Source organism: Longibaculum muris (genome assembly GCF_004343035.1).
Classification (GTDB): Bacteria; Bacillota_I; Bacilli_A; order Erysipelotrichales; family Coprobacillaceae; genus Longibaculum; species Longibaculum muris.
Genome location: NZ_SMCQ01000005.1, coordinates 1 through 57,671 on the forward strand (window position 1 = coordinate 1; position 57,671 = coordinate 57,671).

Sequence of the window (57,671 nt, forward strand, 5' to 3'; positions counted from 1 at the left end):
ACAATATTAGCTACATAAAAAAATGAAGTTGTCTTATCGACAACTTCAATAATAATTTTAATTATTTCACCTGTCTACTTGACAGGGGCGGTTCACTTCTTTTAGTTTAATTATTTTATTTATAATTTCATTTACATATATATTTGAATTTGATAAATACATTCTCACAAATAATAATCTTATATCTAAAATTAATCTTTGAAATTCAAAAACAAAATCTTCCAATATACGTTTATTTTCTCTGCTACTCTCATCCATTAAAATATTAATTAAATTCACTCTACAAGCTAAATAACCTCCCGAAAAAAAAGTAGAGTTCATTTCAGCAAATATATTCTTATCAGTATTTTCTTTTATAGATTTGATAAATAAGTCAAATTTCTTATTATAATTTTCTAAAGAATTAGGAATAGTATTTGCAATTTCTTTTGTAGTTATATTCTTTTTCCCTTTTTTACATTTAAAAATTTTATATACATATACGTCATCTTTATATATTAATTCTAAATTTTCTAATTTACTCTCAATTTTTATTGGTTGTATCAAAGGAATAAACGAATCCTTTAAATAAAGCTCTTTATTCCTTTGTTTCACAAGTATGTAGTGATACTTTTTCTTTATTTTATTAGATACTTCAAAAAAATCATGATAATTTAAATAGGATAAGGGTGAATGAACTATAATCGGTAAATCATGTTCTAGATTTTCTTTATTTATTTCAACAATACAATATCCTAAAGAAGATAAGCCATCTTTCATTATATCCATAATGGGTGATATAATTGCTCCCGTTTTTTTATCATTATCAATTTTTAAAATTTTTTCTGATAAATATAGCGATTTTTCTTGAATATTCTTATCACCAAAATATTCAATTAATGTCCCACTAAAACATGAGGTATATAAAGAATTACTTTGTTTATTCAATACGTATCAAACGCTCCTTCCCTTCTAATGATTTTTAAAGCTCTACCAAATAAAAAAGAACCAATCATTATCCAAAATAAATTAATACATATATATCCTAACCATAATTCCCAACCTACTGTTAATTCTAGATATATTTTTCTACATATCTCTATTCCCAAACTGTATGGTATTAAAGCGACAATAATATTATCCAATGGCTTCATTACATTTGATATAAATATTAGTAATGTTTGAACAATTAATATTAAACTACTTGATTTTTTCTCTTTCAAAACAATAGTGCTTAATAATAATCCTATTCCATACATACCAATTATTGCTGGTATATTTAAAATTATTGAAACAAAAAAGAATACAATATCTCTAATTGTTAAATTAGTTAAAAAAAACATCAAAATAATAAGTGCTAATATAATTAAAAAATTCGTTAATAAATTAATAATTAATTTAATAAAGTATAATATTTGTATTTTAAAACTACTTTGCATTTTTTGCTCTAAAATACCTTCGCTTGCTTCCGAAGAAACTATTGATGTAGAAAATCCAAGTGCTAATGAAGAAAACTGCCAAAACAAAAAACCAATAAAAAACAAAATATTTCCATCATTTGAAGATATATCATAATATATCTTTAATGGTGATCCCTCATTAAAGAAAAATGCAATCAAAAACACACCTACTATCATTATAAAATCACTGATCATTCCTACTTTATATTGCAATCTGGATAAAAAAGTAATCCTTAATTCTATTTTAAGTAATTCATAGTATTTTTTCATTTTCTTCTCCTTGATTTTCTATAAAAATTTCAGTTAAACTATCTACCTCTAATTTTGAATCTATTGTTTTTATGACTTGACCATTTTTTAAAAACAAATATCTTGTGCTTATATCCGCCAAAAAACTTAAGTCATGCGATGATATCACTAAAACTTTCCCTCTTTTTTTAGACATATCTATTAAGATATCTTTTATTAAATTAATATTCTCTATATCTAATCCCTCTGTTGGTTCGTCTAAAATAAGATATTTACAATTACAACAAAAAACAGCTAATAGTTTAACTATTTTTTTCTGACCTGTAGATAATTCTTCAACTTTTCTTACTAACTCATTTTCAAATTTAATATATTTTAAGTAATAATTAAGATTTTCTAGTATTTGCTTTTTCTTAGTTCCTTTCAAAATTCCATAGTAAATAATATTATCTTTTGCTGTATTTTTATATGACAAATCTCTTTCATTTGTGGATTGATATGCAACATTATTATGAGCCCATTCTAAATAATCAGATTTATTTTCATTATTGACATGTATTGATCCCCCATTTATATCTAAGATACCACTGATTACTTTCATTAATGTTGTTTTTCCAGCACCATTATTACCAACCAATGCAACAATCTGGTTATCTTCAAGTGAAAAATTAATTTCTTTTAATATACGATGTTTTTTTATATCCTTTTGAATGTCTTCAACTATTATCATATATGCCTCCATAAATTTATCTGATTTTCTTCTTTAACTATACTATTTCAAAACGTAATTACTATTCCTATCTTTCACAAAAATATTCAATCATATGATTATATATTGATTCAAATTTTCCATTGATTAATATTGGCTTACCTAATCTTTTATATAATTTTTCCTTGACAATTTCAATTTCAATATCTGATAAGCTCTTTTCTTCTTTGTCAAATATTACCCAATCACTATTTTTTTGATACGGATATAAAATCAAAGCTCCAACATATGAATTTAGATAATTTTCTAAATATAAAATAGTACGTTTAATGAAATTTATATCATCATTACTATTAATGACTAAATATATCAAATCCGGTTGACTAGCTATTAGTAAAGATTCTTGTTCAAAAGAAAGAAAATTTAAATTATTAAAAGAATATGGTATTGTCTGTGATTGAGTCCCCAAAATCATTATCTCACTATCTTTTTCTATTGAGGATAATAACTTATTATATGTCAAAATTTGTTTATAAATATTGCCATTTAAGTCAATACCATAGCCAGATGGAAACATTTTATCAAATCCAAAAAGATATGAAGATGGTTCGGTTCCAAATTGTGAAAACTTATATCCACTTTTTTTTAATTCTCTTCTTAATCCAAGTTGTAAAGTAAATTTCCCCTGTCTTGGTGATGTCCCACAAATTGCAACAGTTGGTATTGATAACACATTTAAACTTCCAAGATTATTATCAATAACATTAAAATTCTTATATAATTCGTTAGAACTAAATACATTTAATCCAGATAAAATATTTCTTTTTACCAAGTCGTTATACTTTTTTAAATCGTCAAAACAATAAATATTTTTTCTATTTACATAACAATAATCTAATAAATATTTAGTATAATCATAATTAAAAATTTGATTTATTTTATCTAAACGTCCAACTATAAGGGTATCAAAATCATTATATTTTGATATTTGATTTATATTAAAGAGTTTAAAAGCACCCAAAATTCGCTTATTGTTTACTGTTCTCTCATTATAATAATTATTAACATCAAAAATATATTTTATATTAAAATCTAAAAGATCTTTATTTTCTAACAAAACAATTGTTTCCTTATTTAACGGAAATATAGCAGCATCATTTATATAGTCAATATTTGCATTTTGTTCAATACTTTCTATTTCGAATTCCATTATATTGATGGCATCCTTTTTCAATTGCTTAAAAATATCTTCAAACTGATAATTTAAGTTTAATAAATCTAATATTTTTATCGTAATGTATGGCGATGCAAAACTCGATCCGCTTACATTTTTATAATTTCCATCTTTCCATGGTAATAATTGTTTGCCACCAAATCCTAATATATTAATATTAGAATTATTTAGAACAATATAATCATTTATTTTTTTACATTTTAAAGAGAACTGAACTCCTATTACTTCTGGAAGGCAAGCGGGATATGAAATTGCCCCCTCATTATCAAAAGAAGATACAATAAATATTTTTTCTTTGTATAATAATGAACATATTTTTTTTATTTCTTTTTTCATACTCGGACAAATTATTCCACTACTTATATGAATCAAATCTATATCTTTCATATTCATATATATATAATAATGTATCATATAATTTTTCTTCGTTTGTAAAAGAATTTTTTCCATATATATTTACTGTATATATTTCTGTATCAAATGTATTATTCTGTATTATATAAGTTATAGCAGTCCCATGTCCAATATAGTCTTCGAAAGGATTATATTGATTAAATAAATTAATTCTTTTTATTCTATTCAAATTAATATTTTTGTTATTGATATCAACCCCTGTATCAATAATAACAATCTTTCTCATCAAATTATCTCCTTTCCCCCCAAAAATTTATAAAGTAACTAAGGATACATAAAAAAATCTAATTAATTTTATTTTCTACTATACTTATAATTACTTTTTAGCTACACTTATTATTGCCTTCACCATATAAAACAACACTGTTATTTGTTGATTTAGTTGGTTTAACTAATTTCTTTTTCATAAAGATATCTCCTCTAAATTTTAATGTAATTGTTAATCCTTAGTTACTTTATAAAGTCTTACTTTAGCATATCCTGAATCAGACAAAGAAAATCATTAAATGAATGTAATTCCCTAAAGTCTAAATTTTGCTCGAATAAATCCAATAAAAATTCTTTTTGAATTTCAGCAATTAAAACAACCAATTGCATAGAATCAATATTTAATTTTATTTTTTTATTTTCATCTGTTATATAAATCCCTGACAATTTAAAGATATTTATTAATGTTTTTTCAACTTCATCTTCCATGTCTCTTTTTCCTTTCTATATTATGTATTTTATTTTTTAGGTTTATAATATCCCATTGGAGAACAGCAGTAATCTGATTTAATTACATATCCAACAATCATAGCTGTTATTTTTTTTAACAATTTCATATTTTTACCTCCTTCCTTTTTCTGTATTATATTACAAAAAAAAAACGTTTTTAATTATTATCATCGAGCGTTAAAAAATTATCATCAAATGTCGTTTTGACATAATAATATTATTTATTTTTGTTCTAAATATATATTTCTTTTATCATTCTAAACTATATTCAAAAAATATTATAAAAAAAGATCTGTAACAATATATTTATGAGTAACTAAATATATCAGGGGATTTTTTGAGCACTTCATTTTATTGGGGTGCTCTTTCCTTTCACTTTATTGCTGATTTCAATTATTTTGGGGTAGATACTCTGTTTCCCTTTTTTATTATTCTTAATTGTTTTATTATTTAGTTATAAAATCTACAGAAAGATAAAAGGATAATTATCTCCCCTCCGACAGTTCGATTAATTATCCTGTTCCATTGAACAATACGATAATAATAAAATTAAACAAAAAAATCAAGTCTATTAATCAATTTAGTTATGATGAAATCATTAATTCAATCAATTTTCATCTTATACATTGTCCAAACTGTCAATTATCCGATTGGTCAACTCATGCCTACTATTCTAGACACGTTGATTTTTTTAATCGTCGTCATACAGTTCGCATACTCAGAGTGAACAGGGGAAACACAAACAGGACAAATATCATCATGAGATGTTGCCTTTACATAAATAGTAACTGTATCGTTATCATCTTTCCAGTCATAAACAATGAAATCATCACCAAAAAGTTTTTCATTCAAATCGATCTTATTATATTTCATAAACATCACCATCCTTACATCTCTATTATACCCTAATACCCAAATATAAGAAATAATATCCTAATAAAAACCACGTCTAAAAGGCGTGGTTTTCTCTGCGGCTATAAGCCTTTGTTACTTGCTCGCGTCTCAAGGCGCTGCTTTCACTTCGTTCAAGCTACCGCTCTTGACTCTCGCTATCCCTCAAAGGGATTTTTTGCTATTTTTCTTTCTTCCCTTTTTTCTTCTTCTCTTTCTTGATTTCCTTTTCTTCAAATGGATCCTTGTATTCTTTCACACTCAGTTTATCCATCGCTATATCATATGCTTCTTGCTCCCTTATATATTTTGCGACTGTTTGATCATTTAGTCCTACTGTACTTACATAATATCCTTCTGCCCAAAAATGTCTATTCCCATATTGATATTTTAAATTGGCATGCCTATCAAACATCATCATTGCTGACTTCCCTTTGAGATATCCCATAAATGATGATATGCTTTCTTTTGGTGGTATCATCACCAGCATATGAACATGATCTATCATCAAGTGTCCCTCTATTATTTCTACTCCTCTATATCTGCATAATCTTCTCAATATTTCTCCCAAGTCTTCTCGATATTGATTATATATCGCTTTTCGTCTATACTTAGGTGTGAACACAATATGGTATTTACACATCCATTTTGTGTGTGCTAAAGAATTCGCTTTTTTAGCCATAGTCAAATCACCTTTCCTTTCTTTTAATGATAGCTTGAACAACTTCATTATACCGGAAAGGTGATACTACTGTATAACTTTTTATTTCTCCACCCGCATAGCAGGTGGTTTTTTGTTTCACACATTTCATGTGTTCAACTGACTAAAGTCTATTTGTTCAAATTTTCAATTTGAACAGTATAAACAAAAAACAGTACAATTTCTTGTACTGTTTAGATAGTTATTCTACCCATAACCGAGTAAGAACCGAAAATCTATAGTGGTTCTTAATGAATAACTCTTTTAATATCATAAATACCTTGAATCTTATTTAAATTATCAATAGTCAATTGTAGCAGCTCAGCATTTTCTACCGATAAAGTTAACTTAATATGCGCTTCCATATCTTGAATACCTGCATTAATATTTAAAATATTGACTTTCACTTGTCCTAAAACAGTAATAATATCATTCAATAAATTAGGACGATCCAATCCACATATTTCAATATCAACTTTAAAACGTTTTTCTGTAATATTTGTATAATCCCAATAAACATCTATTAAACGACCTTTTTCTGCTCCTTTGATATTAGGACAATCAGCTCTATGCACTTTAATCCCTTGTCCTTTAGAAACATATCCAACAATTGGATCACCTGGAATAGGATTACAACATTTTGATAATTGAACTTTCAAACCATCTACGCCACTCACACTAATTCCTAAACTACCATTTGTTCTTTTTTGATTCTTAATAGCGTTATTGTTTTTCTTTAACATCTTAGAAAGATTATCAAAGAAGCCAGTATGATTAGGTGCAACTTTATCGATTAACGTTGCAGCCGTTGCTTGTTTTTTTCCAATAACTAACAAAATATCATCAAAATTCTTTGCTCCAAAAGAACCAAAATAAGATTTATAAGTTTCTGGATCTAAATATTTCTTTTCATCTAATTCGCGTTTACGAATTTCTTCTTTTAATAGTTTTTTACCTTCTTCAATCGCAGCTTTTTGCGTTTCAGCATCTTTCTTTGTAATATATTGTCTGATCTTATTACGGGCTCCAGCTGTTTGTACAAACTTGAGCCAATCTTCACTAGGACCAGAATTTTTATTTGTTTTTATTTCACATACATCACCTGTTTTTAACTTTGTATTAATAGGAACCATCACATTATTAACAATTGCTCCAACTGCATGATGTCCAACTTCAGTATGAATACGATATGCAAAATCAATTGGTGTTGCCCCATTTGGTAATTCTACAATTTTCCCTTGGGGCGTCATTACATAAACATTCGCTTCAAAAATATCACGTCTTAATGAATCATAATATTCTTTAGCATCACCATCTTTAATTTCATCGCTTAAAGTAATAAAATCACCCAACCATTGTAACTTATCAACAATATCTTTTTGTTCTTGTTTAGATGAATAATCTTTTCCCTCTTTATAACGCCAGTGTGAAGCAACCCCACGTTCTGCAAGTTCATCCATTTCTTCAGTTCTTATCTGAATTTCAAAGATATGTCCACCCTCACCAATGACAGCTGTGTGCAGTGATTGATACATATTAGGTTTTGGCATCGCAATATAATCTTTAAAACGACCTGGTAATGGACGATAATGGTCATGAATGATACCTAAAACCTCATAACATTTCATTTTATCTTGTAAAATAATACGTAAGGCATTTAAATCATAAAGTTCATCAAAACGTTTATGTTTAATAACCATTTTTTTATAAATACTATAAATATGTTTAGCCCGTCCTTTAATGCGATATTTGATATGATGTTCATCTAATAAATCCTTCACTGATTGCATCATTTTATCAACAGACTCTTTACGTTCACTACGTTTTTGTTCTAATAAATCAGAAATTTCCTGATAGGCTTTGGGATCTAAATAATATAAACATAAATCTTCTAACTCAATACGAATATCATTAATACCTAAACGATGAGCAATCGGCGCATAAACTTCCAACGTTTCACGTGCTATACGTTGTTGTTTATCTGGACGCATATATTGAAGGGTACGCATATTATGCAAACGATCAGCTAATTTAATTAAAATCACACGTATATCTTTAGCCATAGCAATATAGATTTTACGATGATTTTCTGCATAAATATCTGATTCATCCTTAAATAACATCTTATTAATCTTAGTAACACCTTCAACTAAGCTTGTAATCTCCTCACCGAAACGTTCAACCATTTCTTCCCGTGAGACATCACAATCTTCCATGACATCATGCAATAATCCAGCCGCAATTGTGGTTGGACCAGTTTGTAAAGTTGAAAGAATGTATGCTACCCAAATAAGATGAATGGTATAAGGTTCCCCACTTTTACGTTTTTGTCCCTCATGTTTTACCATAATAAAATCATAAGCATTTTTAATCAAATCAATGCTTTCTTTTTTGGTAATATAAGTTGAACAGATTGCTAAGACATCATCAAATGTCACTTGATCGTGTTTTCCTTTAATTTCCATAATTCTTCCTCCTTTACAATTATGAAAAAAGAGACAATGTCTCTTTTTAATACTTTAAGACAGAGTAAACATCATATCCCGTTAAAAGTTTTCTTCCTTTTAATGCTTCTAATTCAATTAAGAAAGCAATTCCTACGACGTTTCCACCCATTTGTTCAATTAATGATACCGTAGCTTGTACTGTACCACCTGTTGCTAGTAAATCATCAACAATCAAAACATTTTGTCCCGGTTGAATGCTATCACTATGCATTTGAATTTCATTTGAACCATATTCAAGATCATATGATTTTGTGACAACCTTACGAGGTAACTTACCAGGTTTTCTAACTGGTACAAATCCACAATTTAATTCTGTCGCAACAGGACATCCAAATAAAAATCCTCTTGCTTCTGGTCCAGCAATAACATCAACATCTTTTTCTTTTGCAAAATCAACCAATAAACGAATTGCTTCTTTATAAGCATCTTTATCTGCTAATAAAGGTGTAACATCTCTAAAAAGGACACCTGGTTCAGGAAAATCTGGGATATCCGCAATATATTCTTTTAAATCCATAGCTGAAAAGCCCTCCTTGTTTATCTATTATATCAAATTATTTGATATTTATAAAGATTCTATATAATATCTTTTATCATAAAATTAATATTTCTTTGATTTCTAAATTCATTGATTTGTAAAGTTCCAACTAAATCAACTGTTTTTTGATTTTTTAATTGTTCATACATATCACCATGTTGGAAAAACAAAGCAGAGAGTTTTATATTTGAAAATTGAATATCTAATTTTAAATGCTTTCCTTGACTCAATTGATAAACTTGAACAATAGGCGCATTTTTTAATAAAAAGATAGGTTCTTCATTAGCCATTCCAAATGGTTCTAATAAAGCTAACGATTCAATATTGGCAACACTTATATCATATTCATCAATTAATAAAACTGAAGTTGTTGCTTGTAAAGTCACATCTTTTAATTTTTCTTCAATACAATGATAAAAAGATTCATAGTGTGCTTCATCCACAGCAAATCCACCAGCCAAAGCATGCCCACCATAAGTTACAAATTGTTCGCTATGTGTTGTAAAAAATTCATGTAAAGAAAAACCATCAACACTTCTTGCACTCCCTTTATAGATACCAGCTTTTTTATCATAATGCATCACAAAGCTAGGTCGTTCATATTGCCTTGTATATTTACCCGCAATTAAACCAATTAAGCCTTCATGAACATCTTCACTTGCCCAATACAAGAAATCATTACCAGCAGATTGATGTGCCAAACTATATTGTTCATTTGTCATTGCTTGACGTTTTGCATTGATAGATGTCGCCATTTGTGAGACTTTCATCATTAATTCTCTTGGTGCATCTTTCATAAAGTATTTTACTAAAATATTTGGTGGACACATTTCTGGCAAGCGTCCAAATGAATTAATCTTTGGCGCAATTGTAAAACCAATTGTTGTTGTATTGTAATTTTTTTGATCTCCTAACAATAATTCTAAAGGTAAATATTTTTCTTCATTCATAAAAGTTAAAGCTTTTTTTACTAATGAACGATTTTCATCAAGTAAAGGCATCATATCAGAAATTGTTGTAATTGCTGCTAAACAATACAAATATTTATCTTGTTTTTGTAAAAGAGCACTCGCTAATTTATAAGCTACAAACCCACCTGATATTTCTTTAAAAGGATAATCAGGTGATAGTTTCGTATGAATAAATGTACAGGCATCTGGTAAATCAGCATCAAATTGATGGTGATCTGTAATAATAACATCAATACCCAACTCATTTGCCCTTTCTACGGCTTCAAATGCCTTCACACCATTATCAACTGTAATAATGAGTGAATAGCCACGTTTTGCCATTTGTTCAACACGTTCTATATTTAAGCCATAGCCATCATCAAAACGATTCGGTATATGATAACCTACCTGTACCCCTAATTCTTTAAAGGCTTGAACTAAGATTGTTGTTGCTAAAATACCATCACAATCATAATCACCATAGATACAGATTTTTTCTTCATTTTCAATGGCTTCATGAATTCTTTCTAAAGTCATATCAGCTTCTTCAAATAAGGAAAAATCATGATAGATGAGCCTTGGATTCATAAGTGAATTCATTGTTTTTTCATCATAATGACGACTCTCTATAATCTTAGCTAATAATGAGTTGATATGATATTGATTTTGTATTTCTTGATAATTTTTTGATTCTATTGTTTTATATTCCATTATATTCTCCTTAAAAGAAAAATAACTGTTGAACAGTTATTTCGTAATCAATTCACTAAAATCATCTAAATTTAAAGTCGATGCTTCTTTAATAACCTTCAATTTTAAATAATCAAAGACTTCCGAAAAACGTAGTGACATAATATCATCAATAATATCACACATTGATAGAGCATCTGTATTCTTCCATTTAATTTGATATAAATATTCTTTAATATCATTAGCATTAATTTCTTGAACACCTTCACTTTTAAATTCATTAGCTTTTATACGAATTAAAAAAAGAATATCTAAAGGCAAGTTATTCTTAAGATTGATTTCCATTTATTGCACTTCCTAACATATTTCTCATAAATTCAACATATTTATTATAAAGGAAATTCATCAATAAAGGAAGTGTTTTATGAAAAGAAAATTGATTAATTCATTTATTATCTTAAGTAGTAGTACATTAATTACCAAAGTCTTTTCGGTTTTTAACAGAATGATGTTAGCTCGTCTTTTAAATGAAGAAGGTATGGCTTTATATATTTTAGTTATTCCAACACTTTCTTTATGTATCACTTTAGCTCAATTTTCCATTCCTTCAGCAGTTTTTAGACTTGTTTCTAACCCAAAATATAATAATAAGAAAGTTATTATTTCAGCAATATTGATTTGTTTTTTATCTTGTTTATTGATTATGTTTGGTATCCTCTTTTTTTCAAAAATGATTGCTGTGGATTTTCTAAAACAAGATCAAGCTTATTTTCCCCTTCTAGCTATGCTTCCTTTTATTCCCTTGGTTGGAATCAGTGGAATTATCAAGAATTATTATTTAGGTAAAGAAGATGTCTGGACACTTTCTGTTTCTCAGTTATTAGAAGAAGTGACACGTATTCTTTTTACTTATGTCATGATTAAATTATGTGCGCATTTATCAATGACTTATTTAGTCAGTATTGCGATTACTGCGATGAGTGTTGGTGAATTATGTTCAATTCTATATTTATATACGCATATGCATCGTCGGGTTAATTTTCGTTATCATTCATTATCTTATTTTCAGGACCATTTTATTTTTAAAGATATGATGAATATTGCTTTACCTTTGACTGGTTCAAGGATTCTTCATTCTTGTTATAATTTTATTGAACCTATTGTTTTAGTAGCCATTTTAACAAAATTACAAATGAGTGAATCTCAAATTCATTTACAATATGCAATTATTAGTGGTTATGTTATTTCAATATTAGTCACGCCTACATTCTTTAATAATGTTGTCTTAAGATTATTGTTACCAATTTTAAATAAAGATATTGCTTATCATCATTATCATCAATTACGTCAACATGTTATTTATGGGATTATTGTTTGTTTTTTCATTAGTTTACCCTTTACCTTATTATTTTATTTCTTTGGTGATTATTGTTTATTGTTTATGTACAATACAACCAATGGTTATGAATATTTAAAATACATGTCTATTCCTTTTACTCTCTTTTATCTTCAAACACCTCTTAGTGCTACTCTACAGGCCCTTAATAAAAATAAAGAAATGTTTGTTATGAGTACTTTAGAAGTCATTATTGAATTTATTTGTTTACTCATCTTAACTCCTCGTTATCATGTATTAAGCGTTGCTATGGTTATGCTTATTGGATTATTTACAACTTTAGTTTTATCATCTTTTTATGTCTATAAATCGGTCTATAGTTCTCATCATCTTTCATAGAAAAAGCTAATCTTATCGATTAGCTTTTTTCATCAATCTTTATCTATAGCCATTGCCTTTTTCAAATCATCATAGCTTATATTTTGAACAAACAATTCATGAAAATGTTTCATTTGTTGTGGTATGCATTGCTTCAACCATTCTCCACTCTTATGATATTTTGTTTCAATCAATAAAATAGCTAATTCTATTTGTCCTTCTTTTCGACCTTCTTTAAGTCCTTCCTTAAGTCCTTCCTCAAGTCCTTCTTCATGTCCCTCCTCTTTATTTCTACTTATTTTACTTCTTATTAATAATCTTTCACTCTCAATTTCATAGACTTTCAACAGTTCATCACTATTCATAAATATATTCATCCTCAATTTCAATAAGATAAAACATTCTTTTTCAAATCATCATAACTCATATCTTGAACAAACAATTCATGAAAATGTTTCATTTGTTGTGGTGTACATTGCTTCAACCATTCTCCACTCTTATGATATTTTGTTTCAATCAATAAAATAGCTAATTCTATTTGTCCTTCTTTTCGACCATCTTTAAGTCCTTCTTCACGACCTTCTTTAAGTCCTTCCTTAAGTCCTTCTTCACGTCCCTCCTCTTTATTTCTACTTATTTTACTTCTTATCAACAATCTTTCACTCTCAATTTCATAAGCTTTCAACAGTTCATCACTATTCATAAATTTATCGTGAATTTTCATAACACCTTTCACCAAATCACACATCTCACTAAATTTATGCGACTGATTATACATCCATAAATAACTTAATTGTTCCATTGGTTCTAATCTTTGTTCCATATCATACTCCTCCTTTAATAATTGTAATTGTAATAAAACTGTTTTAACAACATCTCCTCGATAAAACAAATGATTTTTAATATCTCCTTTTTGAATATAATGAATATAACCATGATAATTATCAATCGGTTGTCCTGTATAAATAATCATTTGATAAACTGGTTTTAAATGAATATACTCAACACCACGTTTTTCTTGATTATCAACTAATCTTTCACCATATCTTAGAAATCTTATTTGATCTTCCAATTTAATATCATAATTATGCATTTCAAAATCATAATATCTTCCCTTATCATCTTGTACAACAACATCCATGATCAATTTCTTATTTTCATAAAACCCTTTAAATGTTTCACTGTTTATCACAAAAGTTGATGTAATAGATTGATCATGTGATAAGTACCGGCAAAGAAATAGCCTTAATTCATCATAATAAATAAGTGAATAATGAAAAAAATAATCGTACTTATATGTTTCAACAATACCTAATTCCGTAGAAGATTTTTTATTCATATCTTTTCCTCCTTCTTACAAAAGAACCCTCTACTTCTATATACAAAAAATTTTTTCATTTTTCTTTTTTTATCTGATATTTTCTTAAAATAATTTTATCATGAACTCATTTTATTTTCAATAAGCAAATAATCGTATTAAAAAATATCTCCCTACAGGGAGATATAATCAATCAAATTGCCTTAACCACTTAGAAAATAAAGTTAAACCTTCTTTAACTTCTTTCTCATCATGAGTAAAACCAAAACGCAAATGATTTTCTACTCCAAAAGTTACTCCTGGAACAAAGAAAATACCAGTTTCCTCTTGAAGTTTTTCACAAAACTCAGCTGATGGCATATCAACATCATATTTTAAGAAACAAACTGTGCCTTCATCTGGAATGACACATGACACACGTGGTTCATTATCAAGCCAATCTCTTAAAATCTGTTTTGTTGTTTGACAAATAGTTAAACTTCTTTTTAATATTTTATCTTTATTTTCTAGGACCAGACAAGCTAAATAATCATCTAGTGGTCCACTACTAATGATGTGATAATCACGACGATAATTAATCAAATCAATGACATCTTTAGGACCTTTGATCCAGCCTAATCTAAGACCTGCAAACGAAAAAACTTTAGATAAACTTTGTGTCACAATTGCTTTTTCATAATAATCGCTAAATGAAGGTGACAATTGTTGCGTTTTCGTATTGACTCCACGATAGATTTCATCACATAAAATATAACAATCATTTTCTTTAGCTAAAGTAATGATATCTTGCATAAGTTCTAAAGGTATTGTTGTTCCAGTTGGATTATTTGGTGAATTTAAACAAATCATTTTGGTATGAGATTTCATGACTTTTTTAAAATCATCAATCGTTGGCATCCAATCTTTTTCTTCAGATAAATGAATAAGTGAAACATCACATCCTAATGACTTAGGAAAGTCATACATTTGCTGATAAGATGGAAATAAACTGATAATATGATCACCTGGTTCTAATAAAGAAATCATTGCCAATTCATTTGCATTAATCGCCCCATGAGTAATGGTAACATTATCAGCACTACCTGTTTGATATAAAGACAATATTGCTTGTTTTAAACGTGTTGAGCCAACAATTGGTCCATAGTCCATAGTCATTGACATAATTGAAGAAGCAATATCTTCTTCAACATATTGCTGAAGATCATTTAAAGATAAGGATGACACACATGTCTCAGTCAAATTATATTGACAATGAGTTTCATGATCTGTCATCCAAGTTTCTACTTCAAATTCCTCTATTTTCATTAATGCATAACCTTTTTCAAGAAGTCTTGTGCTCTTTGGGTTTTTGGTTGAGAGAAAAAGTCTTCAGCATTATTTTCCTCTATAATTTTACCATCCTCTAAGAAGATGACACGATCTGCAACAGTTCTTGCAAATCCCATTTCATGAGTTACAACAACCATTGTCATTCCTTCTTGTGCTAATTCTTGCATAACTTCCAAAACTTCAATAACCATTTCAGGATCCAAGGCACTTGTTGGTTCATCAAACAACATAATCTCAGGGTTCATACATAAACTTCTAGCAATCGCAACACGTTGTTTTTGTCCACCAGACAATTTATTTGGATATTCATCCTTTTTATCTAATAAACCAACACGTTTTAAATATTGACAAGCAATTTCTTCTGCTTCACTTTTTGATTTTTTCATCACTTGAATAGGTGCTAAAGTCAAGTTTTCTAAAACTGTCATATTAGGAAATAAATTGAAATGTTGAAAAACAAATCCCATTTTATTTCTTAATTGGCGACCTTTATCTTCACCATTTAAATCTAATTTTTGATCATAAATATAAACGTCTCCTGATTCTGGAACTTCAAGACCATTAATACATCTTAAAACGGTACTCTTCCCTGAACCAGATGGTCCAATCAAGCAAACAATTTCACCTTTTTTTATTTCCAAAGAAACATCGTCTACAGCTTTTAAATTTTTAAAGTTCTTTGTAATATGTTCTAATTTAATCACTGGCAGCCAACTTCCTTTCTATATATCTTCCTAAATAAGAAACACTTAATGTCATAATCAAATAAAAGATTGCAGCAACACAATATGGAGACATAACATCAAAATATTTTGCTCCAATAACTTGTGCTCCTTTTAATAATTCAACAGCACCAATACAACTAATCAAAGAAGAATCCTTAATCAATGTAATAAATTCACTAATAACGGGTGGAATAATAATCTTAAAAGCCTGTGGCAAAACAACCATCTTCATTGTTTGCCAATGACTTAACCCTAATGTTTCACATGCTTCCCATTGTCCCTTATCAACACCATTAATACCACTTCTAATTAACTCTGTAGAATAAGCACCACTGTTAATACTCATTGCTATAGCACCAATAACATAAGTATTTATTCTTAAAATATCCCCAGTTAAAGCTGTATACAATGATGGAACAACAGAAAACAATAATAAAATTTGTAATAACATTGGCGTTCCACGAATCACTTCTACATAGACATTTCCAATGATTCTAAATATACGATATTTAGAACGTTTGGCAGTTGATCCTAAAATACCTAAAATCAATCCAAGAACAAGGGATACAGCAGCTATCAAAAGTGATATCAATGCCCCTTTGGCTAAATATAATATATTTTCTGGAGTAAACACTTTATCAAATGCTGTAAACATACCATCCCTACCTTCTTTCTTATTTTTCTAATTTCTTTAAACCATATTGATCACATAATTTATTGTAATCTTTTGAATTTAAGAATTTATCAATGCATTTGTTAATTTTTTCAATAACTTCTTTATTTCCTTTTTTAGCAATAATATAATTCTTTTCATCTAATAAAGAACCATCTAACATTTTAAAGTTTCCACTATTTACATAATTTTTAGCAACAGCTAAATCAACAATAGCAGCATCATATTGATGAGCAGCTAATCCATTAAAAATATCTTGAACATTTTTCATTCCAACAACATCTGCATTTTTAATTGCTTTAGCAGCATTTTCACCAGTTGCTCCAGTTTGAGCCGCAATTTTTTTACCTTCTAAATCTTTTGCAGAAGCAATTTTGCTATCTTTTGGTAAAACAGCAACTTGAGCAGTTGCAGTATAAGGATTAGACCATTCTACAACTCTTTCTTTATCATAAGTAAATCCAGAAATTCCTAAATCAATTTGACTTCCTTGAAGTTGTGTAACAATATTATCAAAATCCATTTGTTTGAATTCTAATTTATATGTTTTTCCTTCACTCTCAGTTAAATACCCTTCAAATAATTTCACCATATCTGCATCAAAACCAACAATTGTTCCATCAGTGTCTAATGATTCATATGGTGCATAGTCAGGTGAAACTCCAACTGTTAAAGTCACAGTTTCTTTATCTTTTGATTCATTTGCAGAATTATCTGCTTTTTTATCATCATTTCCTCCACAAGCTGTCATTGTTAATGCCATAGCGGCAACTAATAAACCTTTTACTAATTTTTTCATCTTTTTTCCCTCTACTTTCATCTTTTTTGTTTTATGTTTTCGTTTTTATAACTATAAGTGCTTGAGACACTCACCGCAATAAATTCACCCTGTTCACAAAACTCATCCCCTTTTCTTCAATAAAAAACGCCTCTTAGTATAAAACTAAGAGACGAAAGATTCCGCGGTACCACTCTTGTTGATATATCCAAAGATATATCCCCTCTTGTCTTTAAAGCAGACCTACTCAATATCCTACTGATTTCAGATATTGCTCTCCAAAGTGCGGTTCATTTAAACTTGTATACTAACCTCACACCAACGTTAGCTCGCTTCATACTCATTTAAACTACTCTCTTTTTCATTGAGTTTGTTGATATGTCTAGTATTATAAACGATTGTTACCAATTGTCAATAATAAATTTGTCTTTTTTTATTTTTTCTCATTATTATTTTTTAAAGCACGAGTCATAATCGCTTGTACAACAGCGCTTTTTTGATCTGCATAATCTTGTACATAACGCCAAACCTTCTGGGCTAAAGAACGCTTTGTTTGAGCATAAAGTTCTCTATCTTCTGGATGATTTATAAGCCAATCACGAAAAACAAGCATCCGTTTAGCTTCTAAACAATCCTTGGAAAAAACATGTAAATGAATTGCTCTATCAGTTGCTAAAAACATCCGATGTTCATACCAATCAGGTTCTCTCACCTTTAAAATATAGCCATTTTCTAGAAGCTGTGGTACATAATCATCTTCTTTGCTAGAATCAGCAACAATCAACAAAATATCAATAATTGGTTTAGCACATAAACCCGGTACTGACGTTGAACCAACATGTTCTATTTGAATAACTTTGTCTTTTAAAATTTCTTTAATTTTCTTTTCTTCGTATTGATAATCATTGATCCACTTAGAATCATACTCATGCAAAATAATTTTTTGATTATATTCTTGAATCTTCTGTACATGACTTTCTTGTAGTTGTTCATCTCTCATTTTTAAACAAATAGGTGAATTTTTATCACTTGTATAAAGATAATGCAACATCTCACCATGATAATAAGTTGTTAAAAACTCATCTTCTTTTTGCATGCCAAGCTTTTTAGCCAGTGCGATTGAAGCATAGTTATCGTGTTTAATAATCGCATGTAACTGTTCTTGTTTTAAATGATAGAAGGCATAATTTTGACAGCAGCAACATGCTTCATAAGCATATCCTTGATGCCAATATTCTTTTTTTAAAAGATATCCTAATTCTAATATCTGCGTTCCTCTGTAATCTTGCATTGACAAACCAACTTGTCCTATAAACTTATGATTGGCTTTTAAAATCACTGCCCATAATCCAAAACCATCTTGACAATACCTTTGTATTTGTCTATCCAGCCAGTCTTTGACATCCTGCTTGGAAAAATCATGCTCATATGCATACATAACTTGAGGATCTTGTAAAAGTGTTGCCAAGTCATCAAAATCATCTTCATTGAATTCTCTTAAATATAAACGTTTTGTTTCTAAAAGCATCTTTTCCCCTCCGATTAAAAAAACATTTCAAAAGAAATGTTATTTCATATAGCTTAATATTTTCTTTGAAATCTCATTTAAACGAGATAATGGTTCATTCATTTGATCTAATTGAGTCTGTAACTCATCTAATTCAGTATTCATTTCATCAATGTCTTGACGATATTCTTTGATTATTTTAATTTCACGTGCCATTTTTTCTCTTTTATCTAATAAATAAATCGCTAAAGCTAAAAAAATGAGACCACCTATAATATAAATAAAAATCATATTCATCCCTCATTTCTTTGATTATTATATCATACTATTTCCTTTTTGAATATCTTTATTCAAGACATTTCATGAATATTTTCTTATCTTTTGACCATCCTTTACAAAAAGGAGTGAAGAAAAAAATGCCATATATTACAAATGTTTTTGCTAGACAAGTTTTAGATTCCAGAGGTTTTCCAACAATCGAAGTGGAAGTTTATTGTGAAAGTGGAGCGAAAGGGAGAGCAATCGTACCTTCTGGCGCTTCTACTGGAATTTATGAAGCTCATGAATTAAGAGATGAGGTTAAAGATTGTTATTTAGGGAAAAGTGTTTTTAAAGCTGTTAATCATGTTAATGATTGTATTCAAGATGAATTATTGGGTTGTGATGTGACAAATCAAAGATATATTGATGATTTATTGATTCAGTTAGATGGAACAAAGAATAAATCTAAATTAGGAGCTAACGCTATTTTAGGAGTTTCTTTAGCTGTTGCTGCCTGTGGGGCAAATTACTATGATATGTCCTTATACCAATATATTGGTGGTTGTAATGCACATGTCCTTCCTATTCCAATGATGAATATTATCAATGGTGGGGCCCATGCCGATAACCCCTTAGATTTTCAAGAATTTATGATTGTTCCTGTAGGTGCTCATAGTATGAAACAAGCTGTTGAGATGGGTTCAACAACATTTCATCATTTAAAGAAGATATTAAAACAAAAAGGACTCAATACTTCAGTTGGTGATGAAGGTGGTTTTGCCCCTATGTTAGAAGATAACGATACTGCTTTACAATGTATCCTAGAAGCTATTCAAGCTGCTGGTTTTCAACCCCAAGAAGATATTTGCATTGCCTTAGATGTAGCTGCTAGTGAGTTCTATCATGATGGTCTCTATCATATGCAAAATAAAGAATATACTTCTCAAGAGCTTATCACTTATTATGAAAACTTATGTGATCGTTATCCAATCATTTCTATTGAAGATGGATTAGACCAAGATGATACTGATGGTTGGCAAGCTTTAACAAAACATTTATCCCATATTATGCTGGTTGGTGATGATTTGTTTGTCACAAATAAAGATCGTCTCCAAATGGGTATTGATGAAAATATTGCAAATGCAATATTAATCAAAGTCAATCAAATTGGAACCTTAACTGAAACATTGGATGCGATTGAATTAGCAAAAAGACATCAATATAAGATTGTTGTTTCTCATCGTTCTGGCGAAACAGAAGATACATTTATTGCTGATTTAGCAGTTGCTACAAACGCTGGTTATATCAAAACCGGATCATTATCACGTAGTGAAAGAATTGCAAAATATAATCAGTTATTAAGAATTGAAGAAGAATTAATCCCTGAACAGTGTTATGGAATTGAAAAATCAAAATCAACTTTTCATAAATAACAAGAAAGGAAGAATCTGTTAAATTGATTCTTCCTTTTTCTTTGTAAATTATTAATTTTCTTTAAACTGCATGTTATATAAGTAAGCATATTGACCTTGTTTAGCCAATAATTCCTCATGTGTCCCTTCTTCTTCAATTCCCTTTGACGTTAAGACACAAATTCGTTTAGCATTCTTGATTGTTGATAAACGATGAGCAATAACGAATGTCGTACGATGTGCAGCTAAGGACTCTAATGATTCTTGTACAATATGTTCACTTTCATTATCCAAGGCACTGGTTGCTTCATCAAAAATTAAAATTGGCGGATTCTTCAAGAAAACTCTAGCAATCGATAATCTTTGTTTTTGCCCACCGGATAGCTTTACTCCTCTTTGACCACAATCTGTATCATAACCTTCAGGTAAAGCCATAATAAACTCATGAGCATTCGCTTTTTTAGCTGCTTCGATAACTTCTTCATCCGTCGCATTAAACTTACCATAACGGATATTATCCATAATTGTTCCAGCAAACAAATAAACATCTTGTTGAACAATTCCAATATTTTGACGTAGACTCGCAAGTTTTACATCACGAATATCTTGACCATCAATCATAATTCTTCCTTCACTGACTTCATAAAAACGTGGCAACAATGAACAAATCGTTGTTTTCCCAACCCCAGATGAACCAACCAAAGCAATATATTCTCCTGGCTGTACATCAAGTTGAATATGTTTTAAAACATACTCACTTTTATCATTATAGCGAAAAGCAACATCTTCAAAACAAACATGTCCTTGAACATCTTTTAATTCCACAGCATTTGCCTTATCCTGAATATCTGGTTGAACTTCTAAAATTTCCATAAAACGTTCAAAACCAGTTGCGCCTTCTTGAAATTGTTCAGTAAAATTAATTAATTTCTTAACTGGTTCTATTAAATTAGCAATATACAAAACAAAAGCAATTAAATCTGGGGTTGTAATAGCTTCTTGACTAATAAATAATGCCCCAAAGAAAATAACGGCAATCGTAATCATACTTGTAAAAACACCTAAACCAGAATGATATTTTGCCATATATAAATAACTATTGCGTTTACTATCAACAAAATTCATATTTTCTACTTGAAACTTATCCATTTCTTGACTTTCATTAGCAAAACTTTTAACAACTCGAATCCCTGATAAATTATCTTCAATACGGGCATTAATATCACCAATTCTTTGCTTATTTCTCTTATATGCCTTTTTCATTTTTTTATTATAGTAATAGGCAAAGCCACCCATAACTGGAATAAAAGCAAAAACAATCAAAGTCAGCTTCAAATGAATTGATGACAAAATAATAAATGCCCCAACAAATTTAATTAAAGAAATAACAATATCTTCTGGTCCATGATGATAAAGTTCAGTCAAAGAAAAAATATCATTCGTAATACGTGACATCAATTGTCCAGTTTTTTGTTCATCATAAAAACTAAAAGATAATTTTTGATAATGTTCAAAAAGTTCATTACGAATATCTCTTTCCATATAAGTTCCCATCACATGTCCTTGATATGTCACATAGAAATTACAGAAAAATTCAATGACAACCAAAACCAGCATCAATAACCCTAATTGATAAATCTTACCTAATTCAATCGGTTCTGCTACTAAAATAACCCCTGTAATATAACGTGTAATCATTGGGAAAACAAGAGTAACTCCTGCTGCCAACATTGCACAAACCATATCTAAGATAAAGATCTTCTTATATGGTTTATAATATGAAATAAATTTTCTAAATCTTCCTTTCATTACTTTTCCCCCTTTTCCTTTAGCTAAAAAGCCTACAGCGTAGGCTTATAAAATATAATCTGAAGGATCAACATGTTCTTCTTCAATTAAACGACCAATTTCTTCACTATCATCATTTAAAATTGAAAAAGCAATATTTGTTGCATGATCTCCAACTCTTTCCAAAGCAGCAACCAAATCAGAATAAAGCATTCCTTCTCGTGGTGCTGTTTCTTTTCTCTTGATATCTGTTAAATAAGCTTTTTGTAGCCTATCTTCTTTTCGATCAACTAAATCTTCTAACTTTAAGATTTCATTTAAATGATCTAATGACTTTTGTGTAAACATATCTAAACTTAATTCTAATTCAGAATTAACCATTGTTAATAGTTCTCTAATTTCTGTTTTATGTGCATGAGTAAATTGATATTTTTTTCTTTCCCATGTTAAAGTAATATTTGCGATTGACTTGGCATGATCACCAATACGTTCAATATCAGCAATAACATGGAACAATGGTCCAATAATACGTGAATCTTCTTCTGGTAAAGGAACCTGATTAATCCGATTTAAATATTCAAAAATCGCATGATTCAAGAAATCAATATGCTCCTCATTTTTAGCAATTTCTTCTTGTGTTGAAGTATCAATTTCCAATAAAGAATTAACTGCTAAATTTAAATTTAAACGAGCAATCTCAGCCATACGTTCAACTTCATGAATAGCCTGAGGGATAGCTGTTGTTGCAGAAAAAGCAACTTTATCACTAATATATTGCAATGAGAATCCACTTTCTTCATCATCACCTGGAACCAATACATAAGTAGCTTTGACAATCCATTTCGTAAATGGATAGAGAATAAGGACTTGGAATACTTTAAAAATCGTATGCGCATTAGCAACATTTCTTGCCATCGCATCATGTAACGCTTGTCCTGTTAAATGTTGTGAACCAGTGAGTGCCATGATACCACCTTCAATTTGTGGCATAAACAATTGCAATAAAACAACAATTGCTAGTGAGCCAAAGACATTAAATAAGAAATGAATATAAGCCGCACGTTTGGCATTCTTCTTCCCACCAAGACTAGCAATTAAAGCAGAAACACATGATCCCATATTACATCCTAAAATAATATAGAAACAAATATGCAATTGTAATAACCCTTGAGAAGCTAACAAAATAACAATCCCAACTGTTGCTGATGATGATTGTAATACTGCTGTAATCGCAAATCCAATCAATATTGCTAAGAATGGATTCGTTAAAGTAGAAAGCATATGTACAATCACTGGTGAATCTTTTAAAGTTGACATTGCCCCTGACATTGAAGCTAAACCAACAAATAAAATACCAAAACCTAAAATAACTTCACCAATCTTTTGAATATTTGCTTTCTTTGAGAACATCAGCATAACCACACCAATTAAAACAAACAGTGGTGCAATATCCGATAAATTAAATGCGATTAATTGTCCTGTAATTGTCGTTCCAATATTGGCTCCCATGATGATTCCAGTTGCCTGATATAAATTCATCAATCCAGCATTGACAAAACTTACTACCAAAACAGTTGTCGCAGATGATGATTGGACAACAGCCGTGAATGCCATTCCCACTAACATCCCAACAAAAGTATTTTTTGTCATTTTTTCTAATATTGTACGCAATTTTGCTCCCGCTACGTTGGCTAAGGAATCGCTCATAAGTTTCATCCCATATAAGAACATTCCTAGTCCTCCCATAAGCGAGAAAACTAACGTCAAATCCATAAATGACCTCCTCATTTTTGTCATTTTTACACAAAGTTACAAAGTTATTATACTATATAATTGATACCTTGAAAACAAACAATTTACATTTTTTTAACAAATTCTTAATATTTTCTTAAGGTAAGCATCTATTAGACAATATCCATGGAGTTTGATATAATACTATAGAAAGTCTGGTGGAAATATGAAATATCAAATTAAAATCATAAATTATCGTCCTTATGAACATGAATTATTCCAAAAAAAATTAAATCAATTAGGTCAAATGGGTTATTATTGTCGTGATTTATCTTTGATTTCAATCTTTAAACAAGTTAATCATCCAGTTTATTACTATATTGATTTTCATAAAACATTTGGGAAAAATAGAAAAGAAAAAAAAGCCGATAAAGAAGCTTTTGTAAAAAAATATATCAAAAAATCTTATCAGTTTATTTATAATAAACGTGATATGTATGTTTTTGCAAGTCAACAAGAAAAAGATTTTCAAATCAATCTTAAAAACAAAAAAGATCTGATTGATAATATCAAAAGAATCCAATCATTTTGTGCTTTTATTGCTTCATTATGGTTAGCTGCATTTTTCATTCTTGGCTCTTTATATGCTATGAATATTGATACCTTTTTAAGTTATGGGATTACTTTTGTCTATGCTGGTCTTGTTTTACTCTGCCTAACAGCAGTATTTCGCTGCTTTGTGAATTTCTATTATACCAAAGCCTTTTACAAGCAGTTAGCCAAAAAAGGACAACCTTTATCTTATAGTCGGCTTTCTTACTTTAGAAAAATATATATGATTTGTTCAATCACTTGCTTATGTCTTATTGGTGGTGGATTTGTTGAAGATACCTTCAATGCTCAAGAATTTACTTTAAAAGAACATCCGGTTTTAACAATCAAGGATTTAGGAATAAATGATAAAAGTGAACTTTCAACCTTACAACATCGAAGCTTCACAGTTCCTCATTCTTATTCTGTTCTTGAATCAACAAATCAGCCAATGCTTTATACCAAAGAATACCAATTACATTCTCAAAAATCTGCTAAACAATTAATGGAAGATTTTAAAGCCAATCCAAAGCAGTATTATTGCACTTCTGTGAAAGAAGATCATCATATTTTATATGGATATCAAAATCAAAAATTAACAACTTTAATTATTCAAAAAGAAAATCGTGTTGTATTATTATCTTTAAGCTTTACTCCAACACCTCAACAAATTCAAAAAATGATTAATTACTATAAATAGCTATGCCTAAAGGCATAGCTATTATTATTTCATAACTGCAATATCTTCAAAAGTCTTTCTTTGAGGCATTGCTGGATCAATATTACCATATCCTAACGCAATGACACTCACAACAGATTGATTATTTGGAATCGCTAATAATTCATGAAGAATCTTAGCATCTCTGATTCCCATAACAAGGGTTGATAGTCCTAATTCTGTTGCCTTCAATAACAAATTCATATTATGCAATCCACAATCATAATATCCCCATCCATTGCCCAATTCATTGCTAGGTGTACCATCTCGATTAAATCCTGAACGATCCAAAACAATTGCTGTAACAATCAAAACCGGAGCATTTTCGACATTCTGCTGATTAAAATCAGGTAGGGCCTCTCTTACTTTTGCAAGCATTTCATCACTTCTAACAATATAATAACGGGTAACTTGTGAATTTTTCCATGATGGTGCTAAAATCGCTGCATCAATAATTTGATGAATCATCTCATCACTTACTTTTGTTGCTTGATACTTTCTTATACTTCTTCTTTTTTCTAAAACATCTTGTAATTCCATATTGAAAACCTCCTATTCCATTATAACAAAATATCTTATAAAAATATATTTTCATACAAAAACTGAAAGACTTTTTTAATCTTTCAGTTTCATTTAACTATTTATTTGCTTCAACCATTAAAGCACAAACTTTATTTGAGAAGCCTACAGGATCATCAATTGTAAATCCTTCAATCAATAAAGCTTGATCATATAATAATGATGCATAATCTTTAACTTTCTCTTTATCTTTTTCAAAAATAGATTGTAAAGCCGTAAAGATTTGATGATTTGGGTTAATTTCCAAGATTCTACCAGCCTTAATATTTTGACCATCAGGCATTTGATTTAAAACCTTTTCCATTTCAAAAGAAACCCCTTCACCACTGACTAAGCATACTGGATGTGATTTTAATCTTGAAGATACTTTAACATCTTGAACTTGATCTTTTAAAGCTTCTTTTAAAGTTTCTAATAAATCTTTATTGCTTTCATTGACTTTTTCAAGTTCTTTCTTTTCTTCATCACTTTCAATATCTAAATCACCTTGATTGATGTTCTTAAATGCTTTTTCTTTATAATCTCTTAACATTTGTAAACAGAATTCATCAACATTATCAGTTAGATATAAAATATCAAATCCTTTATCCTTAACCATTTCAACAGTTGGTAAATGATCAATCTTTTCAACACTTTCACCACTAGCAAAATAGATTTCTTTTTGATCTTCTTTCATAGCTTCAACATATTCATTAAAAGTAATCATTTTCTTATTGTTGGCACTATAGAACAACAATAAATCTTGTAATTTATCTTTTAACATACCATAGCTATTATAAACCCCAAATTTTAATTGCAATCCAAAGCTCTTGAAGAATTCTTCATATTTTTCACGATCATTCTTTAACATCTTTTCAAGTTCACTTTGAATACGTTTTTCAATCTTATCAGCGATAAGTTTTAATTGACGATCATGTTGTAACATTTCACGAGAAATATTTAATGATAAATCTTGTGAATCAACTAAACCTTTTACAAATCTAAAATGTTCTGGTACAAGTTCACTCGCCTTATCCATAATAAAGACTCCACGTGAATATAATTGTAATCCTTTTTCATAATCTTGAGAATAGTAATTCATTGGTGGTTGAGATGGAATAAATAACAATGAATCATAAGAAATTGTTCCTTCTACACTATTATGCATAACACATAATGGGTCAGAAAAATCATTGAATTTATCTTTATAGAACTCATTATAATCTTCTTGAGTAATATCTTTTTTAGGTCTTTTCCATAATGGAACCATTGAATTTAATGTACGATGTTCAATAACTTGTTCATATTCATCACTATCTTCTTTTTTCTTAGAAGTTGTCATATCCATTTCAATTGGATAATGAACATAATCAGAATATTTTTTTACTAATCTTTGAATTTCATATTCATCTAAATATTGATCATAATTTTCATCATCAGTATTCTCTTTTAAATAAAGATTAATTCTTGTTCCATGACTTGGATAATCAAATTCTTGAATTGTATATCCATCGCTTGTATCAGATTCCCAAATATAACCTTTATCTTCACCATATTTTTTAGAAATGACTTCTACTTTATGAGCAACCATGAAAGCAGAATAGAATCCAACTCCAAATTGACCAATAATATCTACATCAGCTTCACCTTTTTCTAAAGCATTTTTAAATTCAAATGATCCAGAATTAGCAATTGTTCCTAAATGTTCTTCTAATTCTTGTTCATTCATCCCAATTCCTTGGTCAATAATTGATAACATACGATGATCTTTATTAATAACAATTTGAATTGATAAATCATCTCTAGAAATACCATTAATTTTTTCTGTTAATGCTTTATAATATAATTTATCAGAAGCATCACTAGCATTAGAAATCAACTCTCTTAAAAAGATTTCTTTATGCGTATAAATAGAATTAATCATTAAATCTAATAATCTTTGTGATTCAGCTTTAAATTGTTTTTTATCTGCCATACTATCGTCTCCTTCTTATTAGCACTCAACCAATCTATGTGCTAATAGTATATTACACCTTTCCATTAGCACAGTCAAGTCTAAAGTGCTAAAAGAGAATGATTTTTATTCATTCTCTTTTTTTAATAATTTATTTTCTAAATGATAAACCTTACGAACTTGATTTAATCTTTGATAAATACCCTTTTTATATTCTTTTAAAGCATCTTTTTGAGAATATAATTTTGTTAATTTCCAATACATATTTTCATCATATTGACGAATACTATTTAAAAAATAAGGTCGTGTCTTTCCCCGTAAATACAAAGTCCCTGGAACAATATAATCCAAACCAATATTTTGTGCTAACTTATAAATAGCTTCAAAATTTTCAACAGAATCAGTCATATAAGGAATGATAGGCATCATCAAAATGCCTACGCTTGCATCTGTTTTTTGTTTAATAAGCTGTAAAACTTTCATTCTTTCTACACTTGAGGCAGCATTGGGTTCAATGATTTTTTGAATTGCTTCATCTGCACAAGTAATCGTACATGTAATATTAACCATAGCTACTTTTGAAAGTTCATTGATTAAATCCAAATCTCTTAAAATCAATGTTGATTTTGTTGAAATATTAACTGGATTTTGATATTTAATCATCAGTTTTAAAACGTCACGCATTAATTCCAGCTTTTTTTCACATGGCTGATAACTATCACTAACACTTCCAAAATTAATGATTTTTTTCTGCCAGCTTTTTTTACTTATTTCTTTTTCTAAAATTTCTACAATATTTTCTTTATAATAAATATGATCATAAAACTTTTCATCTTCTAAATAATCATGTGAATACAAAGCATAACAATATAAACAACCATGTTCACATCCTCGATAGATATTAACATCATGTTGATAAGGCATACCTCCATGAACTTTTCGTATTGCACTTTTACATTGAATTGGTATATATTCCATTCTTTCACATCCTTGTATTTCTATTTTACCATAACCAAAAAGAATGAGAAGATGATTCTCACTCATATAAAAATTCATATGCTTTTAAAGTCGATTCTGACGTTTTTCATTAACCAAATGAGCATTTCCAAAAGGGATAACTCGTTGATGATGATAAAACAAACCACCATCATTTGCAACTGTATAAGTTGGTAATCCTTTTTCTTGAATGACTCTTTGAATTCCTTCATCTTGAATAGGACTATGACAATAGTGCACTTCTATTTCAAAACCATGAACCAATCCTAAACCTTTTTGATATTGATACGTTGGATAATCATCATCCGGTGTTATATGATAATGATCAAATTGAACCATGGCTCCAGCGCTGGCCCCAATAATTAACGCTTTACTTTCTTGAATAAGCAAAGTTAATCCAAAATCATTTAAACGTTTAAAATATTGATCAGGTAATCCACCTGTAAGAAAAATAATATCAGCTTGTTTCACTTTTTGTTGAGCAATTTCATGACTATCTCTGAAATAATCAATAAATGTGATATCCTTTAAACCATAATAATGAAAAGGTCTTAAAATATAAGGTGTATGTTTTCCATTTATGCCATAGTTTTGATCAAATTCTTGAATATTTGTGACTTCTTTTTCATCAAAAGAAAAAGGAATCACAACAACCTTCATATCATCATGTAAAAGTGGTCCCATGATATCTTGTGCCCACTTTTCATGAAAATCATAAGAACTTAATAATATATTCATTGTTTTATATGAAGAAAAACAAGAGAAAATCTCTTGTTAATCTAAATCCTCCCCATTTGATTCAAATGCTTTTTTAACCCAAGCAAATGATTTTTTAGGAATACGTTTTAAATCTCTCATATCTTTATTTGTTCTGTTGACATATACAAAACCATATCGTTTATCCATATTACACATACTTGCTAAAATATCAATAGGTCCCCAAGTAATGTAGCCTAAACATTTAACACCTTCTTCAAACATTGCATTTTTCATTTCTTTGATATGTTCTCTATGATAATTGATACGATAATCATCTTCAATTGTTCTTCCTTCAGCTAGCATTTGATCAACTTCTTCTTGAGTCATATCTTCACGCCAACCAAGACCATTTTCTAATACAAATACAGGTAATCCAGAACGTGTAGCTAAATCATTTAATGTCCATCTAAATCCAATTGGATCAATTTCCCAATTCCATTCATTTGCTTCACAATGTGGATTCTTCACACAATGTTCATTCACAATTTCATGATAAGGTCTTTCATAATCAAATTCACCTTCAGTAACTGTATTAGAACGATAATAACTAAATGCAATATAATCTACTGTATATTTTAAAAGTTCATCATCGCCTTCTTCAAATGTTGGCATCCATCCTCTATTTTCTAAATAAGCAACCATATAATCAGGATATTTTCCTTTAGCAAAAACATCACAATGGAAACCATTCATATATTGATAAGCTTGCCAAGCAAATAAATTGTTTTTAGGTGTATTTGTATAAGGGTAAATATTTGTCACAGCATTCATTCCACAGAATTTAGCATCTGGTTGTAATTCTCTTAATGCTTTAACAGCTTTACAGTGAGCAATGAAAACATTATGATTAACTTGATATAAATGTTTAGGTAAGCTAACACCTTCAGGAATATCTTCAGCATTAGACACTCTTAACATCATACCATGTAAGTTTTGTTCATTGAAACTCATCCAATGTTTCACACGATCTCCAAATCTTTCAATACATACTCTCGCATATCTTTCAAAACAATCAACAACATAACGAGAAGCAAAACCATTATAATTTTTAACTAAATGATAAGGCATATCAAAGTGAACTAATGTAATCATTGGTTCAATTCCAGCAGCTAATAACTTATCAATCAATTGATTATAAAAAGCAACTCCTTCTTCATTAACCGGTTCATCCAATGTTCCATTAGGAATAATTCTTGACCAGCAAATTGAAAAACGATAAAAATTAAATCCCATTTCTTTCATTAAAGCAATATCTTCATCATAACGATGATATGCATCAATCGCAACATTCCAATCAGAGAATTCTGGATTCATAGGTCTAACATCATAAACACATAAACCTTTTCCACCTTCGTTTCTTGCACCTTCTGTTTGAAATGATGAAACAGAACCACCCCAATAAAAATCTTTTGGCATTTTCTTTTCCACTTAAAAATTCCTCCTTAATCTTTGATAAACCCATTGTATAGAAAATATTTTTAATAGTAAATAGTTCATCTGGAGTTTATAACAACGTTTCATAAACTCATCATATTTTCATCAAAATATGAAACAATTTTTCATCACAAAAATCTATGCCTTAATCGCCCAACGCATTTTGGTAGACTTGGCACGGCTATTGATACGACATTCCTCTTGACTAGGACGAATAACATGACGTGATACATCACTATATATCCCTAAATTTTTCATTTCTTTAAAAGCCTTTTTAACAATTCTATCTTCACCTGAATGGAAAGTTAAAATAGCGACCCTTCCACCCGGTTTTAAAATAGTTGGTAATTTCTCCATAAATTCTAAAAGCACTCCAAATTCATTATTCACTTCAATACGCAAAGCTTGAAACACTCTTGCTGCTGATTTTTTAGTTGCTTCTTTTCTTTCTTCTTGAGGTAAAAATGATAAGCTTTTTTCAATAATTTTATAGAGTTGTGTTGTTGTGGTAATGATTGTTCCTGATTTTAAATAAGAATCTATATTTTTGGCAATTTCTTTTGCATAAGGTTCATCAGAATTTTGGATAAAGAGTTCTTCTAATTGATCTTTATTTAATTGTTTAAGACGAAGGGATGCTGGAATTCCCATTTGAGGATTTAATCTTAAATCCAAAGGGCCTTCTTTTTTATACGAAAAGCCACGCTTTGGATTATCAATTTGCATAGATGATACACCTAAATCTGCTAAAACAAAATCAAATAAGCCTACCTCTTGAGAAACTTGATCAATATCTTTAAAATTACAATTTTTAATTGTAATAGCATCTTCTCCATAACCCTTTTTCAATAATCTTTCTTTTGTTTTCACACTTTCAATAGGATCAATATCCAAAGCATACATATGTCCAGTATGATTTAACTTTTCTAACATCTTGAGTGTATGACCACCATAACCTAAAGTACAATCCAATCCTATTTGTCCTTCTTGAATATCTAAAAACTCTAAAATTTCATGAACCATAATAGATAAATGCATACCTACAGGTGTACTTCCTTTTTTAATCACCTTTTCAATTGTTTCTGGATATAAATCAGGATTTAATTCTTTATATTTTTCATCATATCTTTTAGGATGTGTCCCACTATATCTTTTTCTTCTTTTATGTGTTGGTTCCATTATTTCAATTCCTTTCTTAGCAACGCATACATTTTCATATCTTGTACTTGTCCATTTTTAATAGCATTTTTATGAAGGGTTCCTTCATATATAAATCCAGCCTTTTCTAAAACTCGACATGATGCTGTATTATAAGCAAAAGGCTCAGCAAAAATTCTTATGATATCACTATGTTCAAAAACATATTGGCAAACTTGCTTAACAGCACTTGTCGCATAACCCTTACCCCAATAATACTCACCTATATAATATCCTAATTCACCAGTACAATAATGTATATTATCAAGACGGGTAACGCTAATACTGCCAATAACATGTTCATCAACACTTATAGCAAAAGCAAACATTTTTTCTTGATTGGCTTGCAACATAGAAGAAATATATTCTTTTGCATCTTCAACTGTATAAGGATAAGGTAATCCATCTCTTAAATGATTCATGATCTTTTGATTATTTAATATTTTAGCTAAATCATACTGATCGTCTATTTGCCATTTTCGTATTGTACAATCCATAAAATAACCTCCTTATTTTTTTATTCTAAAGGAGTCTTATGACAAAGTAAAGAAAAAGCATCCTCAAGAATGCTCATATCCATTATTCTTTAAAAATATCAATTCTTTTATCCATATCATAAACAAAACAGTTGCCTTTTTCATGTCAAATATTTTAAAAATCAACCAACCCTCTTACTAAATATCCTATCTAATTAAAATTATATCTCATCCCCATCAAAAAGTTTTTCTAATAATTGATTTCTATTATTGATAAACATTTCTGTAATTTGATAACTATCTGTTTCTTCATATTCTATTTCATGAACATAATGATCAAAAGAATAAATTTGAGCATCAGGTAATCCAAGTAAGATAGGCGAATGGGTTACCACAATAAATTGTGCTCCAAGCTTTGATAATTTATTCATTTCAACCAGTAATGTCAATTGACGTTGAGGCGACAATGCTGCCTCTGGTTCATCTAATAAATACAATCCATTAGGTTTAAAATTATTTTGTACTAAAGCCAAGAAACTTTCACCATGAGATTTTTCATGATATTTTTTAGATGGATGTCTTGAATCAGCATATTCCATTTCTTTTGTTGCAACATTATAGAAACTTTCAGCGCGAAGAAAATATCCCCACGAAATTTTACGCCATCCTTTGACAATAGTCATTGCCTGACATAATTCAGAATGTGTTTCATAGGTAGAAAAATAATAATTTCTTGTTCCACCTTCTGCATTAAACCCACTAGCTATGGCAATTGCTTCAAGTAAAGTAGATTTCCCGCTACCATTCTCGCCCACAAAAAATGTAACATTTTTCTCTAATTTTAATTCATCAAGCTGACAAAGTGAATCAATATATCTAAGATAACTTTGCTTTGAAATGCGTTCCCAATCAATTTTAATTTTCTGTATAAATAATTCATTCAAAACAATCACCTACCTCTTATAGAAACAAATACTTCTCCTACATGAAATGATTTATTTATCTTTATTATATCATTTATCCATCCTTTAATCATCTACAAACAAAAAAAGAGCTATAACTCCTTTCAAATAGGAATTTACAGCTCATTTTTATTATTCAAATTCATTTGTTTTAGCAACTTCTCTAATCCAAGCAGCAGATTTCTTTTCTTTACGTTTATATCCATCATCAAGACATACTCTTACAAATCCATAACGATTCTTAAAGGCATTACACCAAGACCAGTTATCAATAACACCCCAATAATGATATCCTAAACAATTCGCTCCATCTTCAATGGCTTTTGCAATCCATTCCAAATGATCTCTTACAAATTCAATACGATAATCATCTTGAATGACACCATTTTCATCCATGAATTTTTCTTCACCTTCGACACCCATTCCATTTTCAGAAATAAAGAATGGTAAATCAGGACATTCTTTTTTAATTTTCATACCAAAATCATAAATACCTTTAGGATAGATTTCCCATCCACGATGCACATTCATCTTTCTTTCTGGCCAAATATATGGTTTTGAAATACATGGTAAACCATTTTCATCAAATTTTGAATCTGGTGCTTGAACACGTGTAGGTTGATAATAGTTAAATCCTAACCAATCCACTTTACCTTGTGATAAAATTGCTTCATCACCAGGACGACGATTGATCTCAACTTTCCAATCATTTTCAACCGTATCTAAAACATCCTCTGGTAAATGACCATGAGCCACAACATCTAACCACCAACGATTATGTAATCCATCAGTCATGCGAACAGCTTCTAAATCTTCAGGAGTTGGATTGTCTTTTGTATATGGTGGTGCAAAACAATTGATCATTCCAATTTTTGCTCCCTCCATCATTTTTCCTTCTTTTTGAAGTTTTCTAAAATTCATAACGGCTAAACAGTGAGCTAAAGTAATATTATATTGTACATTAATAGATTGTTTAAAATCATGCAAATAAGGATACCAAGTTCCTAATAAAAATTGTTGTTCTGGTTCAACAATTGGTTCATTGAAAGTAAACCAATATTTGACTTTTCCACCAAATTCTTCCATTGCTTTTTTTACAAAATTAGCATAAGCTTCAACCACTTCACGATTCTGCCATCCACCACGTTTTACCAAATATTCAGGCATATCAAAATGATACATATTCATAAAAATATCAATCCCATTTTCATTGGCACAATCAATCAATTTATGATACCAAGCAGCCCCTTCTGGGTTGATATTGCCATCTTGATCCAATAATCTTGTCCATTGCATAGATGTTCTAAAAGATTTAAAATTCATACTTTTTAAAAGCTTAATATCTTCCTCATATTTATGATACATGTCATTTCCTACATATGATCCTACGTTATTAAAAAAAGCATTAATTTCCATATCTGAATACATATCCCAATAGGAACGAAGTCGACCTCCTACATTCCAACTCCCTTCCGTTTGTGGTCCAGACATTGCTGCACCAAAGAAAAAATCTTTAGGTAATTTTATTGTCATTTTTTATTCCTCCTTATTTTATCTTTATTATATTATAAAAACAGGGAGAATTAAACAAATACGATCGTGTTTAAGGATTTATTTTATTCTATTTCATGATATACTAAGTATGGTGATAAAAATGAGTATAATGACACAACTAGAATTTGAGCTTGAATTCTCTGAATCAGAAAAAGAAATAGCAAGATATATTTTAAATCATGGAGATGATGTTTTAAGTATGTCAGTGAAAGAACTGGCGAAAAATACTTATACCTCCCCAGCAACTATTGTTCGTTTATGTAAAAAGATCGGATTAGAAGGATATAATGATTTTAAGATCAAATATTCTGCAGAACTCCAATATGATTTGCATCATTCTAATCGGATTGATGTGAATTTTCCTTTTGAAAAAAAAGACACCCATCCAATGATTTGTCATAAGCTGGCTTCTTTATCTGAAGAAGTTATTGCAGATACAATTAAACTTATTGATTTTGATCAATTAGAGAAAATTGTTGATTTATTATATCAATCTCATGATATTGATATCTATGGTTCGGGTAATTCTTTACTTGCAGCCATGAGTTTTCAACATAAAATGATGCGGATTGCTAGAAATGTAAATTTAAAAGCATTACATGGGGAGCAAGTCTTTTTATCATATAATTCTGATGAAAAAAGAATTGCTGTGATTATTTCTTATTCTGGAGAGACGCATGATTTGATTCAAATTGCGCAAATTTTAAAAGAAAAGAAAACCCCTATTATTGTTTTAACTTCTATTGGTGACAATCATTTATCACATTATGCTGACTATATTTTAAATATTGGTTCACGAGAAAAAATCTTTACCAAAATTGCCCCTTTTGCTTCACAAGTTTCTATGGAATATTTATTAAACGTGATTTTCTCATGTATCTTTCAAAAAGATTATGATCAAAATATTCAAAATAAAATCAGTTATGATAAAAAGAATGACTCTCGTCATCCTCTATCAAGTCCTGTAAGTGATTAAAATAAACTTAATTGTTCAACGGTTTGTTGGTGGGTTTTATAAGCTTTAATAATATCTTCCATCTTATATAACAAACCGTATTTTTCACATTCTCTTTGAAAAACATATCTTAAATGATGAATATTTTTACTATTACAAACATAGCGAGCCCCATATCTTTTTATGTATTTTTCTTTTAATCCAGGAAAATGTTCATCTAACTTCTGATAATAATAGTCTCTTTGTCTATCACGTAATGTGACACCGAAAAAAGCATGTATAAAATGTGCCCCATGCTCATGAGCCATTTTGACAATTTGCACAACATTTTCTTCTGTATCATTAATAAATGGTAAAAGTGGTTGCATTAAAACGCCAGTAAAAAGACCTGCTTCACTCATTTTCTGAATGGCTAAAAAACGTTTTGAAGATACACAAACATGGGGTTCAATTATTTTTGAGAGTTCATCATCATAAGTTGTTATTGTCATTTTAACAATAACATCATTATATTTTTGAATAGCTAAAAATAAATCGATATCTCTAACAACCAAATCACTTTTGGTTTCTAAAGATACCCCAAAATGATATTGAGCAAGTAATTTTAAAGCTCCTCTTGTGATTTCTTCTTGTTCTTCAAAGCGATTATAAGTATCACTCATTGCCCCGATTCCAACAACACCTTTATATTTCTTTTTCATTAATTCCTGATTTAAAATCGTTAAAGCATTTGCTTTGACTTTAACAATATCAAATTCATCATTTTGATAACATTCACTACGACTATCACAATAAATACAACCATGATGACAACCACGATATAAATTCATATTATAATCATTCCCAAACCAATATTGGGGATTTTTTGTTTTACTTAAAATTGTTTTTGCTTCAATTGTTTGCATATGTTCTCCTTGATAAGAAAAGAACTGAAAAATCAGTTCTTTTACTTTTGATCATCATCATTTGTTGCGATTTTACCACCGATAAATCCAGCTAATAAACTCTTTAAATCAATTCCCATTGATTCATTCATTCCTTCACTCACTTGGGTTGCTGTTGTCACGATATCAGAAACAAGTTTAGCACTATTTCCATCACCATACATAGTAATCTTATCAACTTTTTCAAGTGGTTTAGCTGCTGCTTCAACAGCTTTAGGTAACATATTAAAATACATTTCCATAACAGCTGCTTCACCATATTTCTTCATAGCTTCAGCTTTTTTATTTAAAGCTTCAGCTTCGGCCATTCCTTTAGCTTCAATTGCTTTGGCTTCAGCTTCACCTTTAGCTTGAATACCAGCAGCTTCTTGTTCCATTTGATATTTCACAGCTTCGGCTTCGGCTTTTTTAGCTTCAGCTTCACGTTGTTTTTCAAAAAGTTGCGCTTCAGCATCTTTTTGACGTTTATACAATTCAGCATCAGCTCTTTGTTGAGCAGCAAATCTTTCTGCTTCAGCTTGTTTTTTAATCTTCGCATCTAATTCTTGTTCAGTAACTTCAACATCCTTACGTCTTAATTCAATTTCTTTTTCTTGTTTCATGATGTTGGCATCAGCTGTTGCAATTTCAATTGATTTACGAGATTGTTCTTCTTGAATCTTGTAAGCTGCATCTGCTTCCGCTTGCTTAGCATCAGCCACTTTCTTTAACTCAGCCTTTTTAATAGCCAATTCATTATTCTTTTCAGCAATGATTGTTTCTGCTGCAATCTTGGCATCGTTTGCTTCTTGAGAAGCTTTTGCTTGAGCTTGAGCAATATCTCTTTCACTCACAGCACGAGAAATCGCAGCATTTTTTTGAATCTTAACGATGTTATCGACACCTAAGTTTTCAATTACACCATTCCCATCTACGAAATTTTGAACATTAAATGAAACAATATCTAACCCCATTTTCGCTAAATCAGGTTCAGCATTTTCTTTCACCAATTCAGCAAATTTTTGACGATCAGAAACCATTTCTTCAAGATTCATACGACCAACAATTTCACGCATATTTCCTTCCAAAACTTCTCTAGCCACATTTGCAATATATTCTACTGGCTTATTTAAGAAGTTTTGAGCAGCTAAATTTAAACGTGATGGCTCATCACTGATTTTAATATTAACTGCCGCATCAACATTAATATTAATATAGTCAGCGGTTGGAACCGCATTTGATGTTTTCACATCAATCGGAATTAACTGTAGATTCAATTCATCTTTCTTTTCTAAGAAAGGAATCTTAATCCCAGCTTTCCCAATTAAAACTTTTGGCTCTTTTCTTAACCCAGAAATAATATAGGCTGTATCAGGTGATGCTTTCACATATCCTGTCACAACAATGACTAATACCAAAACTGCGACAATCACACCTATCACAACTGCAATATTCCCAAAAATCATATCTAATAAATCCATGTTTACCCTCCTATCTATTCTATGACTTATTTTACCATTGATGTGATGATGTTGTAAACATTTATCGACAATTCTCCCTAATCAAGAAAAGAACTATTCTCATAGTTCCTTAATCTAAAGGTATTTCAATATCCCCAAGGACTCCAACTTGATCAAAAGAAATTCCAAAGTGTAATTCATCATCTTCATTCACATAAACAATACGATACCACTGATGTTGATCTGTTTTTAAATATTCAATATTGTTTTCCATTGAATATCCTGCTGTACACAAAACAATTCCAAGTACCAACATAAATACTGAAATAAGACCACCAATTTTTATTAAAGATTTATTCTTATCATTTAACATACAACCCCCACCTTTCTTAAAAGTTGATAACTTGACTTCTTGATATATGATGTCATAGTTTGAGAATAAGCTAAAATCTTTCGTGAAACAAGATAAGTCAAAATAAGTCCTATGATACCAAAAGCCCCATAGATTGCACTTACTCCAAGTTGCGTTAAGCCTAAAGATAAAGATGTAAAGAAAAGTGGAAATGAGCCAAATATTCCAACAATAAAACACACATCCCCAGCCATTCCCACAGCAATTGTCATAATCGGAATACACCATAAAATAATGTAAGCACATAAGACACAAAGAAAAGCCGTAGCTAATAAAGAACCCCATAAAGGAAATCCTAAAACCAATAATAATGAAATGAAAGCCATATTCTTTTTACTTTGTTTTTTAATAACAATATTTTCTTCTTCACCTTTCATTTGACTTAAAATATCATTGATATCTCCTAAACTTTCAATTGCTTCTTGTTCTGTTTTCCCATCTTCAATCAAATCACTAATCATTTCATCATAATATTCAATGACTTGACAAACATATTCATAGCTTTCATCTTTCAATTTTAATTTTAAATTTTCTATAAATTGTTGTTTATTCATCACTTGATGCCTCCTTAATATATTGATAAATACTTTCAACCTGTTGCCAACTTTCCAAGAAATCTTGAATTCTTTCTTTTCCTAAATCAGTAATTTTAAAATATTTTCTTAAACGTCCATTATGTTCTACTGAGTATGTTTCTACAAATTGATGTGATTCCAATCTTTTCAAGATTGGATACAAAGTTGATTCAGAAATTTGAATACATTGACTTGTTTCTTTTATAATTTGATAACCATAAGAGTCTTTTTTTACAAGACTCGCTAAAACACAATATTCTAATAACCCTTTTTTTAATTGTATTTCCATCTTATGCCTCCTGACACATAATACTATACATTACATAGTATTATGTGTCAACAAGTATTTAAATAAAATAAAAAATAGCACAATGTGCTATTTCATAAAGAACGTCCAATATCCTTGAATAAAAATAAAGATAATAATACATGGTAAAATATATTTTAAATAATACTTTGTCCAACTTGGAAAACGAATTCCTTTTCCTTCATTTGCTTCTACTAAGAAATTTTCAAATCCCCAACCATAACGAGATGTACAGAAAAGAAGATAGGCAAGTGAACCTAATGGCAAGAAATTATATGTGACAAAGAAGTCTTCTAAATCTTGAATATAAGTTCCTGCACCAAAAGGATTGACTCCACTCAATACATTAAAACCTAATGCACAAGGTAGAGATAAAACAAAAATGAGAACAATATTAATGAAGACAGATTTTTGTCTTGACCAATGCCATAAATCCATACCAAAAGAAATAATATTTTCAAAGACAGCAACAATTGTTGATAAAGCTGCAAAACTCATAAAGACAAAGAATAAACATCCCCATAATTGTCCTAACCACATTTCATTAAAAATACTAGGTAATGTAATAAAAACAAGTCCTGGTCCACTTTCTGGATTGACTCCAAAAGCAAAACATGCCGGAAAAATAATTAATCCAGAACAAATTGCAACAACAGTATCTAAGGTACATACACTTAATGTTTCACCGAATAAACGTTGATCTTTATTGATATAACTTCCAAAAATCGCAATGGCCCCAATCCCTAGACTCAAAGTAAAAAATGCCTGTCCCATTGCCGCAAAGATAACTTCAAGTAATCCATACTTAGCAATGGTCGAAAAATTAGGAATCAAATAAAATGATAACCCCTCACTCCCTCCTGGCAAGGTCACAGAACGTACGACCAAGATAATAATAATTACAAATAAAGATGACATCATAATCTTCGTCATTTTTTCAACCCCATTTTGTAAACCGAGTGAACAAACACCAAATCCTAAAGCAACTACTACGACCATCCAAAAAACTTGCATAAAAGGATCTTGTAATGATTGATTGAAAATATCAGCAACTCCCTGAGGTGAAACACCTTGAAAATCACCATTAAGCATCTTAAAGAAATATGAAATCATCCAACCACCAACAGTAGTATAAAACATCATTAACATATAGTTTCCAGCAGCTTGAAAATAACCAATATATTTCCATTTCTTTTTAGTTGGTTCAATTGTTTCAAATGCTTTTACAGCACTTTTTTGACTCGCACGTCCAACCGCAAATTCCATCGTCATAATCGGTGCCCCTAAAATAACTAAAAACAATAAATAAATTAAAACAAACAAGGCTCCACCATATTGTCCAACGACATAAGGAAAACGCCAAACATTTCCTAAACCTATTGCACATCCCGCTGATATCAAAATAAATCCTAAACGAGATGAAAACTTTTCTCTTTCCATAATTCAACTCCCCTTTTTTACGTAACATATAGTTTACACTAAAAAAAGCGAAATGTAAAAACTTTAATAAAAATAAAAAGTGATGAGAAAAACTCATCACTTCTAATCATTAATAATTTTCTACCATTCTTTCAAAGAAAGCTTTTGGATATCCACAAGTTGGGCATCTTTCAGGTGCTTCTTCACCTTCATAGATGAATCCACATTGTCTACATTTCCATCCTTTAGGAGCATCTCCTTTGAATGTTTTATCTTCTTTATAATTCTTTAATAATCTTAAATAACGTGCTTCATGTGATCTTTCAACTTTACCAACATTTTCAAATTTAATAGCTAATTCTTCAAATCCTTCTTCTCTTGCTTCTTTAGCCATTCTTGCATACATGTCAGTCCATTCTTCGTTTTCACCAGCAGCTGCAGCTTCTAAGTTTTCATCAGTAGCTCCAATACCATGGAATTCACTAAACCACATTTTTGCATGTTGTTTTTCTTGATTAGCAGTTTCTTCAAAAATCGCAGCGATTTGTTCTAATCCTTCTTTTCTTGCCATTTCTGCGAAATAAGTGTATTTATTTCTCGCTTGAGATTCCCCAGCGAATGCTTCCATTAAATTCTTTTCAGTTTTTGTACCAGCATATTTTGATGTTCTTTCTTCTTCTACTTTTTCAAATTGACTAGCTGGAACTTTACAAATTGGACATTGTTCTGGAGCAGCATCTCCTTCATAAACATATCCACATACTTTACATACCCATTTTGCCATAATTATTTTTTCCTCCTTCAATTTTTTATCTGCCTTTATTATACTACAAATTTTAACAAAATCAAGAACTTTTTTAATAATAGTAATCATTACTATATAAAAGTGGTTTATTTCTTGACTTTTCTCATAAAAAAATATTTTAACTAAAATTTATAATGTGATATATTTGAGATGTTTTTTACTGAAAGTTTCGCTTTTTTCCTATTGATAAGATATAGCAATTGTTTTTTTTATAAACGCGTTGTATAATAGCACTGTTAAAAGGGATATCTATAGTAATGACCATTTGGCATTAACTTTATCTTTCTTTTAACAAATTTATAGAAACGTCGCATTCTATTAAAGAAGTGACAGTGGAGGGTAAAAAATGAATAAACAAAAAACAAAGAACCTTGCGTTCATGTCGCTATTTATAGCGATAGAAATTCTCATGGTGATGGTGCCATTTTTAGGCTTTATCCCAGTTGGTCCATTACGTGCAACAACCTTGCATATTCCTGTTATTATTGCAGGTATTGTTTTAGGAAAAGAAAAAGGTGCTGGAATTGGTCTGGTATTTGGTTTATCAAGTTTGATTATGAATACAATTCAACCTACAGTGACATCATTTGTCTTTTCCCCATTTATTAGTGGATCTATTTTAAGTGCTTTTATTGCTATTGTTCCACGTGTTTTGATTGGTTATGTTGCCGGTCTCATTTACGAATTATTAAAAGGTAAAAATGAGACAATCGCTATGATCGTAGGTTCTTTTTTAGGTGCCATGACAAATACAATTCTTGTTCTTGGAGGAATTTATGTGATTTTTGGGTCTCAATATGCCAGTGCTATTGGACAAGATTTTTCCGCATTACTTCCTTATTTATTAGGAATTATAACAACAAATGGAATTGTTGAAGCAATTGTTGGAACAATTATTGCTGTGATGGTTTCTCGTATATTAATTAAAATGAATTAAAGAAATGAGGGTCCCCGATGTCAAAAAAAATTATTATTGGTATTACTGGTAGTATTGCTGCATATAAAGCCATTCAATTGATTAGTGACTTGATGAAAAAAGACTTTCATGTAGAAGTCATGATGAGTGAAAGTGCAACTCAGTTTGTGACACCTGTATGTATTCAATCATTAACCAAACGAAAAGTTTATGTTGATACTTTTGATGATGAAAATCCTGCAATCATTACGCATGTTGATATTGTCAAAGATGCAGATTTATTTATGGTTGTCCCAGCAAGTGCACATACTATTGCTAAATTAGCCAATGGTCTTGCTGATAATATGTTAACTTGTGCATTTTTAGCTGCAACTTGTCCAAAGTTGATTGCTCCAGCAATGAATGTCCATATGTATGAAAATCCTATCACGCAAAGAAATATTCAAAGTCTTAAGGAACTTGGAGTTTATTTTGTTGAACCAACTTCAGGAATCTTAGCATGTGGCGATATTGGTAAAGGAAAATTAGCTGATGAAGATGATTTGATGGATATGATTGACTTTGCACTTGCTAATAAGCCATTGCTAGGTAAAAAAATCTTAGTCAGTGCTGGTCCAACCCAAGAAAGTATTGATCCAGTTCGTTATATCACGAATCATTCAAGTGGAAAAATGGGTTACGCTATTGCTAAGGCTGCCTTTTGCCTAGGGGCTGATGTGACTTTAGTGAGTGGTCCTACGCATTTAAAAGTCCCATATGGTATAACATGTATTGATGTTATTAGCGCTAAAGATATGTATGAATCAATTATTGAGAGTGCTAGTCATCAAGATTATATTATCATGTCCGCCGCAGTGGGAGATTATGCAGTCCAAGAAATTGCTGATGAAAAAATCAAGAAAAATGATGAAACACTTACTTTAGACTTACAGAAGAATAAAGATATTTTATATGAATTGGGTCAAAGAAAACAAGCCAATCAAGTCTTATGTGGTTTTGCTATGGAAACAAGTGATTTGATTTTACATGCAAAAGAAAAACTAGAAAAGAAGAATTGTGATATGATTGTTGCTAATCATTTAAAGACTGCAGGTGCTGGTTTTCAGGGTGATACCAATGTTGTGACAATGATAACACAAGATGATATGTTGGATTATGGCTTAATGTCTAAAGAAGAATTAGCTTATGTGATTTTAGAGACTTTAATGGATTTGGAGGGACAAAGATGTTAGTTGTTATTGATATTGGAAATACAAATATTACAATGGGAGTTTATCGTCAAGATGAATTAATTGGAAATTATCGTTTGACAACGAAATTTCAAAGGACATCGGATGAATATGGATTTATGTTATTATCTTTTTTAAATGCTTCATCTATTTTAGTTGAAGATATTGAAGATATTATTATTAGTAGTGTCGTTCCAAAGATTAATTATTCTTTTACAAACTGTATAAAGAAATACTTACATAAAAATCCTATCTTTATTGGTCCTGGAGTGAAAACTGGAATTGATATTCGCATTGATAATCCTTCTACCCTAGGAGCTGATCGCTTAGTTGATGCCGCTGGTGCTTATTATACTTATGGTGGACCTTGTTTAGTCATTGATTTTGGAACCGCAACAACTTATGATGTTGTAAGTAGTAAAGGTGAATTTTTAGGTGGAGCAACTGCTCCAGGAATTGGTATTTGTACCAATGCCCTTTCTTCGCAAGCTGCTAAATTACCAGAAATCGAAATTAAAAAGCCAAGTAAAATCATTGCCCGTAATACCATTCATAGTATGCAAGCAGGAATTGTTTTTGGCTATATTGGACAAACAGAATATATCATAAAAAAGATTAAAGAAGAATACGGTGAAGATTTAAAGGTTATTTCTACTGGTGGTCTTGGAAGAATTATTGCTAGTGAAACTGATCAGATAGATATTTATGATGTTGATTTAACATTTAAGGGACTTAAAATTATATACGAAAAAACAAAGAAAAATCTATATTAATCAAAGAGGGGATGCCCCTCTTTTTTATTTTATAATTGCAGATTTTGTAAATTTATCATCATTTTAAAAAAACATGTTATAATGAGTTTGAAAGTGAATGGGGTGATGAAGATGCTAAAGGTTATATTATGTTGTAGTGCTGCAATGTCAACAAGTTTATTGGTTGAAAAAATAAAAAATGAAGCGATAAATGAAAATATTCAAATAGATATAGAAGCTCAAGGTATTAATGATATTGATGAGAGAACTCAAGCTGATATAATTCTTTTGGCTCCTCAAGTCAAGTATGCTAAAAAACAGATAGAAAAGCTTGTCTCTCCTATTCCAGTTGCTGAAATTTCTATGCGAGATTATGGACTCATGGATGGAAAAAGTGTATTTTCTTATATTTTAAGTCATGTTAAACAAGAAAAGGAATAATCGATGAATTATTCCTTTTCTTGTTTAAGATTATTTTTTTCTTGAAAAAGCATATAGAGTAATTTAGCTTGAATAACTTCTTTTGAAAATAGTGTTAAAAATTTGGAAATGTCCATTTTTTCTTCTTCAGGATATAACATGGCATGTAAGAAACGGCCAATGATGCCTTTTTTACTAATATTACTAAATGTTCTAGATATATCATCAGCCAAACGTAATGATAACATCTGGAAATCAGGATCCATATATTCTTCAAAATCTTTTAATAAATCATCTACAAAAATATCAAACTGATAAACATAACTTGGATCTTTTGTTAATAATTGTCCTAACCAATCAAGTGTTACATAAAGGTAATCTTTTTCATCTAGTGGTTGTTCTTTATGTGATTCCATATATTTATAAACTAAATTACCAGCAGAATCATTTCTTAATAGGGAACGCATATATCTTTCTAAATATAAGACTTCTTTATAAAACTCATGAAATAAAGGTGTTTCAAATTGTTCAAAAGTATATTGAACACCAACTAAATTTCCGAAATATTTCATTGCAGTCTGATAGCCAATTCGCATATTGCGTTGTAAAGCATCTTTAGAAAAATCCATAAATCCACCTAAATCTACATAAGGTGTTGTATAGATAATATGAGGTCGATTTAAATAATGTTTGTGGGTTGCTTCTTCATGCATATCAACAACAATAACTTCATCGGCTCCCATATCTAAAGCTAAATCAACTGGAACGTTGTCATAATAACCTCCATCAATAAATGATTGATTTTGAAAATTATGAGTTGGAAAAACTGGGAAACATGAGGCACTGGCAATTAAATAATCAAAGATATATTCTTTTTCCATCTCTGATTTGGTAATGAGTAGAGGCTTTAATGATGGATAATGGACAGTACATAAACCAAAATCAATTGGTGAAGATAGTAATTGATCTTCTTTTAATAATCCTCGAATTAATTCTTTTAATGGTGTAATATCAGCACCTTTTTCTTTTAAATAGCTTTTAAAGAAAGAAACAACAAGATTTGATTGATCCAACATTGTATCTAAATCAAAATTAAAATCAGGACTAAATCCTCCCGCAAAGACTTTAGAAATATCTAAATTTTCCCATAAATCTTCCATTGCTTGTTGATCATTTTGAGCCAATAAACATCCATTTAAAGCCCCTATAGATGTTCCAGTCACTATTTGATAATCAATTCCTAATTCTTTTAAAGCTCTCATATATCCAGCTTCATAGGCTCCTTTAGAACCCCCACCAGCAAGGACAACTGCACGTTTCATATTACCCCTCTTTTCTTTGACTCTGTTCTACCATACTTTGATAAACCTGTAAATATGAATCAAATTCTTCAAATGAAGTTAAACGATATTCCCAGTTAGGAGAACCAATTTTACCTGGCACATTGAACCGACATGATGAATCACAACCCATCATATCCCAAACTGGAATAATCACATCATTAGCTTTTAAATCTAAACAATAATGTATAATCTTCTGATACATTTTTTCTTCTTGATAATCTTCTAAAAGCGTTTCAACTTGTTCATATTCTTCTTCATCCAATGAAGTCAACCAACCAACAAGTGTATCATTATCATGGGTTCCACTATAAACAACAACTTTATCAAAATCAAAATCATAATGATAATGAAATTGGAAAACATACATTCCCTTTAAATGATAATAATCTCTTAACTCATAAACTTCATCCCTTAACTCACCTAAATCTTCGGCTAAAATAGAAAGATCATCAATCTTTTTATAAAGTTCATCAAACAAATCATAACTTGGTCCTTCAACCCATTCACCAATAACTGCAGTTGGTTCACTTGCAGGAATCTGCCAATACGTATCAAACCCTCTAAAATGGTCAATTCTTACAGTATCATACATTTGATGAGCTGCAAGCATTCTTTCAACCCAAAAATCATAATGATGAGTTTTTAAATACTCCCAATCATAAATTGGATTACCCCATCTTTGTCCATATTTACTAAAATAATCAGGTGGTACTCCGGCAACGACAGATGGTGTTCCATCTTCTTCTAATAAAAAACATTCCTGATGTGTCCAAACATCAGCTGAATCTAAACCGACATATATAGGCATGTCACCAATAATTTCAATACCTTTTTGATTTGCATAAGTCTTTAAATCTTGCCATTGTTTAAAGAAATAATATTGTAAAAAGATATGGTAATGAATTTCTTTTTCAAAAGGTAAAAGAGAAAATGATTGATTCTTTGGATAATTTTTATATTTATCTTCCCATTCAATCCATGATTTTTGATGATTTTGTTCTTTAAAGACTTGAAAAATAGCATAGTTATAAACCCAATCATTCTCTTTTATAAATTGTTGATAATCTACATTTTCAACAAAACGAGAAAAAGCTAAACGATAAAGTTTTTCCTTTTCCTTACGAACACTTTGATAAGCTACAAAAGAAACCTGACTATTAAAATAAGTCACTTCTTCTTCCTTTAATAGACCATCTTTCTTTAAATCATCTAAATCCAAATAAATTTCATCACCAGCATGTGTTGATAATGGTTGATACGGAGAATTCCCATATCCTAATGGATTCAATGGTAAAATCTGCCATAACTTTATATGTGCCTTAGCCATTTTATCAACCAATTCATATGCATTTTTGCCAAAATCCCCAACTCCATAACGATTTGGTAAAGCTGAAATGGGAAACAAAAGCCCCGCCTTTTTTTTCATAATACTCTCCTAATATCCTAAATTTTCTTCAACAATAATGACTTTAATACGGTTTACTTGCTTTTGATAAGCTAATTTTACATAGCTTGAACAAATACGATCAGGACTATGACAATCCATACAATGTCCAGTCTTGGTACAAGGTGTTTTTTTATTTAAACGAATCGCATTGGCTGGTGCACTGCAATGACGGATTCTTGCGATAGCTTCTTCTTCATTTTGACAAATCTTATTCAACCCTGCAATGACAATGACTTCACGTGGTCCAAAAATCATTGCTGCCACACGATTTCCTGTTCCGTCAATGTTATAAAGACAACCATCCATTGTTAAAGCATTAGTACTTGTAATGAATAAATCAGCAAAGAATGCTTCACGAAAACGGTTCATCAATTCTTCATTTGATAGTCCTTCTTCATAACGATCAATAAAATGAACATCACTTTCTTTAATCAAATCAATAACCCCTAATTGATTTAATGTCACACTCCCGCCTAATGCAACCTTCTTTGATTGATTTAAAATACTCTTTAAATAATGCGTTAATTCATCTCTATCTTTAACAAATAGACATGTCATGTTATTGGCTTCAAAAGCCTTAATTAATTCTGTTTCTTTGATCCTCAATAAACTTTCTAAATTCTTCTCCATTTTTCTTTCCTCCACATATTTTATGACAATGCGTACAATCATGACATTTTCTTGATGAACCACGAATTGCCAAAACGAGACAAATTCCTAAAAAGCATAAAACAATAACATCTGCTATATTCATAGAAAAAGACTTCCAATCTGATAAATCACAAAAGCCACAATATAAGCCATACCAGTTTGAAATAAAACGGTACTTATCGCTTGCCACCACGAACCAAGTTCACGTTTCGTTGCAGCAAACGCAGCAATACAAGGCATATATAAAACGGTAAATACTAAAAATGTAAATGCACTTAAAGGTGTAAAAATAGTTGCTAAAGCGTTATTTAATGATGTTGTCGTAGCAGCTTGAGTTAAAACAGTTAATGTTGAAACGACTGATTCTTTAGCAGTAATTCCTGTCATTAAAGCAGTTGAAGCACGCCAATCACTAAATCCTAATGGCTTAAATATTGGAGCAACAAAGGAACCAATAGCTGCCAAAATACTTTGACTACTATCTTCTATCATATCAAAAGTAAAATTAAAGCTTTGTAAAAACCAAATAACGATTGATGCAATAAAAATAACTGTAAATGCTTTATGAATAAAATCTTTGGCTTTATCCCAAACATTTAAAACAACATTTTTTATAGTTGGTATACGATAAGCAGGCAACTCTAAAACAAAAGGTACAGGCTCACCTAAAAAGATTGTACTTTTCAAAAGTAATGCTGAGATAATTGCTACTAAAATTCCAATGCAATAAATCGTAATCATGACAATCGCTGCTTTATGTGGAAAGAATGCAGCAATAATCATACCATAAATAGGCAATTTCGCACTACATGACATAAATGGAGTCAAAACAATTGTCATTTTACGGTCACGATCACTTGATAATGTTCTTGTTGCCATAATTGCTGGTACACTACATCCAAACCCTATCAACATTGGTACAAATGAACGTCCTGATAACCCAATCTTTCTTAATGCCTTATCCATAACAAAAGCAACACGTGCCATATATCCACTATCTTCTAACAAAGATAAGAAGAAAAATAAAATCACAATCACTGGTAAGAACGACAAAACGCTACCCACTCCAGCTAAAATCCCATCACCAATGAGGGCACGTAACCAATAAGCCACATGATAATGTTCAAGTAATTGAATAATATTTTGTGATATCATTCCAATAAGATTATCCATTAAATCTTGTAATGGTGCACCAATCAAATAAAATGTTAGATAAAATATCATTAACATAATCAAGATAAAGATAGGAATCCCTAAATATTTATGGGTTAATAGTGAATCAATCTTTTCTGAACGTACTTGTTCTTTTGTCTCACATTCAGTAAAAACACAATAATAACATACTTCTTCAATAAAAGAATAACGCATATCAACCAAGGCTGCCTCACGATCTGTTCCTGATTCTTGTTCCATTCCTTCTAAGATATGTTCAATAATATGACGATCATTATCATTGACATCCAATGTCTTAAACATGTCCTCATCACCTTCAATGAGCTTCGTCACACAATAACGTACTGGTAAATGTAAAATATGTGCTTTTTGTTCAACAATATGTGATATTGAATGAATGGCCTTATGAACAGGTCCATGACATAAATCTAAATGTCGTCCAGGATTTTCTAATGTTTTTTCAATTGCTGTAATAACATCTTCAATTCCTTCATTCTTACTTGCTGAGATTGGTACAACTCGCATTCCTAATCTCTCTTTTAAACCATCAATATCAATGCAATTGCCACTACTAATCACTTCATCCATCATATTTAAGACAAGAATAATAGGTATATTTAATTCCATCAATTGCATTGTTAAATAAAGATTTCTTTCAATATTTGTTGCATCAACAATATTAATAATTAAATCTGGTTGTTCTTCTAATAAAAATTGAATAGAAACTATTTCTTCAGATGTATAAGGGGATAAAGAATAGATTCCTGGTAAATCTATCAATTCAAATTCATCTTTATGTTTTTTAATAAATCCTCTTTTTTGTTCAACAGTAACACCTGGAAAATTTCCAACATGTTGAGAAGAACCAGTTAAAGCATTAAATAATGTTGTTTTCCCACAATTTTGATTTCCGATTAAAGCAATTTTTTTATTCATTACAAACCTCCTTGACAGCAATCTTGGAAGCATCATCTTTTCTTAAGGTTAATACATAACTTCGCAAATAAACTTCTATTGGATCACCCATTGGTGCTACTTTTCTGACTTTGACTTTTGTTTTAGGAGTTAAGCCCATTTCTAATAAACGGCGCCTTAAAAGTCCTTCTCCGCCAACTGATACAATTTCCACCAATCCGCCTGGTAAAATTTCATCTAATGTCATCTTTCATCTCCACCTCATTTTCTATATTATAACTCATTTTACACGGATTGGAAACCATGCAATGAAAACTAAAGGAGGAAAAAGTTATACTTTACTCTTTCCTCCTTACTCTATTTTATTTATCGTAAAATACGCATTGAATTTAAGATTGCAATTAAGGTTACACCAACATCAGCAAAAACTCCCATCCACATATTAGACATACCAAACATCGTTAAAATCAAAACACCTATTTTAATGATTAATGTAAAAGCAACATTTTCTTTCAAAATTCTATTTGTCTTATATGAGATAGAAATCGCATCACTGATTGTTTCAATATTATCTTGCATTAAAACAACATCAGCAGCTTCAATTGCAGCATCACTACCAACACCACCCATTGCAATTCCAACATCAGCTCTTGCTAAAACGGGAGCATCATTGATTCCGTCACCTACAAAGGCAACATATCCTTGTTTTTGTGATAACAATTGTTCAACTTGAGTGACTTTATCACTTGGTAATAATTCACTATATACGCTGTCAATTCCTAATTGACTAGCTACATCTTGAGCAACTTTATGATGATCACCTGTCAACATAACAGTATTTTTTACTCCTACTTTTTTAAGCGACTGAATCCCTTGTTTAGTCGTTTCTTTAATTTGATCAGCAACAACAATTGAACCTGCAAACTTCTCATCAATCGCAATATAAACAATTGTTCCAACTCTTGATGGTTCTTTAACAACAATATTCTTTTCTTCAAAGAAAGTCGCATTTCCTAAAATAACATGATGTTGTTTTATATAAACATCTATACCTTTACCAGCAATTTCTTTAAAATCAGAAATAAGACTTTCATCAATAGCTTTTCCATATTTTTTAACAATACTTTTAGCAAGTGGATGATTACTATAATATTCACCATAAGCCCCATACATTAATAAATCATCTTGACCATTTATTTCAACAACATCAAAACTTCCTTTTGTTAAAGTTCCTGTTTTATCAAATACAACTGTATCAACATCCTTTAACAATTCTAAATAGTTTCCACCTTTAATTAAGGCCCCTACTTTACTAGCTTTTCCAAGTCCAGCATACAATCCTAAAGGAATTGAAATAACCAATGCACAAGGACAAGAAACAACTAAGAATGTAAGTGCACGATACAACCAATCGGTAAATTGGGCATCTTCAAAGATAAACATTGGTACAATAGCTAATAAAACGGCTAAGCCAACAACTGTTGGGGTATAAATTCTAGCAAATCTTGTAATAAATTTTTCAATTGGGGCTTTTTTACTTGCCGCATTTTCCATTAATTCCAAGATTTTAGAAACTGTTGAATCAACATAGGGTTTTGTCACCTTAATTTCTAAGATTTCAGTTAAGTTAACGACTCCAGCCAATACTTCTTGATTTTCTAAAACTTCTCGAGGAACTGATTCACCAGTTAAACTTGAAGTGTCTAATAAAGAATGACCTTGAACAACCACTCCATCTAAAGGAATCTTTTCTCCAACCTTTACAACTAAAATATCGCCTACTTTCACTTCTTCAGGAGCCACTTGTTGAACACCATTTGAAGTTTTTAAGTTTGCATATTCACTTTTAATGTCCATTAATGCCGAAATCGAATTTCTTGTTTTATTAACAGCATAAGATTGAAAAATCTCACCAATAGAATAAAACAATAAAACCGCAACTGCTTCAGGATAATCTCCTATCGCAAAAGCTCCAATTGTCGCAATTCCCATTAAGAAGTTTTCATCAAAGATTTCTCCTCTTAAAATATTCTTAGCCGCTTTTAAAATAACATCATAACCAATCAATATATAAGCGATTAAAAAACCAACAAAAGAAAAAGCCTGTGCTTCAAATATTAAACTTACAATATAAATCAAAATCCCTACAATCAATGAAAGATGATCTTTAACAACAAATAATTGAGGTTTTTCAATCACTCGACTTTGATTCTTATAAGATAAAACGACTCCATCTTCAACTTGATCAATTGTTTTTTGAAGTTCCTTTAACAAAACATCTTTTTCAACATGACCTTGAGGTTTCACTTGTAAAGTTTCAGTAGAAAAATTAAGAACTGCTTCTTCAACCGTTGATAATTTTTGAATAGCATCTTCCACTTTCATAGCACATGATGCACAATCTAATCCAGCAATGTGATAAGAAATTGTCCCTTTTTCATTTAATATACGATGATCTTCTTCATGGTCATGTCCGCATTCACAATGCTCATGATGATGTTCATGATGCTCATGCCCACAACTGCATTCATCATGATGATGTGTATGTTCTTCATGATGATGGTGATGATGAGCATCTTTTTCTTCAATTGTGACTTCTGGTTCTAATGCTTGAATAAGCTTTTCTAATTCGTGTATATCTATAGCTTGATTGGAATCAATAATTAATAATCCATTTGCAAAAGAAAGTGTAGCTTCATTAATATCTTCTCTTTGATTAATCATGTTTTCAATTTTATGTGCACATGATGCACAGTCAAGATTCTTGAGTGTGTATTTTTTGATCATAAAATTCCCTCCCTTATTCAATCACATGTTTATATCCTGCATCAAAGATTTGTTGAACATGTTCATCATCCAATGAGTAATAAATAAGTTTTCCTTCACGTCTGAATTTTACAAGATTCGCAGTTTTTAAAATCCTTAATTGATGTGAAATTGCTGATTGTGTCATTGATAAAGCTGCAGCTAAATCATAAACACACATTTCTGATTCAAAAAGCGCACATATAATTTTAATACGCGTAGAATCACCAAATACTTTAAATAGCTCTGCAACATCATAAAGTATTTCTTCATCAGGTAATGCTTCAACTACTTGATTAACAACATCTTGATTAACAATCGTTGATTTATCCATGTTCTTCCTCCTTTTATATGAACAATTATTCATATGTTAATATGATTATATAATGAAATGTTTGACAAGTCAATGAAATTTGATAAAATAAAGTAAACGGGGTGAAAATATGAAAAGATTATTAGTTGTTGTAGATTTTCAAAATGATTTTGTAAGTGGTAGTTTAGGTTTTGATAAAGCGAAAGCATTAGAAGACCATATTGTGAATCTCATTAAGGAATATCACATGAATGGTGATGAAATTGTTTATACGATGGATACCCATACTCAAAATTATTTAGAAACTTATGAGGGGGCTCATCTACCTATTGAACATTGTATTGAACATAGTGAAGGTTGGGAACTTTATGGTAAAGTGAAAGACTTATTACAAGATTGTCTATGCTTTAAAAAGCCAACTTTTCCTTCATTGGATTTAGCTTATTACTTAGAAGGTAAAGAATATGAAGATATTACTTTTGTTGGAGTTGTTTCACATATTTGTGTTCTTTCCAATGCAATTATGGCTAAAGCAGCACAACCTGATACACCAATTCGTGTTGATTTAAGAGGTACTGCAAGTGCTGATGAAAAAGTTCATCAGGAAAGTATCGATGTTATGAAATCAATGCAAATCGAAATTATAGAATAAATGAAAAAAAACTTATTCATCAATTGAATAAGTTTTTTCATTTCTTTTTATTTCTTGTATGTATTTCACATAATCATGAGATTCGATATCATTTTCAAGAGCAGAAACATTTCTACGATTGTCCATATTAAAGACATAAACGTAAGCTTGATCGATAATTTGATTGTTTTCATCATAAATATCACAAATTTCTTTGTTATATTCATTATTTGGATTTCCTTTTCCAAAATATCCTTCCATTTCATCAATCAATTTAAGTGTTTTCTCACTCACTTCATGAATCTCACCTAAAATCATATCCTGACCTTCTGTTATATAAGCCGGATAAGCTTTACCTCTAATTGTCATTAAGCTACCTTTGATATATCCATATTGTCGAAATGAATCTTCATCTTTAAGATAAAGATCATAATTGTACATACCTTTTCTTAATGTTCCATAAACAAATATTTTTTGTTTCATTAATGAGTCGCCCCACCAGTTACTTTTAAATCAACATCAGTATCAACAATAGCTTCAATCGCAGCTGTTAATGCTTCTACAATTGTTTCTAATGACATACTTGGCATATTCTTTTTATCAATAACTTGTTGTGGTAAGAATGGAATATGAATGAAACCACTTCTTTTACCCGGATATTTTGTTTCAATAATATGTCTTACACCATAAGTTACATGATTGCAAACAAATGTTCCGGCACTGTTAGAAACAGATGCTGGAATTTGACGTTGTTGAATACGAGCAACCATTGCCTTAATTGGTAAATTAACAAAATAAGCAGCTGGTCCATCCACAAATACTGGTTCATCAATAATTTGTTGTCCAGCATTATCAGGAATACGACAATCATCAACATTAATTCCAACTCTTTCAACTGTAATATCACTTCTTCCACCTGCTTGACCAATTGATAAAACAACATCTGGATTATGTTCTTGAATAGCTTGATCAATAACTTCTAATGAACGATGACAAACCGTTGGAATTTCTAATTTAATAATTTGAGCACCAGCAATTTCATCTGGTAATTTTTTAACTGATTCAATCGCTGGATTAATTTTTTCTCCACCAAAAGGATCAAAACCAGTAACTAATATTTTCATAATGTTCCTCCTTAGAAACCTAATACTAACATTAAAATAATGTGAATAACAATCATAATTAATGCCATTGGTGCTTGTGCTTTAATAACTGCCCATTTTTGGTCTTTTGTTTCTAAGACCGCACAAGGCACAATATTAAAGTTTGCCGCCATTGGTGTCATCAAAGTTCCACAATATCCAGCAGTCATCCCTAACGCTCCAATTACGGCAGGATTTCCACCTTGAGCAATAACAAATGGATAACCAATTCCAATTGTAATAACTGTAAAGGCAGCAAAAGCATTACCCATAATCATTGTAAAGATAACCATACCTAAAACATAGACAATAACACCAATCACAATGTTTCCAGATGGCACAACACTTGAAATAATTTGTGAAATAACATCACCAACACCAGCTTCTTTAAAGACAGCACCTAATGCTCCTAATAATTGAGGCAATAGACAAGAAGCTCCAACTTGCATTAATAAACGTGATGTATCTGATCTTGTTTCAGAAACCTTTGGTTTACAAATAACAAAAGCTAAAACAAGTGCCACTAAACAAGCAGTTCCTGTCATTACTGCACCATCTAAAGCTTGTGCTTTAATAACGCCATCAACTTCAACATTATATTTAACAAATGATAAAGCTAATGCCATTAAACCAATTGATACGGCAGGAATAAAAATTTTATTTCCTACTCTTTCACTGGCTTTTTGACGGAATTCAGGTGTAGATTCAACAAATTTACCCATTCTTACTTGTTTTGTTGCAGTTAAACATCCCATCACAACAAGTAAAATTCCTGTAACAACTGAAGGAATCATTTTCCCAAACATAAAGATAATTCCTAATAAACTCCAAAATAGCGCTGTACCAATACGTGCTTCTTCATTTTTTGTTGCACGAAGGGCACAATCAAAACTTACTAATCCACATAACACATAGAAAAATTCAGGAAGATAAACACTTAAAAATTGAGTCATTATTCTTTTCCCTCCTTCTTTAATTTTCTATCATACAATAGAACTTGAACAATTGTTAAAATAACAGCAATCACAGCAATATAAATAGCTGAAGAAGAAATCATTGATAAAGTAATTTCTTTATAACCTAAACCAACCAATGTTCCTTGAATCAATACAACACCACTAGAAGCAGGGAAACAGTTTTGAGCAAAGAAGTTTCCATAGTTTTCTACTGCTGCAGATAATCCTTTAATATCTTCATCTTCTTTTTCAGTCAATGGTTTTTCTTTATCAATTTCAGCTGCTGCCTCACTCATTGGTAAAATTAATGGTCTAACAAATTGAACATGTCCACCAATTCTAACATTTAATGCTGAAGCAATTGAACGAATAACCATATAAATAGATAATACTTTTCCAGCAGACGCATTCTTTAATTTACCAATTAAATAAGCCGCTCTCTCTTTTAAACCATATCTTTCAATAATGGCAATGACTGGAAAGATAATTAAGAAAATAGACATCAATCTATTGTTGACAAATGAATCACCTAAGATTCTTAAAATTTCAACAAAATCAATTCCAGCAACAAGCCCTGTCACAATCCCAGATACAATAACAACCGCTAATACATCTAGTTTAAGTGCAAAGCCAACAACAATGATTAAAA

59 protein-coding genes and 1 other annotated feature (1 of these 60 running past the window's edge) are annotated in these 57,671 nt (G+C 30.2%); of the genes, 9 read left to right on the forward strand and 50 right to left on the reverse strand.

What is annotated here, in order from left to right:
* Positions 1 to 66: 66 nt before the first annotated feature.
* From EDD60_RS05115 to EDD60_RS05165, 12 genes are all read right to left on the reverse strand, one after another.
* Positions 67 to 927 carry a hypothetical protein gene (locus EDD60_RS05115; protein ID WP_132226299.1) on the reverse strand — a complete coding sequence of 287 codons (861 nt, stop codon included), beginning with the start codon at positions 925 to 927 and terminating at the stop codon, positions 67 to 69.
* Positions 924 to 1,709, reverse strand: a complete 786-nt coding sequence (locus EDD60_RS05120) for an ABC transporter permease (protein WP_066450241.1) — start codon at positions 1,707 to 1,709, stop codon at positions 924 to 926. The genes EDD60_RS05115 and EDD60_RS05120 overlap by 4 nt, the downstream gene beginning before the upstream one ends.
* Complete coding sequence (locus tag EDD60_RS05125; protein ID WP_066450238.1) at positions 1,693 to 2,418, reverse strand: ATP-binding cassette domain-containing protein; 726 nt, start codon at positions 2,416 to 2,418, stop codon at positions 1,693 to 1,695. Before EDD60_RS05125 ends, EDD60_RS05120 begins: the two co-directional genes overlap by 17 nt.
* Before the next feature lie 67 nt (positions 2,419 to 2,485).
* A complete protein-coding gene (locus EDD60_RS05130) occupies positions 2,486 to 3,967 on the reverse strand; it encodes a DUF1611 domain-containing protein (RefSeq protein WP_165973125.1) in 1,482 nt (493 codons plus the stop codon).
* A gap of 19 nt (positions 3,968 to 3,986) precedes the next feature.
* Positions 3,987 to 4,271 carry a S8/S53 family peptidase gene (locus EDD60_RS16055; RefSeq protein ID WP_066450230.1) on the reverse strand — a complete coding sequence of 95 codons (285 nt, stop codon included), beginning with the start codon at positions 4,269 to 4,271 and terminating at the stop codon, positions 3,987 to 3,989.
* Between the two features lie 239 nt (positions 4,272 to 4,510).
* Positions 4,511 to 4,741: a hypothetical protein gene (locus EDD60_RS05135; protein WP_066450229.1), complete on the reverse strand. Its 231-nt coding sequence runs from the start codon at positions 4,739 to 4,741 to the stop codon at positions 4,511 to 4,513.
* 675 nt (positions 4,742 to 5,416) lie between these two features.
* Positions 5,417 to 5,647: a hypothetical protein gene (locus EDD60_RS05140; RefSeq protein ID WP_082787445.1), complete on the reverse strand. Its 231-nt coding sequence runs from the start codon at positions 5,645 to 5,647 to the stop codon at positions 5,417 to 5,419.
* A 187-nt stretch (positions 5,648 to 5,834) separates the two neighbouring features.
* Positions 5,835 to 6,335, reverse strand: a complete 501-nt coding sequence (gene tnpA / locus EDD60_RS05145) for an IS200/IS605 family transposase (protein WP_066446769.1) — start codon at positions 6,333 to 6,335, stop codon at positions 5,835 to 5,837.
* Positions 6,336 to 6,601: 266 nt separating this feature from the next.
* Complete coding sequence (locus EDD60_RS05150) at positions 6,602 to 8,818, reverse strand: RelA/SpoT family protein (RefSeq protein ID WP_066449472.1); 2,217 nt, start codon at positions 8,816 to 8,818, stop codon at positions 6,602 to 6,604.
* 46 nt (positions 8,819 to 8,864) lie between these two features.
* On the reverse strand, positions 8,865 to 9,377 hold the full coding sequence (locus EDD60_RS05155) for an adenine phosphoribosyltransferase (protein ID WP_066449469.1): 513 nt from the start codon (positions 9,375 to 9,377) through the stop codon (positions 8,865 to 8,867).
* 59 nt (positions 9,378 to 9,436) lie between these two features.
* On the reverse strand, positions 9,437 to 11,059 hold the full coding sequence (recJ, locus tag EDD60_RS05160; RefSeq protein ID WP_066449466.1) for a single-stranded-DNA-specific exonuclease RecJ: 1,623 nt from the start codon (positions 11,057 to 11,059) through the stop codon (positions 9,437 to 9,439).
* A 36-nt stretch (positions 11,060 to 11,095) separates the two neighbouring features.
* Complete coding sequence (locus tag EDD60_RS05165) at positions 11,096 to 11,383, reverse strand: post-transcriptional regulator (RefSeq protein ID WP_066449464.1); 288 nt, start codon at positions 11,381 to 11,383, stop codon at positions 11,096 to 11,098.
* Between the two features lie 79 nt (positions 11,384 to 11,462).
* On the opposite strand from EDD60_RS05165, the gene EDD60_RS05170 reads away from it, so the two are divergent.
* Entirely contained in the window at positions 11,463 to 12,773 is a 1,311-nt protein-coding gene (locus EDD60_RS05170; RefSeq protein WP_066449461.1) for an oligosaccharide flippase family protein, read from the forward strand.
* 32 nt (positions 12,774 to 12,805) lie between these two features.
* On the opposite strand, the gene EDD60_RS05175 is transcribed toward EDD60_RS05170, so the two are convergent.
* The 8 genes from EDD60_RS05175 to EDD60_RS05210 form a co-directional block, all read right to left on the reverse strand.
* Positions 12,806 to 13,117, reverse strand: coding sequence for a hypothetical protein (locus tag EDD60_RS05175; RefSeq protein ID WP_132226301.1), 312 nt, complete (start codon positions 13,115 to 13,117; stop codon positions 12,806 to 12,808).
* Between the two features lie 20 nt (positions 13,118 to 13,137).
* The gene (locus EDD60_RS05180) at positions 13,138 to 14,091 is read right to left on the reverse strand and encodes a hypothetical protein (RefSeq protein WP_132226302.1); all 954 of its coding nucleotides are present in this window, start codon (positions 14,089 to 14,091) and stop codon (positions 13,138 to 13,140) included.
* A 168-nt stretch (positions 14,092 to 14,259) separates the two neighbouring features.
* Positions 14,260 to 15,375, reverse strand: coding sequence for an aminotransferase class I/II-fold pyridoxal phosphate-dependent enzyme (locus EDD60_RS05185; protein WP_066449456.1), 1,116 nt, complete (start codon positions 15,373 to 15,375; stop codon positions 14,260 to 14,262).
* Entirely contained in the window at positions 15,375 to 16,103 is a 729-nt protein-coding gene (locus EDD60_RS05190) for an amino acid ABC transporter ATP-binding protein (protein WP_066449453.1), read from the reverse strand. The genes EDD60_RS05185 and EDD60_RS05190 overlap by 1 nt, the downstream gene beginning before the upstream one ends.
* Positions 16,096 to 16,779: an amino acid ABC transporter permease gene (locus EDD60_RS05195; protein ID WP_066449445.1), complete on the reverse strand. Its 684-nt coding sequence runs from the start codon at positions 16,777 to 16,779 to the stop codon at positions 16,096 to 16,098. Before EDD60_RS05195 ends, EDD60_RS05190 begins: the two co-directional genes overlap by 8 nt.
* Before the next feature lie 19 nt (positions 16,780 to 16,798).
* Positions 16,799 to 17,596, reverse strand: coding sequence for a substrate-binding periplasmic protein (locus EDD60_RS05200; protein ID WP_066449440.1), 798 nt, complete (start codon positions 17,594 to 17,596; stop codon positions 16,799 to 16,801).
* 144 nt (positions 17,597 to 17,740) lie between these two features.
* Positions 17,741 to 17,949: a binding site (T-box leader), on the reverse strand.
* A 59-nt stretch (positions 17,950 to 18,008) separates the two neighbouring features.
* Positions 18,009 to 19,103 carry a GNAT family N-acetyltransferase gene (locus EDD60_RS16375; RefSeq protein WP_082787425.1) on the reverse strand — a complete coding sequence of 365 codons (1,095 nt, stop codon included), beginning with the start codon at positions 19,101 to 19,103 and terminating at the stop codon, positions 18,009 to 18,011.
* 39 nt (positions 19,104 to 19,142) lie between these two features.
* Entirely contained in the window at positions 19,143 to 19,373 is a 231-nt protein-coding gene (locus EDD60_RS05210) for a hypothetical protein (RefSeq protein ID WP_066449435.1), read from the reverse strand.
* Positions 19,374 to 19,498: 125 nt separating this feature from the next.
* Here EDD60_RS05210 and eno point away from each other — a divergent pair, with 125 nt between their 5' ends.
* Positions 19,499 to 20,776, forward strand: coding sequence for a phosphopyruvate hydratase (eno, locus tag EDD60_RS05215; RefSeq protein ID WP_066449432.1), 1,278 nt, complete (start codon positions 19,499 to 19,501; stop codon positions 20,774 to 20,776).
* A gap of 51 nt (positions 20,777 to 20,827) precedes the next feature.
* On the opposite strand, the gene EDD60_RS05220 is transcribed toward eno, so the two are convergent.
* Together EDD60_RS05220 and EDD60_RS05225 are read right to left on the reverse strand one after the other, a co-directional pair.
* Complete coding sequence (locus EDD60_RS05220) at positions 20,828 to 22,564, reverse strand: ABC transporter ATP-binding protein (protein WP_066449429.1); 1,737 nt, start codon at positions 22,562 to 22,564, stop codon at positions 20,828 to 20,830.
* A gap of 45 nt (positions 22,565 to 22,609) precedes the next feature.
* Positions 22,610 to 24,316 (reverse strand): Na/Pi cotransporter family protein, encoded by a 1,707-nt coding sequence (locus EDD60_RS05225; protein ID WP_066449427.1) that lies wholly within the window; start codon positions 24,314 to 24,316, stop codon positions 22,610 to 22,612.
* A 184-nt stretch (positions 24,317 to 24,500) separates the two neighbouring features.
* On the opposite strand from EDD60_RS05225, the gene EDD60_RS05230 reads away from it, so the two are divergent.
* The gene (locus EDD60_RS05230) at positions 24,501 to 25,565 is read left to right on the forward strand and encodes a hypothetical protein (protein ID WP_132226303.1); all 1,065 of its coding nucleotides are present in this window, start codon (positions 24,501 to 24,503) and stop codon (positions 25,563 to 25,565) included.
* Positions 25,566 to 25,589: 24 nt separating this feature from the next.
* On the opposite strand, the gene EDD60_RS05235 is transcribed toward EDD60_RS05230, so the two are convergent.
* From EDD60_RS05235 to EDD60_RS05275, 9 genes are all read right to left on the reverse strand, one after another.
* Positions 25,590 to 26,123, reverse strand: a complete 534-nt coding sequence (locus EDD60_RS05235; RefSeq protein WP_066449422.1) for a nitroreductase family protein — start codon at positions 26,121 to 26,123, stop codon at positions 25,590 to 25,592.
* A gap of 97 nt (positions 26,124 to 26,220) precedes the next feature.
* Positions 26,221 to 28,116, reverse strand: a complete 1,896-nt coding sequence (htpG, locus tag EDD60_RS05240; protein WP_066449419.1) for a molecular chaperone HtpG — start codon at positions 28,114 to 28,116, stop codon at positions 26,221 to 26,223.
* A 105-nt stretch (positions 28,117 to 28,221) separates the two neighbouring features.
* A complete protein-coding gene (locus EDD60_RS05245) occupies positions 28,222 to 29,073 on the reverse strand; it encodes an SPL family radical SAM protein (RefSeq protein ID WP_066449416.1) in 852 nt (283 codons plus the stop codon).
* Positions 29,074 to 29,157: 84 nt separating this feature from the next.
* Positions 29,158 to 29,829, reverse strand: a complete 672-nt coding sequence (locus tag EDD60_RS05250) for a Type 1 glutamine amidotransferase-like domain-containing protein (protein ID WP_066449414.1) — start codon at positions 29,827 to 29,829, stop codon at positions 29,158 to 29,160.
* 36 nt (positions 29,830 to 29,865) lie between these two features.
* Positions 29,866 to 31,278, reverse strand: a complete 1,413-nt coding sequence (locus tag EDD60_RS05255; RefSeq protein WP_066449411.1) for a glycoside hydrolase family 1 protein — start codon at positions 31,276 to 31,278, stop codon at positions 29,866 to 29,868.
* A 144-nt stretch (positions 31,279 to 31,422) separates the two neighbouring features.
* Positions 31,423 to 32,463, reverse strand: a complete 1,041-nt coding sequence (gene rsmH / locus EDD60_RS05260) for a 16S rRNA (cytosine(1402)-N(4))-methyltransferase RsmH (RefSeq protein ID WP_066449409.1) — start codon at positions 32,461 to 32,463, stop codon at positions 31,423 to 31,425.
* Positions 32,463 to 32,978 (reverse strand): GNAT family N-acetyltransferase, encoded by a 516-nt coding sequence (locus tag EDD60_RS05265; protein ID WP_066449406.1) that lies wholly within the window; start codon positions 32,976 to 32,978, stop codon positions 32,463 to 32,465. The genes rsmH and EDD60_RS05265 overlap by 1 nt, the downstream gene beginning before the upstream one ends.
* 200 nt (positions 32,979 to 33,178) lie before the next feature.
* Complete coding sequence (locus EDD60_RS05270; protein WP_066449477.1) at positions 33,179 to 33,901, reverse strand: AAA family ATPase; 723 nt, start codon at positions 33,899 to 33,901, stop codon at positions 33,179 to 33,181.
* A gap of 150 nt (positions 33,902 to 34,051) precedes the next feature.
* Positions 34,052 to 35,452, reverse strand: coding sequence for a glycoside hydrolase family 1 protein (locus tag EDD60_RS05275; protein WP_066449403.1), 1,401 nt, complete (start codon positions 35,450 to 35,452; stop codon positions 34,052 to 34,054).
* 121 nt (positions 35,453 to 35,573) lie between these two features.
* Here EDD60_RS05275 and EDD60_RS05280 point away from each other — a divergent pair, with 121 nt between their 5' ends.
* The gene (locus EDD60_RS05280; RefSeq protein ID WP_066449400.1) at positions 35,574 to 36,449 is read left to right on the forward strand and encodes a MurR/RpiR family transcriptional regulator; all 876 of its coding nucleotides are present in this window, start codon (positions 35,574 to 35,576) and stop codon (positions 36,447 to 36,449) included.
* On the opposite strand, the gene EDD60_RS05285 is transcribed toward EDD60_RS05280, so the two are convergent.
* The 7 genes from EDD60_RS05285 to rbr all read right to left on the reverse strand — a co-directional run bounded on the left by EDD60_RS05285 (position 36,446) and on the right by rbr (position 42,308).
* Positions 36,446 to 37,333 carry an SPL family radical SAM protein gene (locus tag EDD60_RS05285; RefSeq protein ID WP_066449395.1) on the reverse strand — a complete coding sequence of 296 codons (888 nt, stop codon included), beginning with the start codon at positions 37,331 to 37,333 and terminating at the stop codon, positions 36,446 to 36,448. The two genes, EDD60_RS05280 and EDD60_RS05285, sit on opposite strands and share 4 nt — an antisense overlap.
* Before the next feature lie 41 nt (positions 37,334 to 37,374).
* A complete protein-coding gene (locus EDD60_RS05290) occupies positions 37,375 to 38,832 on the reverse strand; it encodes a flotillin family protein (protein WP_066449393.1) in 1,458 nt (485 codons plus the stop codon).
* Positions 38,833 to 38,941: 109 nt separating this feature from the next.
* Positions 38,942 to 39,184, reverse strand: a complete 243-nt coding sequence (locus EDD60_RS05295; protein WP_066449391.1) for a hypothetical protein — start codon at positions 39,182 to 39,184, stop codon at positions 38,942 to 38,944.
* A complete protein-coding gene (locus tag EDD60_RS05300; protein ID WP_132226304.1) occupies positions 39,178 to 39,777 on the reverse strand; it encodes a DUF1700 domain-containing protein in 600 nt (199 codons plus the stop codon). Before EDD60_RS05300 ends, EDD60_RS05295 begins: the two co-directional genes overlap by 7 nt.
* Positions 39,770 to 40,087 carry a PadR family transcriptional regulator gene (locus tag EDD60_RS05305; RefSeq protein ID WP_066449382.1) on the reverse strand — a complete coding sequence of 106 codons (318 nt, stop codon included), beginning with the start codon at positions 40,085 to 40,087 and terminating at the stop codon, positions 39,770 to 39,772. The genes EDD60_RS05300 and EDD60_RS05305 overlap by 8 nt, the downstream gene beginning before the upstream one ends.
* A gap of 87 nt (positions 40,088 to 40,174) precedes the next feature.
* Positions 40,175 to 41,548 carry a sodium-dependent transporter gene (locus tag EDD60_RS05310; RefSeq protein ID WP_207905297.1) on the reverse strand — a complete coding sequence of 458 codons (1,374 nt, stop codon included), beginning with the start codon at positions 41,546 to 41,548 and terminating at the stop codon, positions 40,175 to 40,177.
* 106 nt (positions 41,549 to 41,654) lie between these two features.
* The gene (rbr, locus tag EDD60_RS05315) at positions 41,655 to 42,308 is read right to left on the reverse strand and encodes a rubrerythrin (protein ID WP_082787424.1); all 654 of its coding nucleotides are present in this window, start codon (positions 42,306 to 42,308) and stop codon (positions 41,655 to 41,657) included.
* A gap of 367 nt (positions 42,309 to 42,675) precedes the next feature.
* Here rbr and EDD60_RS05320 point away from each other — a divergent pair, with 367 nt between their 5' ends.
* The 4 genes from EDD60_RS05320 to EDD60_RS05335 all read left to right on the forward strand — a co-directional run bounded on the left by EDD60_RS05320 (position 42,676) and on the right by EDD60_RS05335 (position 45,667).
* Positions 42,676 to 43,266 carry an ECF transporter S component gene (locus tag EDD60_RS05320; RefSeq protein WP_066449377.1) on the forward strand — a complete coding sequence of 197 codons (591 nt, stop codon included), beginning with the start codon at positions 42,676 to 42,678 and terminating at the stop codon, positions 43,264 to 43,266.
* Between the two features lie 17 nt (positions 43,267 to 43,283).
* Positions 43,284 to 44,477 (forward strand): bifunctional phosphopantothenoylcysteine decarboxylase/phosphopantothenate--cysteine ligase CoaBC, encoded by a 1,194-nt coding sequence (gene coaBC, locus EDD60_RS05325; protein WP_066449375.1) that lies wholly within the window; start codon positions 43,284 to 43,286, stop codon positions 44,475 to 44,477.
* Positions 44,471 to 45,247 carry a type III pantothenate kinase gene (locus tag EDD60_RS05330; protein ID WP_066449373.1) on the forward strand — a complete coding sequence of 259 codons (777 nt, stop codon included), beginning with the start codon at positions 44,471 to 44,473 and terminating at the stop codon, positions 45,245 to 45,247. Before coaBC ends, EDD60_RS05330 begins: the two co-directional genes overlap by 7 nt.
* 111 nt (positions 45,248 to 45,358) lie before the next feature.
* Positions 45,359 to 45,667: a PTS sugar transporter subunit IIB gene (locus EDD60_RS05335; protein WP_066449370.1), complete on the forward strand. Its 309-nt coding sequence runs from the start codon at positions 45,359 to 45,361 to the stop codon at positions 45,665 to 45,667.
* 8 nt (positions 45,668 to 45,675) lie between these two features.
* Here the strand turns inward: EDD60_RS05335 and EDD60_RS05340 are convergent, their stop codons facing one another.
* The 8 genes from EDD60_RS05340 to EDD60_RS05370 form a co-directional block, all read right to left on the reverse strand.
* Positions 45,676 to 46,968, reverse strand: a complete 1,293-nt coding sequence (locus EDD60_RS05340) for a patatin-like phospholipase family protein (RefSeq protein WP_066449368.1) — start codon at positions 46,966 to 46,968, stop codon at positions 45,676 to 45,678.
* Position 46,969: 1 nt separating this feature from the next.
* Complete coding sequence (gene malQ, locus EDD60_RS05345; protein WP_066449360.1) at positions 46,970 to 48,415, reverse strand: 4-alpha-glucanotransferase; 1,446 nt, start codon at positions 48,413 to 48,415, stop codon at positions 46,970 to 46,972.
* Between the two features lie 9 nt (positions 48,416 to 48,424).
* Positions 48,425 to 49,066: a lactate utilization protein gene (locus tag EDD60_RS05350; RefSeq protein ID WP_066449358.1), complete on the reverse strand. Its 642-nt coding sequence runs from the start codon at positions 49,064 to 49,066 to the stop codon at positions 48,425 to 48,427.
* Positions 49,014 to 49,190, reverse strand: a complete 177-nt coding sequence (locus EDD60_RS16060) for a hypothetical protein (protein ID WP_165973126.1) — start codon at positions 49,188 to 49,190, stop codon at positions 49,014 to 49,016. The genes EDD60_RS05350 and EDD60_RS16060 overlap by 53 nt, the downstream gene beginning before the upstream one ends.
* A complete protein-coding gene (feoB, locus tag EDD60_RS05355; protein ID WP_132226305.1) occupies positions 49,187 to 51,196 on the reverse strand; it encodes a ferrous iron transport protein B in 2,010 nt (669 codons plus the stop codon). The genes EDD60_RS16060 and feoB overlap by 4 nt, the downstream gene beginning before the upstream one ends.
* Positions 51,189 to 51,422, reverse strand: coding sequence for a FeoA family protein (locus tag EDD60_RS05360; RefSeq protein ID WP_066449355.1), 234 nt, complete (start codon positions 51,420 to 51,422; stop codon positions 51,189 to 51,191). The genes feoB and EDD60_RS05360 overlap by 8 nt, the downstream gene beginning before the upstream one ends.
* A 119-nt stretch (positions 51,423 to 51,541) precedes the next feature.
* The gene (locus EDD60_RS05365; protein ID WP_066449352.1) at positions 51,542 to 53,962 is read right to left on the reverse strand and encodes a heavy metal translocating P-type ATPase; all 2,421 of its coding nucleotides are present in this window, start codon (positions 53,960 to 53,962) and stop codon (positions 51,542 to 51,544) included.
* Positions 53,963 to 53,975: 13 nt separating this feature from the next.
* Positions 53,976 to 54,314: an ArsR/SmtB family transcription factor gene (locus tag EDD60_RS05370; RefSeq protein WP_066449350.1), complete on the reverse strand. Its 339-nt coding sequence runs from the start codon at positions 54,312 to 54,314 to the stop codon at positions 53,976 to 53,978.
* Between the two features lie 109 nt (positions 54,315 to 54,423).
* On the opposite strand from EDD60_RS05370, the gene EDD60_RS05375 reads away from it, so the two are divergent.
* A complete protein-coding gene (locus EDD60_RS05375; protein ID WP_066449349.1) occupies positions 54,424 to 54,945 on the forward strand; it encodes a cysteine hydrolase family protein in 522 nt (173 codons plus the stop codon).
* Between the two features lie 12 nt (positions 54,946 to 54,957).
* Here EDD60_RS05375 and EDD60_RS05380 read toward each other — a convergent pair whose 3' ends face one another.
* The 4 genes in view from EDD60_RS05380 to EDD60_RS05395 are tightly spaced (at most 11 nt apart) and all read right to left on the reverse strand, a layout consistent with a single transcriptional unit that may run on beyond the window.
* The gene (locus tag EDD60_RS05380; RefSeq protein WP_066449347.1) at positions 54,958 to 55,407 is read right to left on the reverse strand and encodes a gamma-glutamylcyclotransferase family protein; all 450 of its coding nucleotides are present in this window, start codon (positions 55,405 to 55,407) and stop codon (positions 54,958 to 54,960) included.
* Entirely contained in the window at positions 55,407 to 56,048 is a 642-nt protein-coding gene (gene pcp, locus EDD60_RS05385; RefSeq protein ID WP_066449345.1) for a pyroglutamyl-peptidase I, read from the reverse strand. The genes EDD60_RS05380 and pcp overlap by 1 nt, the downstream gene beginning before the upstream one ends.
* Before the next feature lie 11 nt (positions 56,049 to 56,059).
* Complete coding sequence (locus EDD60_RS05390) at positions 56,060 to 57,019, reverse strand: DUF979 domain-containing protein (RefSeq protein ID WP_066449342.1); 960 nt, start codon at positions 57,017 to 57,019, stop codon at positions 56,060 to 56,062.
* Positions 57,019 to 57,671, reverse strand: the 3' portion of a protein-coding gene (locus EDD60_RS05395) for a DUF969 domain-containing protein (RefSeq protein ID WP_066449339.1). 25 nt of this gene lie beyond the right edge of the window; 653 of the gene's 678 nt are visible here — the last part of the coding sequence; its start codon lies beyond the right edge, outside the window; it ends in the stop codon at positions 57,019 to 57,021. The genes EDD60_RS05390 and EDD60_RS05395 overlap by 1 nt, the downstream gene beginning before the upstream one ends.

What these genes read in the sequence shown, in the direction of transcription:
- EDD60_RS05120 (WP_066450241.1), bottom strand. Translation starts at nt 1,709, where the DNA reads ATGAAAAAATACTATGAATTACTTAAAATAGAATTAAGGATTACTTTT.
- EDD60_RS05125 (WP_066450238.1), bottom strand. Translation starts at nt 2,418, where the DNA reads ATGATAATAGTTGAAGACATTCAAAAGGATATAAAAAAACATCGTATA.
- EDD60_RS05130 (WP_165973125.1), bottom strand. Translation starts at nt 3,967, where the DNA reads ATGAAAAAAGAAATAAAAAAAATATGTTCATTATTATACAAAGAAAAA.
- EDD60_RS16055 (WP_066450230.1), bottom strand. Translation starts at nt 4,271, where the DNA reads ATGAGAAAGATTGTTATTATTGATACAGGGGTTGATATCAATAACAAA.
- EDD60_RS05135 (WP_066450229.1), bottom strand. Translation starts at nt 4,741, where the DNA reads ATGGAAGATGAAGTTGAAAAAACATTAATAAATATCTTTAAATTGTCA.
- EDD60_RS05140 (WP_082787445.1), bottom strand. Translation starts at nt 5,647, where the DNA reads ATGGTGATGTTTATGAAATATAATAAGATCGATTTGAATGAAAAACTT.
- tnpA (WP_066446769.1), bottom strand. Translation starts at nt 6,335, where the DNA reads ATGGCTAAAAAAGCGAATTCTTTAGCACACACAAAATGGATGTGTAAA.
- EDD60_RS05150 (WP_066449472.1), bottom strand. Translation starts at nt 8,818, where the DNA reads ATGGAAATTAAAGGAAAACACGATCAAGTGACATTTGATGATGTCTTA.
- EDD60_RS05155 (WP_066449469.1), bottom strand. Translation starts at nt 9,377, where the DNA reads ATGGATTTAAAAGAATATATTGCGGATATCCCAGATTTTCCTGAACCA.
- recJ (WP_066449466.1), bottom strand. Translation starts at nt 11,059, where the DNA reads ATGGAATATAAAACAATAGAATCAAAAAATTATCAAGAAATACAAAAT.
- EDD60_RS05165 (WP_066449464.1), bottom strand. Translation starts at nt 11,383, where the DNA reads ATGGAAATCAATCTTAAGAATAACTTGCCTTTAGATATTCTTTTTTTA.
- EDD60_RS05170 (WP_066449461.1), top strand. Translation starts at nt 11,463, where the DNA reads ATGAAAAGAAAATTGATTAATTCATTTATTATCTTAAGTAGTAGTACA.
- EDD60_RS05175 (WP_132226301.1), bottom strand. Translation starts at nt 13,117, where the DNA reads ATGAATAGTGATGAACTGTTGAAAGTCTATGAAATTGAGAGTGAAAGA.
- EDD60_RS05180 (WP_132226302.1), bottom strand. Translation starts at nt 14,091, where the DNA reads ATGAATAAAAAATCTTCTACGGAATTAGGTATTGTTGAAACATATAAG.
- EDD60_RS05185 (WP_066449456.1), bottom strand. Translation starts at nt 15,375, where the DNA reads ATGAAAATAGAGGAATTTGAAGTAGAAACTTGGATGACAGATCATGAA.
- EDD60_RS05195 (WP_066449445.1), bottom strand. Translation starts at nt 16,779, where the DNA reads ATGTTTACAGCATTTGATAAAGTGTTTACTCCAGAAAATATATTATAT.
- EDD60_RS05200 (WP_066449440.1), bottom strand. Translation starts at nt 17,596, where the DNA reads ATGAAAAAATTAGTAAAAGGTTTATTAGTTGCCGCTATGGCATTAACA.
- EDD60_RS16375 (WP_082787425.1), bottom strand. Translation starts at nt 19,103, where the DNA reads ATGCTTTTAGAAACAAAACGTTTATATTTAAGAGAATTCAATGAAGAT.
- EDD60_RS05210 (WP_066449435.1), bottom strand. Translation starts at nt 19,373, where the DNA reads ATGATTTTTATTTATATTATAGGTGGTCTCATTTTTTTAGCTTTAGCG.
- eno (WP_066449432.1), top strand. Translation starts at nt 19,499, where the DNA reads ATGCCATATATTACAAATGTTTTTGCTAGACAAGTTTTAGATTCCAGA.
- EDD60_RS05220 (WP_066449429.1), bottom strand. Translation starts at nt 22,564, where the DNA reads ATGAAAGGAAGATTTAGAAAATTTATTTCATATTATAAACCATATAAG.
- EDD60_RS05225 (WP_066449427.1), bottom strand. Translation starts at nt 24,316, where the DNA reads ATGGATTTGACGTTAGTTTTCTCGCTTATGGGAGGACTAGGAATGTTC.
- EDD60_RS05230 (WP_132226303.1), top strand. Translation starts at nt 24,501, where the DNA reads ATGAAATATCAAATTAAAATCATAAATTATCGTCCTTATGAACATGAA.
- EDD60_RS05235 (WP_066449422.1), bottom strand. Translation starts at nt 26,123, where the DNA reads ATGGAATTACAAGATGTTTTAGAAAAAAGAAGAAGTATAAGAAAGTAT.
- htpG (WP_066449419.1), bottom strand. Translation starts at nt 28,116, where the DNA reads ATGGCAGATAAAAAACAATTTAAAGCTGAATCACAAAGATTATTAGAT.
- EDD60_RS05245 (WP_066449416.1), bottom strand. Translation starts at nt 29,073, where the DNA reads ATGGAATATATACCAATTCAATGTAAAAGTGCAATACGAAAAGTTCAT.
- EDD60_RS05250 (WP_066449414.1), bottom strand. Translation starts at nt 29,829, where the DNA reads ATGAATATATTATTAAGTTCTTATGATTTTCATGAAAAGTGGGCACAA.
- rsmH (WP_066449409.1), bottom strand. Translation starts at nt 32,463, where the DNA reads ATGGAACCAACACATAAAAGAAGAAAAAGATATAGTGGGACACATCCT.
- EDD60_RS05265 (WP_066449406.1), bottom strand. Translation starts at nt 32,978, where the DNA reads ATGGATTGTACAATACGAAAATGGCAAATAGACGATCAGTATGATTTA.
- EDD60_RS05275 (WP_066449403.1), bottom strand. Translation starts at nt 35,452, where the DNA reads ATGACAATAAAATTACCTAAAGATTTTTTCTTTGGTGCAGCAATGTCT.
- EDD60_RS05280 (WP_066449400.1), top strand. Translation starts at nt 35,574, where the DNA reads ATGAGTATAATGACACAACTAGAATTTGAGCTTGAATTCTCTGAATCA.
- EDD60_RS05285 (WP_066449395.1), bottom strand. Translation starts at nt 37,333, where the DNA reads ATGCAAACAATTGAAGCAAAAACAATTTTAAGTAAAACAAAAAATCCC.
- EDD60_RS05290 (WP_066449393.1), bottom strand. Translation starts at nt 38,832, where the DNA reads ATGGATTTATTAGATATGATTTTTGGGAATATTGCAGTTGTGATAGGT.
- EDD60_RS05295 (WP_066449391.1), bottom strand. Translation starts at nt 39,184, where the DNA reads ATGTTAAATGATAAGAATAAATCTTTAATAAAAATTGGTGGTCTTATT.
- EDD60_RS05300 (WP_132226304.1), bottom strand. Translation starts at nt 39,777, where the DNA reads ATGAATAAACAACAATTTATAGAAAATTTAAAATTAAAATTGAAAGAT.
- EDD60_RS05305 (WP_066449382.1), bottom strand. Translation starts at nt 40,087, where the DNA reads ATGGAAATACAATTAAAAAAAGGGTTATTAGAATATTGTGTTTTAGCG.
- rbr (WP_082787424.1), bottom strand. Translation starts at nt 42,308, where the DNA reads ATGGCAAAATGGGTATGTAAAGTATGTGGATATGTTTATGAAGGAGAT.
- EDD60_RS05320 (WP_066449377.1), top strand. Translation starts at nt 42,676, where the DNA reads ATGAATAAACAAAAAACAAAGAACCTTGCGTTCATGTCGCTATTTATA.
- coaBC (WP_066449375.1), top strand. Translation starts at nt 43,284, where the DNA reads ATGTCAAAAAAAATTATTATTGGTATTACTGGTAGTATTGCTGCATAT.
- EDD60_RS05330 (WP_066449373.1), top strand. Translation starts at nt 44,471, where the DNA reads ATGTTAGTTGTTATTGATATTGGAAATACAAATATTACAATGGGAGTT.
- EDD60_RS05335 (WP_066449370.1), top strand. Translation starts at nt 45,359, where the DNA reads ATGCTAAAGGTTATATTATGTTGTAGTGCTGCAATGTCAACAAGTTTA.
- EDD60_RS05340 (WP_066449368.1), bottom strand. Translation starts at nt 46,968, where the DNA reads ATGAAACGTGCAGTTGTCCTTGCTGGTGGGGGTTCTAAAGGAGCCTAT.
- malQ (WP_066449360.1), bottom strand. Translation starts at nt 48,415, where the DNA reads ATGAAAAAAAAGGCGGGGCTTTTGTTTCCCATTTCAGCTTTACCAAAT.
- EDD60_RS05350 (WP_066449358.1), bottom strand. Translation starts at nt 49,066, where the DNA reads ATGGAGAAGAATTTAGAAAGTTTATTGAGGATCAAAGAAACAGAATTA.
- EDD60_RS16060 (WP_165973126.1), bottom strand. Translation starts at nt 49,190, where the DNA reads ATGAATATAGCAGATGTTATTGTTTTATGCTTTTTAGGAATTTGTCTC.
- feoB (WP_132226305.1), bottom strand. Translation starts at nt 51,196, where the DNA reads ATGAATAAAAAAATTGCTTTAATCGGAAATCAAAATTGTGGGAAAACA.
- EDD60_RS05360 (WP_066449355.1), bottom strand. Translation starts at nt 51,422, where the DNA reads ATGACATTAGATGAAATTTTACCAGGCGGATTGGTGGAAATTGTATCA.
- EDD60_RS05365 (WP_066449352.1), bottom strand. Translation starts at nt 53,962, where the DNA reads ATGATCAAAAAATACACACTCAAGAATCTTGACTGTGCATCATGTGCA.
- EDD60_RS05370 (WP_066449350.1), bottom strand. Translation starts at nt 54,314, where the DNA reads ATGGATAAATCAACGATTGTTAATCAAGATGTTGTTAATCAAGTAGTT.
- EDD60_RS05375 (WP_066449349.1), top strand. Translation starts at nt 54,424, where the DNA reads ATGAAAAGATTATTAGTTGTTGTAGATTTTCAAAATGATTTTGTAAGT.
- EDD60_RS05380 (WP_066449347.1), bottom strand. Translation starts at nt 55,407, where the DNA reads ATGAAACAAAAAATATTTGTTTATGGAACATTAAGAAAAGGTATGTAC.
- pcp (WP_066449345.1), bottom strand. Translation starts at nt 56,048, where the DNA reads ATGAAAATATTAGTTACTGGTTTTGATCCTTTTGGTGGAGAAAAAATT.
- EDD60_RS05390 (WP_066449342.1), bottom strand. Translation starts at nt 57,019, where the DNA reads ATGACTCAATTTTTAAGTGTTTATCTTCCTGAATTTTTCTATGTGTTA.